This window comes from Prevotella multiformis (genome assembly GCF_018127985.1).
Taxonomy (GTDB): Bacteria; Bacteroidota; Bacteroidia; order Bacteroidales; family Bacteroidaceae; genus Prevotella; species Prevotella multiformis.
On record NZ_CP072357.1, the window covers coordinates 115,344 to 173,014 of the forward strand.

At 49.3% G+C, this 57,671-nt stretch carries 38 protein-coding genes, 1 tRNA gene and 1 pseudogene (2 of these 40 cut by a window edge); 19 read left to right on the top strand and 21 right to left on the bottom strand.

Translation table 11 applies throughout. The annotated features are described in order from the left end of the window. From J4864_RS00460 to J4864_RS00470, 3 genes are all read left to right on the top strand, one after another. On the top strand, positions 1-279 hold the 3' end of the coding sequence (locus J4864_RS00460; protein WP_211814208.1) for a DUF3316 domain-containing protein. It extends 540 nt beyond the left edge of the window; 279 of the gene's 819 nt are visible here — the last part of the coding sequence; the start codon falls outside the window, past its left edge; the stop codon is at positions 277-279. Further along, positions 276-1,310, top strand: a complete 1,035-nt coding sequence (locus tag J4864_RS00465; RefSeq protein WP_211814209.1) for a S41 family peptidase — start codon at positions 276-278, stop codon at positions 1,308-1,310. Before J4864_RS00460 ends, J4864_RS00465 begins: the two co-directional genes overlap by 4 nt. Positions 1,311-1,563: 253 nt before the next feature. Next, a tRNA-Leu gene (locus tag J4864_RS00470) sits at positions 1,564-1,645 on the top strand. Positions 1,646-2,442: 797 nt separating this feature from the next. Here the strand turns inward: J4864_RS00470 and sov are convergent. Both sov and ruvA read right to left on the bottom strand, forming a co-directional pair. Further along, positions 2,443-9,996 (bottom strand): T9SS outer membrane translocon Sov/SprA, encoded by a 7,554-nt coding sequence (gene sov / locus J4864_RS00475; RefSeq protein ID WP_211814210.1) that lies wholly within the window; start codon positions 9,994-9,996, stop codon positions 2,443-2,445. Between the two features lie 105 nt (positions 9,997-10,101). Beyond that, positions 10,102-10,719: a Holliday junction branch migration protein RuvA gene (gene ruvA, locus J4864_RS00480; RefSeq protein ID WP_036876025.1), complete on the bottom strand. Its 618-nt coding sequence runs from the start codon at positions 10,717-10,719 to the stop codon at positions 10,102-10,104. Between the two features lie 1,127 nt (positions 10,720-11,846). Here ruvA and J4864_RS00485 point away from each other — a divergent pair. The 8 genes and pseudogenes from J4864_RS00485 to J4864_RS00520 all read left to right on the top strand — a co-directional run bounded on the left by J4864_RS00485 (position 11,847) and on the right by J4864_RS00520 (position 18,841). Next, complete coding sequence (locus tag J4864_RS00485; protein WP_211814211.1) at positions 11,847-12,464, top strand: hypothetical protein; 618 nt, start codon at positions 11,847-11,849, stop codon at positions 12,462-12,464. Further along, positions 12,451-13,330: pseudogene (gene dinD, locus J4864_RS00490) on the top strand (DNA damage-inducible protein D). Before J4864_RS00485 ends, dinD begins: the two are co-directional and overlap by 14 nt. After that, positions 13,317-13,958 (top strand): DNA alkylation repair protein, encoded by a 642-nt coding sequence (locus J4864_RS00495; protein WP_211814212.1) that lies wholly within the window; start codon positions 13,317-13,319, stop codon positions 13,956-13,958. Before dinD ends, J4864_RS00495 begins: the two are co-directional and overlap by 14 nt. 250 nt (positions 13,959-14,208) lie before the next feature. Then, positions 14,209-15,108 (top strand): diaminopimelate dehydrogenase, encoded by a 900-nt coding sequence (locus J4864_RS00500; protein ID WP_007368180.1) that lies wholly within the window; start codon positions 14,209-14,211, stop codon positions 15,106-15,108. Between the two features lie 90 nt (positions 15,109-15,198). Then, complete coding sequence (locus J4864_RS00505) at positions 15,199-15,600, top strand: PH domain-containing protein (RefSeq protein WP_036876029.1); 402 nt, start codon at positions 15,199-15,201, stop codon at positions 15,598-15,600. Beyond that, positions 15,597-16,910 (top strand): D-alanyl-D-alanine carboxypeptidase/D-alanyl-D-alanine endopeptidase, encoded by a 1,314-nt coding sequence (gene dacB, locus J4864_RS00510; protein ID WP_211814213.1) that lies wholly within the window; start codon positions 15,597-15,599, stop codon positions 16,908-16,910. Before J4864_RS00505 ends, dacB begins: the two co-directional genes overlap by 4 nt. A 22-nt stretch (positions 16,911-16,932) precedes the next feature. Next, on the top strand, positions 16,933-18,147 hold the full coding sequence (locus J4864_RS00515) for a mechanosensitive ion channel family protein (RefSeq protein ID WP_211814214.1): 1,215 nt from the start codon (positions 16,933-16,935) through the stop codon (positions 18,145-18,147). Between the two features lie 172 nt (positions 18,148-18,319). Continuing rightward, on the top strand, positions 18,320-18,841 hold the full coding sequence (locus tag J4864_RS00520) for a hypothetical protein (protein ID WP_211814215.1): 522 nt from the start codon (positions 18,320-18,322) through the stop codon (positions 18,839-18,841). 35 nt (positions 18,842-18,876) lie between these two features. Here the strand turns inward: J4864_RS00520 and J4864_RS00525 are convergent, their stop codons facing one another. The 9 genes from J4864_RS00525 to J4864_RS00565 form a co-directional block, all read right to left on the bottom strand. Further along, positions 18,877-19,542 carry a DUF4276 family protein gene (locus tag J4864_RS00525; RefSeq protein ID WP_211814216.1) on the bottom strand — a complete coding sequence of 222 codons (666 nt, stop codon included), beginning with the start codon at positions 19,540-19,542 and terminating at the stop codon, positions 18,877-18,879. Continuing rightward, positions 19,539-20,600, bottom strand: coding sequence for an AAA family ATPase (locus J4864_RS00530; RefSeq protein ID WP_211814217.1), 1,062 nt, complete (start codon positions 20,598-20,600; stop codon positions 19,539-19,541). The genes J4864_RS00525 and J4864_RS00530 overlap by 4 nt, the downstream gene beginning before the upstream one ends. Before the next feature lie 230 nt (positions 20,601-20,830). Continuing rightward, positions 20,831-21,214: a hypothetical protein gene (locus tag J4864_RS00535; protein ID WP_211814218.1), complete on the bottom strand. Its 384-nt coding sequence runs from the start codon at positions 21,212-21,214 to the stop codon at positions 20,831-20,833. Positions 21,215-21,347: 133 nt separating this feature from the next. Beyond that, entirely contained in the window at positions 21,348-22,895 is a 1,548-nt protein-coding gene (locus J4864_RS00540; protein ID WP_211814219.1) for a type I restriction enzyme HsdR N-terminal domain-containing protein, read from the bottom strand. 112 nt (positions 22,896-23,007) lie between these two features. Then, on the bottom strand, positions 23,008-24,741 hold the full coding sequence (locus J4864_RS00545; RefSeq protein ID WP_211814220.1) for an acyl-CoA dehydrogenase family protein: 1,734 nt from the start codon (positions 24,739-24,741) through the stop codon (positions 23,008-23,010). A gap of 87 nt (positions 24,742-24,828) precedes the next feature. Further along, the gene (locus tag J4864_RS00550) at positions 24,829-25,224 is read right to left on the bottom strand and encodes an endonuclease domain-containing protein (RefSeq protein WP_211814221.1); all 396 of its coding nucleotides are present in this window, start codon (positions 25,222-25,224) and stop codon (positions 24,829-24,831) included. A 125-nt stretch (positions 25,225-25,349) separates the two neighbouring features. Next, entirely contained in the window at positions 25,350-26,372 is a 1,023-nt protein-coding gene (locus tag J4864_RS00555; protein ID WP_211814222.1) for an electron transfer flavoprotein subunit alpha/FixB family protein, read from the bottom strand. Positions 26,373-26,535: 163 nt separating this feature from the next. After that, the gene (locus J4864_RS00560; RefSeq protein WP_211814223.1) at positions 26,536-27,405 is read right to left on the bottom strand and encodes an electron transfer flavoprotein subunit beta/FixA family protein; all 870 of its coding nucleotides are present in this window, start codon (positions 27,403-27,405) and stop codon (positions 26,536-26,538) included. Positions 27,406-27,610: 205 nt separating this feature from the next. Further along, positions 27,611-27,784, bottom strand: coding sequence for a hypothetical protein (locus J4864_RS00565; protein ID WP_211814224.1), 174 nt, complete (start codon positions 27,782-27,784; stop codon positions 27,611-27,613). 45 nt (positions 27,785-27,829) lie between these two features. Between J4864_RS00565 and dnaG the strand changes: the two genes are divergently transcribed. The 3 genes from dnaG to cls are packed head-to-tail and all read left to right on the top strand — an operon-like array spanning position 27,830 to position 32,883. Then, positions 27,830-29,764, top strand: coding sequence for a DNA primase (gene dnaG, locus J4864_RS00570; protein WP_211814225.1), 1,935 nt, complete (start codon positions 27,830-27,832; stop codon positions 29,762-29,764). Next, a complete protein-coding gene (locus J4864_RS00575) occupies positions 29,761-31,443 on the top strand; it encodes a hypothetical protein (protein WP_211814226.1) in 1,683 nt (560 codons plus the stop codon). The genes dnaG and J4864_RS00575 overlap by 4 nt, the downstream gene beginning before the upstream one ends. Before the next feature lie 18 nt (positions 31,444-31,461). Continuing rightward, positions 31,462-32,883 (top strand): cardiolipin synthase, encoded by a 1,422-nt coding sequence (cls, locus tag J4864_RS00580; protein WP_211814227.1) that lies wholly within the window; start codon positions 31,462-31,464, stop codon positions 32,881-32,883. A 185-nt stretch (positions 32,884-33,068) separates the two neighbouring features. On the opposite strand, the gene rsmD is transcribed toward cls, so the two are convergent. The 3 genes from rsmD to J4864_RS00595 form a co-directional block, all read right to left on the bottom strand. After that, on the bottom strand, positions 33,069-33,599 hold the full coding sequence (rsmD, locus tag J4864_RS00585; protein ID WP_211814228.1) for a 16S rRNA (guanine(966)-N(2))-methyltransferase RsmD: 531 nt from the start codon (positions 33,597-33,599) through the stop codon (positions 33,069-33,071). 146 nt (positions 33,600-33,745) lie between these two features. Then, complete coding sequence (locus J4864_RS00590) at positions 33,746-34,642, bottom strand: DUF3822 family protein (RefSeq protein WP_211814229.1); 897 nt, start codon at positions 34,640-34,642, stop codon at positions 33,746-33,748. A gap of 199 nt (positions 34,643-34,841) precedes the next feature. Then, positions 34,842-35,180, bottom strand: coding sequence for a MerR family transcriptional regulator (locus tag J4864_RS00595; RefSeq protein ID WP_211814230.1), 339 nt, complete (start codon positions 35,178-35,180; stop codon positions 34,842-34,844). A gap of 264 nt (positions 35,181-35,444) precedes the next feature. Between J4864_RS00595 and alaS the strand changes: the two genes are divergently transcribed. The 4 genes from alaS to J4864_RS00615 all read left to right on the top strand — a co-directional run bounded on the left by alaS (position 35,445) and on the right by J4864_RS00615 (position 41,718). After that, a complete protein-coding gene (alaS, locus tag J4864_RS00600) occupies positions 35,445-38,111 on the top strand; it encodes an alanine--tRNA ligase (RefSeq protein ID WP_211814231.1) in 2,667 nt (888 codons plus the stop codon). Positions 38,112-38,798: 687 nt separating this feature from the next. After that, complete coding sequence (locus J4864_RS00605; protein ID WP_211814587.1) at positions 38,799-39,161, top strand: BlaI/MecI/CopY family transcriptional regulator; 363 nt, start codon at positions 38,799-38,801, stop codon at positions 39,159-39,161. 68 nt (positions 39,162-39,229) lie between these two features. Then, positions 39,230-40,672, top strand: coding sequence for a M56 family metallopeptidase (locus J4864_RS00610; RefSeq protein ID WP_211814232.1), 1,443 nt, complete (start codon positions 39,230-39,232; stop codon positions 40,670-40,672). Between the two features lie 104 nt (positions 40,673-40,776). Then, on the top strand, positions 40,777-41,718 hold the full coding sequence (locus J4864_RS00615) for a tetratricopeptide repeat protein (RefSeq protein WP_211814233.1): 942 nt from the start codon (positions 40,777-40,779) through the stop codon (positions 41,716-41,718). A 735-nt stretch (positions 41,719-42,453) separates the two neighbouring features. Here the strand turns inward: J4864_RS00615 and J4864_RS00620 are convergent. The 7 genes from J4864_RS00620 to J4864_RS00650 form a co-directional block, all read right to left on the bottom strand. Next, positions 42,454-42,885: a hypothetical protein gene (locus J4864_RS00620; protein ID WP_211814234.1), complete on the bottom strand. Its 432-nt coding sequence runs from the start codon at positions 42,883-42,885 to the stop codon at positions 42,454-42,456. Positions 42,886-43,624: 739 nt separating this feature from the next. Continuing rightward, the gene (locus J4864_RS11745) at positions 43,625-46,216 is read right to left on the bottom strand and encodes a lantibiotic ABC transporter (protein ID WP_246479400.1); all 2,592 of its coding nucleotides are present in this window, start codon (positions 46,214-46,216) and stop codon (positions 43,625-43,627) included. A 2-nt stretch (positions 46,217-46,218) separates the two neighbouring features. After that, positions 46,219-47,037: a GLPGLI family protein gene (locus J4864_RS00630; protein WP_211814235.1), complete on the bottom strand. Its 819-nt coding sequence runs from the start codon at positions 47,035-47,037 to the stop codon at positions 46,219-46,221. A gap of 220 nt (positions 47,038-47,257) precedes the next feature. Then, positions 47,258-48,073 (bottom strand): leucine-rich repeat domain-containing protein, encoded by an 816-nt coding sequence (locus J4864_RS00635; protein ID WP_211814236.1) that lies wholly within the window; start codon positions 48,071-48,073, stop codon positions 47,258-47,260. Between the two features lie 1,125 nt (positions 48,074-49,198). Next, positions 49,199-51,487 (bottom strand): outer membrane beta-barrel family protein, encoded by a 2,289-nt coding sequence (locus tag J4864_RS00640; protein ID WP_246479401.1) that lies wholly within the window; start codon positions 51,485-51,487, stop codon positions 49,199-49,201. 352 nt (positions 51,488-51,839) lie between these two features. After that, on the bottom strand, positions 51,840-54,251 hold the full coding sequence (locus tag J4864_RS00645) for an outer membrane beta-barrel family protein (RefSeq protein WP_211814238.1): 2,412 nt from the start codon (positions 54,249-54,251) through the stop codon (positions 51,840-51,842). A gap of 621 nt (positions 54,252-54,872) precedes the next feature. Beyond that, on the bottom strand, positions 54,873-55,343 hold the full coding sequence (locus tag J4864_RS00650; RefSeq protein ID WP_246479402.1) for a BsuBI/PstI family type II restriction endonuclease: 471 nt from the start codon (positions 55,341-55,343) through the stop codon (positions 54,873-54,875). A gap of 570 nt (positions 55,344-55,913) precedes the next feature. Between J4864_RS00650 and J4864_RS00655 the strand changes: the two genes are divergently transcribed. Then, positions 55,914-57,671: the 5' portion of a SusC/RagA family TonB-linked outer membrane protein gene (locus tag J4864_RS00655; RefSeq protein ID WP_025067195.1), read on the top strand. 1,569 nt of this gene lie beyond the right edge of the window; 1,758 of the gene's 3,327 nt are visible here — the first part of the coding sequence; it begins with the start codon at positions 55,914-55,916; its stop codon lies off the right edge, out of view.

The window sequence follows — 57,671 nt, forward strand, 5'->3', positions numbered from 1 at the left end:
CTCGGGCTGATGTTCTCACCCAATTACGGACAGAGCTATTACGAGATCTTCACCCGTGGAAACTACGACCACAACCTCGTTGTCACGACACCTGTCTCTGCTCCCTCCCTCCGTCAGCTGCTTACATTCGACTTCACGCTTCGCCATACGACCCTCCGCATCGGCTATCTGGGCGATTACCAGCAGGCAAAAGTCAACGGTCTGCGCCAGCACGCATGGAGCAGCCTCGTTGTGCTGGGCGTTGTACGTAAATTCTCCATCAACAAGATTATTCCATGAGAAAGCTGTTCCATACGGTTCTGAAAATATCTATCTCCGCACTTACACTGCTCGGTACGGTTGCCGGCTGTGTTACGAATGATGAACTTCCCGATGATCCGCAGGGGAACTTCGAGGCGTTGTGGCGTATCATGGACGAGCATTACTGCTTCTTCTCGCAGAAAGGCATTGACTGGCAGGAGGTACACAGCCGTTATGCCCGGCAGTTCGATGCGTCCATGACGGCGAAGCAGCAGTTCGAGGTGATGACCAATATGCTCTCCGAACTGAAGGACGGACACGTCAATCTGTACACCTCTTTCAACATCGGCCGCTATTGGGCCTGGCATGAGGATTACCCCAAGAACTATTCCGACTCACTTGAACGCAGGTATCTCAAGACCGACTATCTCATCGCAAGCGGGATGGACTATACCATCCTTGACGACAACATCGGATACCTGCGCTGTGAAAGTTTCCAAAACGGCATCGGTGCAGGCAACCTGGATGATGTTCTCCTTCACTTGCAGCCCTGCCGGGGACTGATCGTGGATGTCCGCAACAATGGCGGAGGCAACGTGAACAATGCGGAGGAACTGGCAGCCCGCTTTACGAACGAGGAACTGCTTGTGGGCTATATGCAGCACAAGACGGGGAAGGGGCATGACGACTTCTCTTCGTTGCGTCCGGAATATCTGAAGCCGGGACGTGGGGTGCGCTGGCAGAAACCGGTTGTCGTACTGACCAACCGCAGCGTCTTCTCGGCTGCCAACGAGTTTGTGAAGTATATGAAGTGCTGTCCCGGTGTTACCGTTGTGGGCGACCGTACCGGCGGCGGTGCCGGTCTGCCCTTCTCTTCTGAACTTCCCAATGGCTGGGGTGTCCGCTTCTCAGCCTGTCCGATGTACGACCGTGACAGGAAGATGACCGAGTTCGGTATTGATCCCGATCATAAGGTGGATCTCACCTCCGAGGATTTCGCACGAGGCAGAGATACGATCATCGAGTTTGCAAGGGAGCTGCTGAAGACCTCTCCCAACCCCTCCAAATGAGGAAGTGTCTCACGGAAGACGGGCAGGACAGTTCTGTTACCGCTCATCCGGCCTATTCCCCTTAAGGTCTGGCTCTGCCTGTCGTCATCCCTTACTCATTGGCTGCCACGTACCCCCCCCTCCTCGGGAGCGCGTGGAGAATTATAGACCCTTGTGGGAGATTCAGCTACTGCTGCTGACCCGAAACAGCTGGAAAAGATGTTCGCAAACATTTGGCTGTTTCTTAAACATTCCGTAACTTTGCAGCCGTTATGCGCCTGTGGCGGAATTGGTAGACGCGCTAGACTTAGGATCTAGTAACTTACGTTGTGCAGGTTCGAGTCCTGTCAGGCGCACGGAAAATACCGGATGATTGCCAGACAATCATCCGGTATTTTGCTTATGATAGTTTGGGAAGCACATAACCTCCTTATATTATAGGTGTTATAAACCTATGCGGCATCAGATTTACCAGCAGGTTTTGTCGGTTTTTCCGTTAAATGCGTAGATTAGAAATAGAATAAAGGCTTATACACTTGCAGTGTATGACTGTCCTGAATCAGATGCCCTTGCAAAGGAGGATAAACTACAAGATGAAATGCAGGAAAGACAGATAGATATGATGTCTGTCCATCAGCCTGTCTTTCCGTCTTCTACGGACAATTTATTCTCATATCATCGGTGTTTGTAAACATTTTTATGCAGTTCAAAGCTGACACATGCTCTTCTGGCTTCTAAAAGATGCCTGATTGATCTGCAAGGGGTGCTCTCTTAGCGTGTAACTAACGCCCTTTTGAAGTCCAATCAAGCATCTTTTACGAGAGACTTAACAACCGTCTGATTGACTGCCGGTTACAAACCTGCTTTTTGCACGTGTTATTTTTATCTGCAGATGATCTGTTTGAGATTATGTAATGACTTTTCAAAATCTTGTCTGTGTTTTCAACGTGTTAAAATGAAAAGGCTGTTGTATCGGAGGATGAGAATAGACAGTCAACAGTCTTGGCAATGTTTTCGTTTAATGAATCACTTCGGTTCTTCCGTTAAAGCTATGTGAAAAGCAGCCACGCATTTAACGGAAGAACCTTTTTTCATGGACATGGGGCGGTCGTACTGTCATGCTTCCACAGCTTGGCAGGATCGCTGCTGCTTTCTATCTCGTCAGACTGAGCCGGAGACTTACGCCGAAGTCGTGGGTGGTCGTCGGGTAACTGCCTGACGAGAGCAGGGGAGTGTTGATCTGCAGGTCGTAATAGAGGCTGGCCGTTACCAGACGGCTCAAGGTGTAGTCGCCCATGAAAGCGAACTTGAAGGCGGTGTTGCCGCTTGAGGCCGAAGAGGCGAGTGAGGCGATGTCGCGGGTGAGCGATGCCTGCCGCCGGTAACTCATGTCGAGACGGAGGTTGAGGTCGTGGTTCAGTCCGTTGTCCTGACGGGATGAGCTGTTGTCCTGCTGTGAAATTCCCATGTTATTTTTCTTCTTTCTTGCTACATGGCGTGTCCCGTTGTTGAAGAGGTTGAAGTCGTTGATCCGGTAGCCGATGCCTACGACCCAGTCTTTTGAGGAGGCCTCATTCAGCTGCACACTTGTCATGGACAGCGAGAGCACACGTGTCTGCCGGTATTCCAGGCGTGCCGTGAGGTTGTTCTGCAAGGTGAGGTCGATTCCGAGGAGCGGTGAGAATGCCTCGTTGATACTCACCTGTGAGATGTTGTACATCGAGCTTGGGATGGGGTTGCCTGTCGTGGCATCAGCGATGAATCCGAGTCCGTTCATGTATTCCTGCCATGTGCTGTAGCTCTGGTAAGAGCCGATGGCGAAGATGCTTCGGTAGGCATGATTGATGTTGACGCTTTTGAAGAACTGCTCGAAGAAAGGCAGCCGTGACAGTCCGCTGTAACGGATTGTCCAGTTGGGCAGCAGACTGCGCAGGGCAGGGAAGATGTTGAGCCCGTTGCCGCCCATGCTTGTATAGGCATTGAGGAAAGCAGGCACCATCACGTCGGCACTGTATTTGTTGACGGCTCCCACTGTCGGGTCGAAGTGTCCGCCGCCGAAGGAGGCAGGGTAGGTGGCGTTGCGGTATTGCGCCTCCACACGGTCGCGGTAGCCGTCGAGCGACTGCACGAAACGGTTGAATGTGGCACTGTGATAGCCGTTGTTGGCATCGCCCAGACTCTCGAAGGCCGTACCGAGTGACAGGGTGGTCATGGTGAAGGAACCGCTCTGCGTGGTCGGGTTGCCGGCATACATGTACTGGATGCTCCGTGAGGTGGTCTTCATCCGGCTGGCGGTAAGGTCGATCTTGAAGTCCTTGAACGGTTCCAGCGTCATGCGTATCTGCAGATCCTCGGTCTGATTGGTCGTAGCCGGTGTGGCCACGCTGTCGTTCATGAGCAGCCAGTTGTTGTCCCGTGCCTTGCCGATATAGTCGTCATCGATGAGGCCGAAGGCGAAGTCCAGTCCCGGCGACATTGCTCCCATTCCGCGTGTCTGTCCGAAGGCATCGCCTACAGTCGGCATGAATCCCGGCAGTGCCATGGCGTACTGGTTTCGGTAGGAAACGCTTGCCGAGCGCACCGTCATCAGCGCACGTGCCACACACTGTGCGGTTTTGTACCAGCCTTTGTTGTCGAGGGGCTCCTTGGGGGTGACGGTCAGTTTCATGCGGATGGCAGAGTCGGTGCGGTTGAATACCTTTACCTGCGTATCGCCCACCTTGCGCCACTTTATCTTCAACGTCTTTCCCCGCTCGTCCTTGGCAGAGACGATGAGCCTTTTCGTCTTCTTGCCGTGTGATACGAGGATGGCGGAATCGGCATTGATGACGATTTCCTTCTCAAAGCTTCTCTGGTTGCGGGGCAGAGCCTTTTTCTTCTCTTCGTCTTTGTCTTTCGGCTTCTTCTCTTTCTTTTCCTTTTCGGCTTTCTTTTGTTCATCGGTCAGCTTGGGGCGTACAGGACGTGTGCGGTTGAACCGTTCGTTGGCCTTCTTGAGGAAAGGCACATGATTGTAGAGCCGTTCGAGGTTGAACGAACCGTTGATGTTCAGCGAGCGGTTGGCCGTGATGGTGTTGCCGAGTGACGTCCCGTCTTCCAGTTTTGTCCCGCGTACCCAGGTATAGGCCGCTGTATAGTTGGCATCCGCATTCACCCAGTCGAAGACCGGCAGCAGGTTGATCGGCAGCTGGTAAGAGAGCGTGAAGTTCTGCTGGTAGTCGAGCGGTGTGCCGAAGTGCTTGATGCTCGTCCACACCGAGTCCTTCCATGCCTCGTATCGGTCGGGGTAGAGGTCTTTGTTGACCGGTGTGTAAGGCTCTTCTATCTCGGCGTGTGTCGCACTCTGGAAGTTCATGTGCAGGTTGCGTGTCAGGTCCCAGCGCAGGGCGAAATCACGGTTCCACAGGAACTGCTCGCTGAAGGTGAGCGGCAGCATGCTGTTCTCTGTCGATTCCATGTCCCGTTCCTGCAGTTCGTAGTAGTTGCGCACCATCTCGGTATTGAACGTGATGTTCTGCGGCAGCCAGTTCAGTCCGAACCGCTTGAGGATGTCGAACCATTTGGACCGGCTCTTGATCAGCCGTCTGAACGGCTCCCAGGTCCTGTACACCGGTGTCCAGTTGTAGTTCAGTGCGCCCCGCCAGTTGTCCTCATTCTCATAGACGGTCGTCTCACCCGATGTATGAGAGTGGGAATGGCTATAGGATAGGGCGAAGTTGGCCGGGTCGTACGGCATAGGGTGGTTTCTGGTCTGGATGCCTACACGCACGTTCGAGAGCGAGAAGTTCGTCGTCAGCCGTTTGGTGACGGCGATTGATTCGATGGAATCCCGTTCCTGACGGCTGGCGGCACCGTCGAGTGCGTCCTTCAGTTCCATGTCCGTATCGAGGGGGTTGTACTTAGGCCGGTTTTCACTCTTCGTGACACTGTAATATAAAGGTGCGGACACCTTGGCCTTGTCGGGGAAGAACTTGCCCAGTTCAAGGCTCGTGGTGACCGACACATCCGTCTTCGTCTCCTGCTGCCGCTCGTTGACACCCTGTTCCAGGCCGCCGAATCCGTCGGTGCTGTGGCTGGCATTGACATCCACCGTACCGAAGTCAGATAGCTGGAGATTGAGCTGTCCTCTTGCCGCCCAGCCGCCTTCGTTGTTGAATTCCAGCAGGCGAAGTTCGTTCACCCATACTTCACCGCTTTTCTGACTGCTGGAAAGGTTGCGTACACCGATGATCATCGTCTTCACTTCACCGAGTGTCGGATTGCCCATCACCGTCACCTTGTTGGCAGGACGGTCGGTGTCGTAGACGGAGAAAGCCCGGTTGTAGCTTGCCGTTCCTGCACCCCGTGCCTGGTTGCGCTGTTTCTTCACGGAGGTGAGCAGCTTCAGCGGGATGTCAAGCATATTCTCCTCGGGCCATACGATGCGGCGGTCATGGCCGGTGTACATATCATAATGTCCCGGAGCCGACAGCTTCAGCGGGATTTCATACTCGTAGTAGTTGTTCTTGTAATCCGATCCCAGACGGATGAACACAGCCAGCTGGTTGTCAGTCAGGTTGGTCGTGTTCTGTTCGAAGGCGTTGGCGTGTACGAACATCTGCAGCCGCTTGTACTGGCGCAGGTCGAGGGTAGTGTTCTTGTAGACAGCCTTCGACTCGCCTGTACCCAGGTTGTTGACGACCATGGAGAGTGCCTGCTCGTTCTCTTCGACAAGCTGTGGCTGGTTCGGATCCTGTCCACGGCGGATGCCCGGCGGCAGGATGTAGTTCACGGGCACCTTGTCGTTGTTCTCCTCAAGGCTCACGGCACTTACCGACATTGTACCTGTATTGCTGGCAGAGTTGGTGAGGTTCTGCTGATACTGCCGCCACTTGCCGCTGACGAGGTCGAGCGTACCGAACCGGAGGACGATGGGTTTCTCGAAACCTGTGAGGAACATACGCATGAAGCGGATGCTGGTGAAGTCGCTGATGTTGCCTACACGTTTCTGGAACTCCTCCAGCGGGATGCGGAACTGATACCACGTGACGGGTTCCGACCCGCCTTTGCGCAGGGAGGCAGAGGCTACTCGCTTGTCGACAATGTAGTTCCGGCCGACGACGAGGTCCTGCGGACGGATGCTGACGTGGTACTGATAGTACTTCTCGTATTCGTTCAGTGTGTAATCCTGGTTGATGTCCTCCACGTCGGGCGTCGTCTTGTACGAGGTGTCGTAACGCTCGTTGTTGTTGTCATTGTCCGGTGAGTTGCCCTGTGGGTTGTTGATGCGCTTGTAGCGTTCGAGAATGGAAGCCTGCTTCGCATCCCAGTCTGAACCACGGAAATAGTGGTAGTCATCGTTGGCCGGATCCGCCCAGATAGAATCGAAGACGGCCTGATTGGTGTTGGCACGGGCTGCGGTGAGGAAGTTCTGGTAGGATACGAACTGTCGTTCTTCTTCGTCCGTCAGACCGTTGAATCCCACGTCCTGCTTGGCACGGCTGCCCTTTGACGTGGCAAAGGCGTAGGTGACGGTGCTCTGCGTCGGAATCTTACCCCATTGTGTGGTCGTCCACGACGGGCTGCCGTCTACCGGCATACCGCTTTCATAGAACTTCTTTCCATCCTTCAGCACATCTTCTGACACTTCACCGAGGTCGATGTAGAAGTCGCCGCCATACTGGTTGGCATTCGGCAGCCGGTTGGAATAGATGAACGGGTCGAGCAGCCAGAACTCGATGTATTCGATGTTGGCGGTCTGGAAGTCGTTGGTGTCGAGCTTGCGCATCATGCCTCCCCATGTACCGGCAGGATGGGTGAGGTGGCCGTTGATGTCTATGTTCGGATTGAAGTTGTATGGTCCGCGTTCGGAAGGATAATAGGCGAGGTTCAGGATATTCAGCGTAGAGATGGAACCGCTGTAGTTCCGGTCACGGTTCGGGAACAGCTCGCTTACCGGAATCTCGCGTACATAATGGTTGGAGAGCTGGTCGAGGTCGCTCTTGATATGTCCCGGTGTCAGCGAACTGCTGCGCCGTGTGAAGAGCGGGTCGATGTTGTACCATGCCAGCAGACTGCGGTTGAATCCGCTGTTGAGGGTCGTCTTGTCGGAATGTTCGGGGAAGTCGGACGGTACGCTGGAGATGATCCACGATGTCGGCTGGCTTACGTCGATGGTCGTCTTCGCCCCCTCGAAGTCGTCCAGATAGGAGGCGTTGTCCTGTGTTCCTTTGCTCTGTCCGGCCAGAAGCTGTGCAAACTCGGCGGAGAATGTGATGTAGGAAGGCTGACTGACGTGCAGCAACGGAATCTTGTCGAGCATATTCGTCAGCCACTGGCTTTCCTTCTTCCAGTTGATGTTCAGTCCCCAGATGGTGTTGTTGAGCGGTTCTGCCCCCATGTTCACCTTGGTTGTCAACGGCTGTTCGGACAGGTGCATGAACGTGCCGCCGATCTGGAAGTCTTTGGTGAAGTCGTATTCCCAGTTCACGCCGATCATTGTCTTGCGTTCCTGCTGGTAGGCACTCTGGCTTTCCAGAGAGACATTGATGGCTGTTCCGGCGTCAATGATACTCTGATTGAGGATGGTTACCTCTCCGGCACTGTAATCGACACTGTAGTCAGAGCCTTCATTCAGGGTCACACCGCCTGCCGTCACGACCACCGATCCCTGTGGTACGTTATAGGCTCCGAGGGAAATGACATTCGCCGCCGTGCCCCGGTACTGCCCTGTGAGCATGAACTTGTCTTTTTCGGCAATCTGCTTGGCGATGGTCTTTGTGGAGTCGTAAAGCTGTTCGAAGACATACTTGTCTGCAATGCCTGCTGTGATGCCTCTGTCAGTCAGGGCTTTCCGTAGTCCCCTGCCGAACGGTTCCGCCATCGGCAGGAAGACACGTCCGTTGCTGACGGTGTACCCCTCAACGTAATCGAAGTAGCCGTTGGGATGGGGATTGTTATTGTTGTCCAGCCGGTCGGCATTCAGGAGTTTGATGAGCGTCTGGCTTTTTACCTGCGGCTCCGGTATATAGGAAAGGTAGACGCCAGTCGTGTCGCTCTGGTACTTCACGTCAAGGCGGAACTTGTCACGCTCGATGTTTGAGGCAAGGTAATAGACGTTCTTCATCATCAGATTCCAGTTTCCCTGCCTGGGGTTGTTGCTGGTGTTCTTCAATGACTTGACGAAGAGCGCCTCGTTGATGTCCGTGTGGTCGCTGGCAAACTCTCCCACCTGGTAGGTCACGCCTCCGTAGGTGTATTCATAGGCGATCGCCAGCACCTGGTCGGTCTGCAGACCGCTTCTCAGCGAGATATATCCCAGGGCTGTGTTGACTGAATATTCCGAACTGTTCAGCAGCCGGGCATTGGCGAGTTTCTCGTAGTCGTTGCCTCCCACCAGTCCTGCACCGTCCAGGATGCCTGTCACCTGGTCGATGTCGCGGGCGGCGGGATAGGTCTGTGTAAGGGTGCTGTACTCTGTGTTGGCATTGTTCGACGGGACGGGGCCGGAGCCTGTCCCCCACAGGTCGGTACGGCTGATTTTCCTGTTCTCGCCGAGGTCGGTCAGTGCCACGATGTTGCGGGTGTTGCTGGTCGTTCCTGTCTTGTTTGTCACCCATACTTCCACACGGTTGATGGTTATGCCTGTCTTGAGGTTCGGCAGCGATTTCATCGCCGCGTCATAGTTGTCGCGGAAGTACTGGGAGAGGAAGAAGTGGCGGTTCTCCTCGTAGTCGGCTGCATCGATCTCGAACGGTGTCAGCTGTTTGCCGCCCCTTGAGCTGACGCTCTTGTTGGAACTCTTCTTCTGCGAGAGTACCGTCTGCAGCTTCAGCTTGCCGAACTGCAGGTCTGTGCGGATGCCGAAGAGCGCCGATGCCCCCTGCACGAGCGAGTTGTTGGATGGGAAGGAGACGTTGCCGCCTTCAACGAGCTTGATGATCTCGTCTTCCTTGCCTTCGTATCTCAGTTTGAAATTCTGCGTATCGAAGTCGAACGTCGCATCAGTGTTGTAGTTCAGGTTCATGTTCACCTTGTCGCCCACCTTTCCGTTCACATTGACATTGATTTTCTCGTCGAAGTCCATCGCTGTCGTCTTGCGGTTGCGGATGGGCAGCGAAGGATTGTCTATGTTCTTGATGTTGGCGCCGAACTTCAGCTCTGCCGATCCCTGTGTCTTGATGCGTACGCCGCCCGGTCCGAAGATCTTTTCGGCCGGCCCGAGGGAGAAGTGCATGTCCGTGAAGTCGAACTTGTCCTTGCCTTTCTCCTTCAGTATCTCCTGGTTCTTCGAGCGGTAATAATCGGCGAAGCTGCGCTTCTCCGTCCATCTGCGGTATTCTTCCGGCGTCATCATGATCGGTGCCATCACGTAGGTGTCGCCGATTTTGTTGCCGATGATGTAGCGGTCGAGCGAATCGTTGTACTCCACGGTCTGCCGCATATTCTCCGGACGGATGAGATCGGTGGAGTTCTCTTTGAGGTCGTCGTAGGTTATCGGGGTAGTGCGCTGCACCTTCCAGCGGGGATGAAGCAGCGAGTCGGGAATCTTCTCCTCGTCAATCTCCACCTCGGCCGTCTTCGCCTTCTTGACGGTGTCCGGGGGTGCAACGGATCTGGCCGGCTTTGCGAATGGTGCAAAGTTGAGGGCTGGATGTCCCCACCCCAGCAGGCAGATGCTGCCGAGAAACAGGACGACGAGGAGAGATATGTATTGCTTTCTTTTCAAGAAGATGGGGGATTGGGAGCCTTCCTTATCCCTTTTCGGAGGAGGGGGATGTGTGGGCGGTGATAGACGGTGATGAGCAGTGATAAACGATGATGGCCGGAGGGCTTACTTTATCATCTTCAGCGCCAGCTTGACGACCTGTTCCACGGGAAGGTCGGGCTGGTCGGTGAGGATGCTCACGACGACCTTGGCCGATGGGGCAGGGGAGAAGCCCAGCATGGTCAGCGCACTGACGGCCTCGTCCTTGATGGCGGTGTCGACAGCCGGCGTACCGGGCTGGCTGCTGACGTGGAGTTCGTCGGCAATGCCGCTCTGCATGATCTTGTCCTTCAGGTCGACGATGATGCGCTGTGCCGTGCGCAGTCCGATGCCCTTGACCGTCTTCAGCATCTTTTCGTCAGCGTTGGCAATGACGTTGCACAATTCTGCAGGTGTCAGAGACGAGAGGATCATGCGTGCGGTGTTGGCTCCTACACCCGAGACGGTGATCAGCAGGCGGTAGAGCGATCGTTCCTGCCTGCTGGCAAAACCGTAGAGGGTGTAGCTGTCGTCGCGGCCGCCGGTCATAATCGCCTCGTGTACATAGAGTTTCACAGTTGTCTTGCCTTGTAGGGCACTGTAAGTATTGAGCGAAATGTTCAGCGCATAACCTACCCCGTGTGCCTCGACGACGGCCAAGGCAGGTGTCAGGTCAGCGAGTTCGCCCCTGATGTATTCTATCATAATCCTATAAAAATATGCTCCTTGCCGTGGCAAGGCATTCTGTATATACAAGAAAAATAACGCTGCAGTTTGGCTTTTATTGTATATGACAAATAAAAAGAGCAACCTCTCCCCGGCCTCACCCCCAGCCCTCCCCAGTGGAGCGGGGGAGTGACTATCGATGTGGGCTGAACAGAAAGTGTAAAATGCTACTTGCTGGTTGAATAATATTTACAATTTATGGTACAAAACGATACTTTCGTCAAGTGTTATAACACCCCGAAAATAGGTAGTTAAGCAGTACTTGAATTGCAATCAAGCATCTTTTGGATTCCAATCAAGGCTTGATTGACTTGCAAAAGATGCCCTTTTGAAGCTTTACTAACGCCCTTTTGAAGTTCAATTAAGCACCTTTTTGTACGGTTGTGTATGTGTTTGATTATAAGAGGCTTACAAAGTGTATTGAAGTGTGTTCCGGCTATGTTTTCACTTGCCGCTTTCAATCTTGTCAACGGCTTTGTTTCCCGTGATAGTCTCGATGAATAAACAAGGTAAAGAATTAATACAAAACGAAAGCTGCTTTTCCTTTTCTTCTCGGTCTTCCAACGCAGTAGTTCGCAGAAATGCTTATGGCTGGTACATACATTGGCTGATTCATTTTTGATAAATGCTGCAAAGCACCAAACCCACATTTAATAGGCAAGACTATAAGCAGGATGTTTGGATGACGGCGCAAATCCGCTTAAAGAATGTCTGAAAATCAACGGACGATAGTTAGCTGAAAGTTTGGATATTATGTTTGCTTTATCATAAAATTTTGTACCTTTGTGGCATTACTAACCCTTTAATTCTAAGCGATATGATGAAGTACGTTATTCAAGCAAAGAAAAATCCGCTGAAGAAAGAAGAGGTGAAGTCTTATCCGCAGGCTGCACCGACTACTCAGGTTACGCAGGTCTCAAAGTTTAAAAATTTGATTTTACAACTCTTTGATAATAAATACCTGGTAAGTGGTAATAATTGTCTTATAAGATAATTTTAAGATGGTGTACAGTAAGGTGGAATTGACTATAAGGCTTTTAAGATAGTAGAAATAAGTGTAAATGAGTCAGTAAATAGAGGTTAACATTAAATTATAAGGTTGAAAAATGAACTGGATAAAAATAAACGATATACGCTGGAAGACAATAGAAAATATACTCTTTGTAATAGCTATTATATCATTAATAGGAATAGGAATAGAGATTTTCTTAATGGAAAAATTAGGATTAGGACAAGTAGAAGCAACTTTAATAGTAGGAATAGTTGCTGCTTTTGTTAGCACAATGGAAATTTCCGCAACTATAAAACAATCAAGTAAAAATACTTTTATCAACACCATAACAATTGCTCGAAAGGAATATATGGCAGAACTTCGTAAAGCTGTTGAAGAGTTTTGTGTAACTGCTGAAAGAAACGACAATGATAGGTTGAAAGAATTGTCGTATAAATTAAAATTGTTGATGAATCCTGCTGATAAGGATAATGAGCATTGGGATAGGAAAGCTATTGAAATGATTGATAAAATAGTCCAAGCAGAGAATAAAACAGAAGATATTGATAGTTTCATAACACTAATGCAATCATGGCTTGCTCTTGAATGGCATGGAATGAGAGAAGAAGCTAAAAAAGGAATAATGAGCAAAGAAGATAAAAAAACTTTGCTGGATACTGAATATAGTAAATATACAGAATGGATGGAGGAAAAAGACAATGGACAAGAATAGCATATTACAATATAAATCATCGTTCGATAGTATTGTCAGATACATTGAGAGTGACGATAGCGAAGAACAGGTAGAAGTCTGGTTTGCACGCGAACTGCAAACAATATTAGGCTATGCACGTTGGGAGAACTTTCTTGTTGCCATACGACGGGCAGTAGATTCGTGTAAAGCACAAGGAATCAATGTTGATGATCATTTTCGTGAGGTCACGAAAATGATAGAAATAGGCAAAGGCGGAAAACGAGAAGTATCCGACTTTATGCTTACTCGCTATGCCTGCTACCTTATCGCTCAAAACGGTGATCCAAAGAAAGAAGAAATTGCATTCGCCCAAAGCTACTTTGCTGTACAAACACGAAAAGCAGAATTGATAGAAGAGCGACTGAACCTGTTGTCTCGTTTAGAAACCCGTGATAAATTGAGAATGGCGGAAAAACAATTGTCGCAGAACATATATCAGCGAGGAGTTGATGACAAAGGCTTCGGGCGTATACGCTCCAAAGGCGACATGACACTTTTCGGAGGACACACCACAGAAGATATGAAGAACCGATTGGGGGTGAAATCCAACAGACCGCTGGCTGACTTTCTGCCCACCCTTACCATAGCTGCCAAGAACCTTGCTACGGAAATGACCAACTACAACGTAGAAAACAAAGACCTGCATGGAGAACTACCTATTTACGCGCGAACACATCCAGAACAACCAAAGCGTGCGTGATATGTTGGGACAGCGTGGCATCAAGCCTGAAGAGCTTCCACCCGCAGAAGATATTAAGAAACTGGAACGCAAGGTTGCACGAGACGAGAAAAAGATAGAACAAGCCTCACAAAAACTACCGAAGAATAAGAATGGAGATTCATAATATATTAAACAAGATACTGCAAATAGAGCATGGCTTTCAGCACATCATTGATGGAGCCGATGAAATCCTTTCTACATACTCAAAAGAACAATGCTTAGAATTAGCACTTGAATTGTTAAAGCACGAAGCCTATCAAGCCCGAATGTTGGCAACAACGATATTGGGTAGATTGGCAACAGAGGATAATAATGTACTTTGTTTTTTGAAAGAGCAAGTAAGCACCGATGAGAATTGGCGTGTGCAGGAAATGCTTGCAAAGGCTTTCGATGAAGTTTGCAAACACAGAGGATATGAAATGTCCTTACCGCTCATAGAAGAGTGGATAAATGACGATAATCCGAATGTTGTCCGTGCCGTAACAGAGGGATTGAGAATTTGGACAAGTCGCCCATTCTTCAAAGATAATCCTGCAATTGCCATTGCATTAATCAGTAAGCACAAAGCACATGAGAGCGAGTATCTCCGGAAATCCGTGGGAAACGCATTGAAGGATATAAGCAAGAAACATTGTGAATTGATACGAGCTGAAGTACGGCAATGGGATTTATCCAATCCACGAGTTATGTTTACTTATAAACTTGTGTTAAGAAACAAATCCCTGCTGTCATTAATAGACGATAAAGAATAGATGATAAAACAGGCGCACCAGTAACCCCCTGTATTGTTTTTATTTCCTCTGTCAATCAACCCGCCCCCCGGCATCATATTCCAAGTCCCCTCCTTTGGGGAGGGGATGGGGCTTGACCGGTTTGCTGTCTTGCTGGGGGCAGGGCTTATATAATTGTGTTAAAAATATGCCGCAAGGCAATACTTTCTACAAAGAAAACATTACTTTTGCAGATGTATAAAGAGTACTAATCATAAAAGGTAAAAGGAATATGAAAAAGATCAGAGCAGCCGTTGTAGGCTATGGCAATATCGGTCAGTACAGCGTCCAGGCATTGGAAGCTGCAAAAGATTTCGAGATTGCAGGTATCGTACGCCGTCAGGGTGACAAGGACAAGCCCCGGGAACTCGCCCCGTATGAGGTGGTTGACGACATTACCAAGCTCAAGGATGTGGACGTAGCTATCCTTGCCACACCTACTCGTAAGTGTCCGGAATATTCCGAGAAAATCACGGCACTGGGTATCAACACCGTTGACTCGTTCGACATTCACGGTTCTATCCTCGATTACCGTACGAAGCAGATGGAGAACAACAAGCGTACGAATACCGTCAGTGTGATTTCAGCAGGCTGGGATCCGGGTTCTGATTCTATCGTACGTGTGCTGCTGGAAAGCCTTGCACCGGAAGGTCTTTCCTATACCAACTTCGGTCCGGGCCGTTCCATGGGACACTCTGTCGTCGCCCGCAGCAAGAAAGGGGTGAAGGACGCATTGTCCATGACCATTCCTCTCGGCGAGGGAATCCACCGCCGTATGGTCTATGTGGAACTGGAAGAGGGGGCGACCCTCGAGGAGGTAACCAAGGAAATCAAGGCCGACGACTACTTCGCCCACGACGAGCTGCACGTGTTTGCCGTACCGAGCGTTGCTGCCCTGAACGATGTCGGGCATGGCGTTCACATGACACGCAAGGGCGTGAGCGGGAAGACGCACAATCAGCGTTTCTCATTCGACATGAGCATCAACAACCCGGCTCTTACGGCGCAGGTGCTCGTGAATGTGGCGCGTGCCAGCTTCCGCCTTGCACCGGGCTGCTATACAATGCCCGAAATCCCAGTCATCGATATGCTGCCGGGCAGCCGTGAGGACGTTATCGCAACGCTGGTTTAGAATGATGGCTTATGGGCTGAGAAGCCTTGTTGATCTTATTGGTCTTATTCGCCTGACAAGGGCGATAAGGCCAATAATCTTTTGCGCAATATGAGAACTTTCCGACATAAAGTGACGATAAACGACGCAGGAGCCATCGTGGTGTTTGGCTTGGGATCCTTTTTCTGTCTGTGGAACAGGACGAACAGTCTGATGATTCTCCTCGGTGTCCTCCTTGTTGTCGTGACCATCCGGGCTGTGGACCGTGCCATCCATACGGAATATGTGCTGACTGATGACGGTGTGCTGCAGGTGAAGACAGGACGGGTCGGCCGGACAAGACGGATAGAACTGAAGAAGATAAAGAAGATAGGGAAACGTCCGTTTGCCTTCCGTTTAGGTGTCTACGCACTGATAGAGCTGGAGGACGGAAGCGTTGTCAGCGTTCAGCCTGATAATATGGACGGTTTTCTGTCAGCCCTTGGAAAACGGATAGAAACGAAAGAGAAATGAGATTGAGACTCTTCCCGGCACTGCTTCTCGGTGTCGTGTTAAGCCTGCCGGTACAGGCGCAGGTCAGTTTAGACAGCACGATGGTTGCGGACACCATCGTCTCGAAGGCTTTTGCAGTACAGCCGGAGAACGATGATTCCATCAGCGAGGAAGAAGATACGGACAGTATTATCCCGGCCTTCTCTGCGGACAGCCTGCTCAGCTGGAAGGAGAATGCCGTAATGCGGCTGGACGGCATACTCCGCAGCCCGTTGCTGGAGACAGTGCAGACGAGTGTGATGGTTTGGGATCTGACCGATGACGTACCTGTCTATCAGTTTCGTGAACGCCTCCATCTGCGCCCGGCATCCACGATGAAATGCGTCACTGCCATTGCAGCCTTGGACAGGCTCGGAGCCGACTACGATTTCCGGACACGTGTTTACTGCACTGGCGAAATGGACGATTCCACACTCGTTCTGCATGGCGACCTCTATTGCGTGGGCGGTATGGATCCGATGCTCTCGTCCTCGGACCTGGCGGAGATGGCACGTGTCATACGCAATCATGGCATCACGTGTGTAGAGGGCAATCTCTATACCGACTTCTCCTTCAAGGACCGCGACCGGCTGGGGAAAGGCTGGTGCTGGGACGACAAGAATCCTGTGCTCTCGCCGCTGCTTGTCGATCGCAAGGATGACTTCGCCGACCGTTTCCGCCGCCGATTGTCGGAGGCGGGTGTAACGGTGAATGGTATTACCGCCGACCGGCAGCTTCCTGACAGTGCCCGGCTGCTGACGATGCAGACGCACTCCGTCCGCCAGGTGCTTCGCCGCATGATGAAGGTGAGCGACAATCTCCATGCCGAGTCGCTGTTCTACCAGCTGGCTGCCAGCGGCGGTACACGGTGGGCATCGGCACGCCAGGCACGGCAGTATGCGTATTCTCTCTTCAGCCGTATCGGGCTGAATCCCCGTGACTATTATGTTGCTGACGGGTCCGGTCTCTCTCTGTATAATTACGTGAGTACCGAACTTGAGACAAGGCTGCTGCGGTATGCCTATCAGCATCCGGAAATCTATGAAGTCCTGCATGAGGCTCTGCCGGTGGCAGGCGTGGACGGAACCTTGCGGAAACGGATGCGCGGCACGGCTGCGGCCGGTAATGTGCGGGCCAAGACGGGCACGGTGAAGGGTGTCAGTTCGCTGGCGGGTTACCTCACGGCTTCCAACGGTCACCTGCTCTGTTTCTCGGTCATCTGCAACGGCGGACTTTCCAACGGTCCTATGCGCAACCTGCAGAACAAGATCTGTGTGGCACTGTGCCAATAGCTTATGAAATTAGGATTTGTGAATGATGAATTTCAAATTAACACCTCCCCGTCATTTCGTCAACGATGCACTTGAAGAAATCAGGATCTTCGTAGAGAACATTATCCTTTCGTTGGGTGTACACGGCCATGCCGTACCCGTCGTGCGCCATGTGTTGCTGGCCGTGGTTGCCCTCCTGCTGGCATTTTTTGCCGAACGGCTCTGTAAGTATATCCTCGTGCCGCTCATTCTCCGGCTGGTGAAGCGCACCGAAGCGCACTGGGATGATGTCGTCTTCGATCGTCAGGTACTGCGCACAGCCTGCCACATTGCCCCTGCACTGGTGATATGGCAGCTGATGCCGCTTGTCTTCTATCAGTTCCCCATGGTGCAGGAAATACTGCGTCGGCTCACGGCGGTCTATCTCACCATCGCTGCGACACGTCTGATTACCGGCATCATCGACCGTCTGCGTTATCTGAACACCCGCCCCGGCAGTTCCACGAGCCAGTATCTCAAGTCGTTCTGCGGCGTACTGAAGATTCTTGCCATCTTCATCGCCGTGGTTGTCGTCATCGGTATTCTCATCAATCGCAGTCCGATGGCATTGCTTGCCGGCCTGGGAGCGACTTCGGCCGTCCTCATGCTGGTGTTCAAGGACACCATCGACGGCCTCGTCGCCGGCATCCGGCTGACCAGCAACGAGATGATACACATCGGAGACCATATCACCGTACCCGGCGGATTCGTGGACGGAACGGTCATGGACATCACACTCACTACCGTAAAGGTGCGGCAGGCCGACAATACCATCACCACCGTACCCCCTCTGACACTCGTCAGCGGTATCTTCCAGAACTGGAAAGGGGTGCAGGATGTGGACGGACAGCGGGTGAAGAAGATGGTCTACTTCGACGTGCGCAGCATCCGTGTAGTGGATGACAGCCTCCGGAAGCAGCTTCTGGAGCAGGGATTCGTGAAGGAGGAGGAGCTGAAGGGTGAGGTCGTCAACATGGCGCTTTTCCGCCATTATATGGAGCATTACCTTGCCAAACGGGAAGATGTCAATGAGAAGATGACGCTCCTCGTGCGCCAGCTGGAGGCCACACAGGCGGGTGTGCCGATCGAGCTCTATTTCTTCCTACGCACAAAAGACTGGATTCCCTACGAGCATTCGATGGCCGATATTCTCGAGCACGTCTATGCGTATGCCAATGCTTTCGGCCTGAAAATCTACGAGCAGACCCCTGTACAGTGAGCACTTCCTCCTTATTCCCCATCCCCTTTCGGGTGGGGAATAAGGAGGCCGCTTGCCTCGTTCCTGCATCAGATAGCTTTTTTTATTACCGAAAAAGCTTCCAACTGGGAAAAAAACAGTATATTTGCACTATACTTCTATCGGATTGACTAACTTTTAAACAGGAATGAACATGAAACAACTGAAAACAATCAAACGTCTGACCGCCTTCGGCCTGTTGGTACTGATGACCGCCTGCTCCACAGAGAATACCGTTATCGGAAATGTCGGAGTAAGTGATGTGAAGTCGTCAGGCTGCAAGGCCTCTGCCTCGCAGCTGGATTCCCGTCCTGAATACTATAATAATTTTGTAGGACAGAAGTCTGTTCTGCATCTTACGCTCGGTGCGGATAACATCGTCAATGCACGCTTTGCTGACTTTATGGACAACTGTGCCATCGAACTGTTCCATGTTGATGCAAGCAGCAGCGAGGGAAAAATCGTCCTCGTTCTGTACCCCGATAAGGATATGGCGACAAACTGCATCTGCCGGTATGATGTCGACTTCAAGATGCAGAACATCGTTCCCGGCAGCTATCAGCTGGAGGTGTACCATACTACTGCTGACAAACAAATCAGCAAGGGCAATATGGTTTATAGCGGAACTGTAAAGCTGGAGAAAGGAAAAGAGGTTGTGCTGACAATGAACCGGTAGGAGGATAGTGTGGAAAGTATGGTCGTGTTACCCTTTTATCCAAGGGCTTCTTCCATACTTTCTATCCATGCTTTGAATCTGGGACATTTCTCCAGCAGTTCAGCCATCCCCACAGTATTAATGATATCTATCCCATGTAACACTTTATTATAACTGGGGATAAGTTTTTTCAATCGCACAGAAGGAGCTGTGTCTGGGTGGTTGTTAATGTCTTCGGGATTAGGATGTTGTTGGATGACATTCATTAATCCGTTATAATCCATTTCGCTTCTTTCAAACAGGGAATCTATTCCATTGATGGAAGCAAACACCAAAGCCTCAAATTCATGAAGCTGGATATAGGGGATGAAGTTATCGAACAGCTGATTTTGAGAATCTTCTAAGTCTTTCTTTATTCTTGTTTCAAGTAGATTTGCTTGCTCCTGATGTGTTTGCGTAGCTTTCAAGTCATTGAAGCCGGGAAAGTCTGAAGGCAGACGATAGAAATCTATCATCATTGATACTACTACATCCTTTTCGTATATTGTATTGAGAATGTCCTTTTTGATGTAAGAGTATTTGGAAATTCCCCCATGAGAGTGTTTTGTCTTGAAGCATTGTATGGTATTATACAGTCCTTTGGAACAGAAAAAAGGACAAAGTATATTGTTGACGAAACTTTCTTCAGTTTCGCCTTCTACTATTATTACCAGTCTTTTCATAGTAATGTTGGTTGTCCGTTAATTACACTTTTTGTCCATAATTCTCCTAAAGAATAATCGTCTAACCAGCTTTGCAATGTGTCGTTGTTCAGTCTGTTGAAAGAGGATTGCCTGTCCTTGCGGTCTACAGTGATAATATCTTCAGCATCAAAGTTGTTGATAAGGTTTACTGACTGTGTGGATATTATAACCTGACAGTCTCTGGAGGCAACAGATTTTATCATACCAGCCAGCTTGACAATAGCTGTCGGGTGTAGACCCAGTTCTGGTTCGTCAATGATAATAACTTTGGGCAAGACAGGTTGTTGCAGGAGTGTAGCAAGAGCGATGAATCGTATGCTGCCATCAGATAAATCATTGGCATCGAAATACTTCTCGTTATTTTCCATATCACTCCACTGTAAGTTGATCTGGCTTTCGTCGAGCAGAGATGGTGCAAGAGAGAAATTACCAAAGTAAGGCATAACAGAATGGATCGTCAGTTCTATCCTTTTCAGTGTCTTGGGATGTTTCTCTTGCAGCATATATAGAAACGCCGGGAGGTTACTTCCGTCAGTCTTGAGAAAGCGGTTATCATTGATGTTTGCACTGCTTCTCAACGGTGCACCTTTACTTGTGTCATGGAAGTGAAAAATCTTGTAACTTTGAAGGTATTCTCTCAGCCACTTGTCTCTAAAAGTCGTTGAGTCTTTGATGTGGCTTTCATCTATGTTAGATACATAGAAGGGGCGTGACTGGTAGTAGCTGCTTTCTTCGGCAATGAACAGACTTCCGTTGTCCCGTGCCTGAAGAGTGACTCCATAAGCATTGTCGCCAAACTCCAGATAGCCTTTCAGTTCTTTGGTTTGCTTTCGGCCATAATGAAATAGTCTTTCTGCACTGTTCTGCATCGTATAGTTGTGCAATCGTTGCTCATAGATGATGTTTATCAGTCTGAAAAAAGAAATGAAGTTAGTTTTGCCAACACCATTTGAACCAATCAATATATTGATCGGTCTCAACTCCAAATCAGCGTGATGGATAGACTTGTATCCATCTATGATAACTTTGTTTAGCATTATAAAAATCTCATTATAGAAGTATTGGACAATCCCGCTGCAAATATACGATAAATTTATCATCTTCACAACTATTTTCCTGATAGAGGACTAAATACTATTTCATGGTGATTGATTAGATGTATTGTTAGGTGGATTCTGTTTTTGAGGTAACCTGCAATTAAATTCAAGCCGCAATGCTCCCTGCATTGTGGCTTGGATTTAGTTTTTCTTTATAAAAGCAGATTTTGTTACTGCAACTGCATGATACCGTCTTTATTGACGCTCACGACGCCTTTTACTTTCCTGAAGTCGGCAATGGCTTTGTCGATGTCCTGGTTTTCATCAACCTTGACGGCGACCCCGCTGAACTCCTTGTATTTGTAGAGAAGGGTACAACCCTGCTTCTTGATGGCTTTCAGCAGGGGCTTGTTGCCGGTTTTCCTGTCGAAGAAGATGATCAATGTGTGGCTGACAGGACTGCTTGGTTCTGTGCGGGTTGCACTTGACCCGCCGTTTTCTTCCCCGTCACCGTTCATGATCTGTTCCTTTATCGGGCATTGTGCGGATGCTGCTGTTAACTGGATAAATAACAGACCCATCAGCAACATACTTGCTTTAAAATATCTCTTCATATTGTCTTCTCATTTTAATCTCAATGGCAAAGGTAGTTATAAATAGGCAGATAACAACTAAGATTTATAATTATTTCAGTTTGCCTCTCCTTATAGGGGTACTATGTGTAATTTCTATATGGAATCAAAATGTTTATAATGCTGCCACAACTCCTTTTCCTATGCATTGTACAAGTTTTGCTCCGATGATTTTGTCAGCGTATATGGCTTGCCAATGATAGTCAAATAACGGTGTCTCTATATTACAACTTCCGGTAGATTCAACCTTATAAATCATTAAACGTTCTTTGTCACAGATACCCATTATTTTGGAACGGAGCATGCGTGCATACGACAATGCTTGTCTAAATGCCTTTTGTTGTTCTAAGATAGAAGACATATCTAATTTAGCCTCAATGATGAATGGAGCATATTCAAAATGTTTCTCACCTTTGGGGAAGAAAACAAAGTCCGGGATAGCTTTTTCCTTTCTGCCTGCTTTTAACTGGAGTTGTCTTGTCCAATCAGTTTCGACATAGCCAAATCTTTTCAGAATTGGGATAAGGAGCTTTTCTTCAACATCCTTTTCTAACTTTATTTCTCCAAAATCTATATATTCTCCTACAAACAGTTGTGGAAACTTGTCTATTTTTGCGCCTTTTGATGCTGCTAATCTAAGGAGTTCTGAGTAATCTTTTGCAGAGAAAGCGACTCCGTTAATACCTTGTAGGTTCTTGCGTACTATTGGTAAATTTGAAAAGTATTCGTCATTCTTTAAGTCATTAAATGTAATCTCAGGAAGTCTTATTCCTTCTTGGATAGTTGTACGGCAATGGTAATAATCGAAAGGATTAAATATACCTGTAGAGCCAGCACGCCATACGGAATGAATATAGCTTCTGGGAGACGTACAATACATAATAACAATATCTCCTTTTCGAGTTTTCTCATTACAAGCCCAAATAGAACTTTTTGCCGCAGGTGAATTTCCTAAAGAATCTAAAAAGGCAAAATCGTTTTTGCCGGAACCACCTGTTAACCATATATTGGTTGGTTGTGGTAATTCTGTTTCTATAGTTGTTTCTTGTAGAACTCTCATACCATAGTCATATATACAAGCACACAACTCTGCATCGCTTAGCTCGTTTTCTTGTTGAAAAGCATTTAGTACAACGCATATATCATAATAGTACATAAGGTACTCTTTATAATTTGTTGTGTGAGGAATGGGTGGTAACTCTATACCAAGAACGTCACAGCTTTTCTGGAATAAGTCAAAGCGGTCTGACAATAAAACAGGTGTGAAGAAGGAATCATAAGAATAAAGGAATAAGGATAAGGCATCAATGGTTGATGCTTTGGCTCTAAATTTATTATGGGATATGATGTCTTCCCTCCACTCGATATTATCATTATCATCAATATGAAAATATCTTATATCATAAGTGGTTATAAGATGTTCAAAGAACTCTCGACTAAAGATATCATCTTCTTTGACAAACCCTCTTTCAATTAGGTTGATATTATATAATACGACTCTATCCAAAAGATATTGTAAGTTCTCATTTATATCCCATTGCTTTAATAACTCAATTATCTTTTCAATGTTGTCCCATATATTTTCTGTTTCAGGATTGAATATATCAATAGCTTTTTTACCATCCTCAGATTGCTTATAATAATTCCATAAATTTTTATTCATACTCAGTTAGGTCTTGATTTTGTTTGTAGGTTTATTGTTTATTATAAATAAAAGCGAAGAGGGGAAATTAGTTCCTCCACCCTTCGCTTTCATTTCTTATATCGTTCAATACTTATGCTTCTTCTGTCTCTTCTTCCACAGCCTTGAACTGCTCAAGGTCTTCCGGGTTGAAGGCTTTGATGTAAGCGGCGCTGCCGATCACCTCTTCTTCTGCCATACGGACGAAGACGTTGGCAGACTTCTTGAAGAGCTCCGGTGCCTTGGCAGCATCCTCGATGAGGAGGAGGGAACCGATGATGTCGGCAGTCATGTTGTACAGCCGGCGTGCGAGGAAGTCGTGGACATCCTGGTTCTCGCCTGCATTCACCTTCTCGACCGCCTCTTGATAGAGCCGGACGAGGCGGGCGACACGGTCGCGCAGCGCCTTCATGCAATCACAGGCGAGTTCATCCTCAAGCATCTCCTTCATGATAGAGAGGTAAGTGCCGTTGGTGATGTAGCGCACGGCAGCAACCACCTGCAGCTGCGTCGTTCCCTCATAGATGGAGAAGATACGTGCGTCACGGTACAGCCGCTGGCTCTTGTACTCCATGATGAAGCCGGAACCGCCGTGGATAGAGATGGCATCGTAGGCGGTCTGGTTGGCATACTCGGAGTTGATACCCTTTGCCAAGGGTGTGAACGCATCGGCCAGACGGGTATATTTCTTCATCTCCTGGCGTTCCTCCGGTGTGAGCTTCTGGTCACGCGCAATGTCTTCCAGTGCTTTGTAGAGGTCGACGTAGCGTGCCGTCTGATACAGAAGGGAACGGCCGGCATCGAGTTTCGCCTTCATACGGGAGAGCATATCGTAGACAGCCGGGAACGTGATGATCTTCTTTCCGAACTGTGCGCGCTCCTTGGCGTATGCCAGTCCTTCGTTGTAAGCCTCCTGCTCGACACCGACCGACTGTGCGGCGATGCCGAGACGTGCGCCGTTCATCAGTGCCATCACGTACTTGATGAGGCCCATGCGTGTGTTGCCGCAGAGTTCTGCCTTCGCATTCTTATAGACCAGTTCGCAGGTAGGAGAGCCGTGGATGCCGAGTTTGTTCTCGATGTGGCGCACGTCAACGCCTCCGTTGCGCTTGTCATAGATGAACATGGACAGTCCGCGTCCGTCACGTGTACCCTCTTCCGAACGTGCAAGGACGAGGTGGATGTCGGAATCGCCGTTGGTGATGAAACGCTTCACGCCGTTCAGTCGCCAGCAGTTTTCCTTTTCGTCGAAGGTAGCCTTGAGCATGACACGCTGGAGGTCGGATCCAGCATCAGGCTCAGTGAGGTCCATTGACATGGTCTCACCTGCGCAGATACGTGGGATGTACTTCTGACGCTGTTCCTCATTGCCGAACTCATAGAGTGTGTCGATGCACGACTGCAGTGACCAGATGTTCTGGAAACCGGCGTCTGCGGCAGCAATCACCTCGGACAGCATGGAGAAGACGACGTTCGGCAGGTTCAGACCGCCATAGCGGCGGGGCATGGAGACACCCCACAGTCCGGCCTGACGTGTAGCCTCGATGTTCTCCAGCGTCTTGCTGGCATAGTGCATACGGTTGTCGATGAGGTGCGGACCTTCCTGGTCGACAGCCTCGGCGTTCTGTGCGATGATGTTCGCCGCCACGTCGCCTGTGATGTCCAGGATGCGCTTGTAGTTCTCAATCGCATCTTCATAGTTCACCGGCGCGTCAGCATGTTCAGCGGCATCAGCATAATTACGCTCTTTCAGTTCTACGATGCGTTTCATCAACGGGTGCTCCAGATGGAACGCTATTTCCGGGTGGTCAGTATAATAATTTGCCATATTAAAAGTGTAGTGGCCCCTCCCCCTTGCCCCTCCCCCAAAGGGAGGGGAGTAGAATGTTCTGTTCCTGGTGGTTAGGGGTCTTCTTTATTCGTTGTTTATAAAATCGTTTATTTGTTCAGTGACGTTATCAAGTTCTGTGCAAATCTCATCATTCGTGAATCTAAGTACGTTGAAACCCATGTCGTTGAGGCATTCTGTCCTCGTCGCATCATCTGTCATTTGCTGAGATTCATTATGATAAGCTCCATCAACCTCTATAACCAAGTTGTGAGAAAGACATACGAAGTCGACAATAAAGTCGCCGATCGGGTGTTGTCTTCTGAAGTGGCAATCACCCCTCATACCTCTTAGCTCGTTCCAAAGGATACTCTCTGCAAGCGTCATCTCCTTTCGATTCTCCTTTGCATAGTCCTTCAAGATATGATACCTGTCAGGTGATGAGGTTTCATAACCCGACTTCTTCCTCCTATCCTCGCTCATGGTTGATTGCGTGTCAGCTTATAACGTCTTCTGAATATAAGTAGAATAGTCCTATTCCGTCCTTTCAATATCCCTCTGTACATTTCACTCCCCTCCCTCTTGGGGAGGGGCCGGGGGAGGGGCCGTTACTTACTGTTCTGCTTATAATATTTTATCAGCTTCGGCACTACCTCCTCAACGGTACCATTGATGACATAGTCGGCAATGGCATTGATGGGAGCGTCGGGGTCGTTGTTGATGGAGATGATGATGCCGCTGTCCTGCATACCGGCAATGTGCTGGATCTGGCCGGAGATGCCGCAGGCGATGTACACCTTCGGGTGAACGGTGACACCGGTCTGTCCGATCTGGCGGTCATGGTCAGCCCAGCCTGCATCCACGGCGGCACGGCTGGCACCTACTTCTCCATGGAGTTCCTTTGCCAGCTTGAAGAGCAGGTCGAAACCTTCCTTTGAGCCGACACCGTAGCCGCCGGCAACAACGATCGGCGCACCCTTGAGGTTGTTCTGTGCAGGCTCGACATGACGGTCGATGACCTTTACCACATAGTCCACCTCCGGTACATACTTCGCTACATCAGGATAGACAACCTCGCCCTTTGCCTTGCCCTCATAGAGAGCCTTCTGCATGACACCCGAGCGGACGGTCGCCATCTGCGGACGGTGGTCAGGGTTGACGATGGTCGCCACGATGTTGCCGCCGAAGGCAGGACGGATCTGATAGAGCAGGTGCTCGTAATGCCTGCCGGCTTTCTTGTCGTCGTAGTCGCCGATTTCAAGCTGTGTACAGTCGGCTGTCAGTCCGCTGGTCAGTGAGGACGATACACGCGGACCGAGGTCACGGCCGATTACAGTAGCTCCCATCAGGCAGATCTGCGGTTTCTCCTCTTTAAACAGGTTCACCAGAATGTCCGTGTGCGGTGCCGACGTGTAGGGGAAGAGCCCCTCGCCGTCGAAGACAAACAGCTTGTCTACACCGTAAGGAAGAATCTGGTCTTCCACTTTCCCCTTGATGCCGCTGCCGGCAACAATGGCGTGGAGTTCCACGCCTAACTCGTTTGCGAGCTTGCGACCCTTGGTCAGCAGCTCCTGTGAAACCTCCTGTACGGTGGTCTCCTCTATTTCGCAATATACAAATACGTTGTTCATAGGCCTCACCCCCGCCCCCTCTCCGAATGGAGAGGGGAGTGAAATGTATCGTTTACGGGGGATTTAAATGTTTATATAATACCTCACCTTTTATGTATGTTAATAGCAAACAGTACATTCCACTCCCCTCTCTATTCGGAGAGGGGGCGGGGGTGAGGCTTTTTTATCCAATAATCTTCTCTCCTAACAGTTCCTTTACGAGCCCCTCTACATCCTCGTCCGAGCCGGTGAGCGTCTTGCTCTCCTTGGCCTGGAAGACGATGTTCTGTACCGACTTCACCTTTGTAGGCGAACCGGACAGGCCGCACTGAACCTCGTCGCCGTCAACATCGGCTACCGACCACTGGTTCAGGGTCAGGTAAGGACGCTCCTTGTAGAGCTGTGTCCAAGGTTCATCGCCCTTTCGTTCCATCGGACAGGTAGCATACTTGTACTTCATCACGAGACGGGCATTGCAGGGACGGGCTGGAGCAGCGGTGCCGTTTACCGTGACAAGCACCGGCAGCGGTGCCACGACGGTCTCTACACCGCCGTCGATGTGGCGGCGGATGGTCGCCTTGCCGTCCTCAATCTTAAGGATTTCCTCGGCGTAAGTAACCTGGTTGAGTCCCAGTTTCTGTGCGACCTGCGGCCCCACCTGTGCCGTGTCGCCGTCGATCGCCTGACGTCCGCCGATGACGATGTCTACATCGCCGATTTTCTTCACGGCCGTAGCCAGTGCATAGGATGTAGCCAGCGTGTCAGCACCTGCAAACTTGCGGTCGGTCAGCAGCCAGCCGGTATCGGCGCCGCGATAGAGTCCCTGGCGGATAATCTCGCCGGCACGTGGAGGCCCCATGGTCAGTATTCCCACGGTAGACCCCGGGTTCTGTTCCTTCAGCCTGAGCGCCTGCTCCAGTGCGTTCAGGTCTTCCGGGTTGAAGATGGCAGGCAGTGCGGCACGGTTCACCGTTCCCTCGGCTGTCATGGCATCCTTCCCCACGTTTCTTGTGTCAGGTACCTGCTTGGCAAGTACAACGATTTTCAAACTCATAAATATAATAATGTGTTGTTTAGAAATTCTGTCACGTGTCTGATGGCAAAAGTACTGTTTTTTTGCAAAACAAACAAATAAAAGCCGTAAAAACCGTCCTGCCGTCACGCCCTTGGAACCGATCGGGCGAGAACTTCCGTCAGCCGTATCGACATCACACGAAGTCGACCTCCTGTCCTACGGCTGCCGGCCCGCCGCTTCCCGACTATCCGGGAATCCCATTCCCAAGCCTTGGGAATCCAGTTGCCAGACGTTGGGAACCGCATTCCCGACCGGTCGGGAACATGTCAGCCTGACCGGTGCTGTTTTTTTTCTGTTCTTGTTTTGTCTTATCATCGGTTTCTGTTATCTTTCCTTTAAAGGAAAACATTTTCTTCATCCGACTGGCTTATAGTTCGGGAATTTTATCTAAATTTGTGGCATAATGATTGACAGACCTACCGTAGACAGGATTATGAATGCGGCGAACATCGTTGAGGTAATCAGCGATTTCGTTTCTTTACGCAAGGCGGGGACAAGCTACAAAGGCTTGTGCCCTTTCCATGACGACCGTACACCGTCGTTCTCCGTCAGCCCGGTGAGAGGCGTTTACAAGTGTTTCTCGTGCGGTGCGGCGGGCAATGTGGTGAAGTTCATCATGGAGCATGAGCAGATGACCTACCCCGAGGCCTTGAAGTGGCTTGCCAACAAATATCACATCGAGGTACACGAGCGGGAACTCACAACGGAGGAGAAGCAGCAGGAGAATGAGCGGGAATCGATGTTCCTGGTCAATGAATGGGCTGTGAAGTACTTTGAGGACATCCTGCACAATGACGTGGACGGCATGGCCGTCGGTATGCAGTATTTCCGCAGCCGCGGCTTCAGAGACGACATTATCCGGAAATTCCGGCTGGGTTTCTGCCTGTCGGGCCGTCATGCCTTTGCCGATGCCGCCTTGAAGGCCGGCTTCCAGAGGGATTTTCTGGTCAAGACAGGCCTGTGCTTTGAGCGGGAGAACGGAGAACTCGTCGACCGTTTCAATGGGCGTGTGATGTTCCCGTGGATAGGTGTGAGCGGTAAGGTGACGGCTTTCGGCGGCCGTCTGCTGGATGCTCGCACGAAAGGAGTGACCCAGAAGTATGTCAACTCTCCCGACAGTGTCATCTATCACAAGGAACGCGAGCTGTATGGTATCTTCCAGGCGAAGAAAGCCATTGCCAAGTACGACCTCGTCTATATGGTCGAAGGATATACGGATGTCGTTTCCATGCACCAGTGCGGCATCGAGAATGTCGTCGCCAACAGCGGGACGGCACTCTCCGTGCACCAGATCCGCCTCCTGCACCGCTTCACATCCAACATTGTTCTGCTCTATGACGGTGATGCCGCAGGGCAGCATGCCGCCCTGCGGGGCACGGACATGCTGCTGTCGGAAGGCATGAACGTGAAGGTGCTGCTGCTGCCTGACGGAAAAGATCCCGATGAGTTCGCACGCAGTCACAGTGCGGAGGATTGCAGAAGGTATATAGAAGACAACCAGACGGATTTCATCGTCTTCAAGATCAACGTCCTGCTCAATGGCGTTACCGATCCCGTCAAGCGTTCGGAAGCCGTCAGTTCGATCGTCCGGAGCGTCTCTGTCATCAAGGACCCGATACTCCGTGACACCTACATCCGTGAGTGCGCCAACCGCACCGGCGTGTCGGAGCGTACGTTGATGGAGCAGATGAACCGTAACATCTATTCCAACCGGGAACAGCAGACACGTGAACAGCAACAGCAACGGGCTGCGGTCATACGGCAACAGCAGGTGGAAGAACAGGCTACAGTACCTGTCCGGCAGGTGTCGAAGGTGGAACAGATGCTCATGCAGGTCATCGTCAGAGACGGTGAGAAGATCATCTTCCGTGACGTGAAGGACGAGGAGAGCGGGCAGCTGTACAGTCTGACCGTGGCGCAGTACATCGCCTTCGACCTCGGCAGTGACAATCTCGGCTTCTCCGATCCGCTTTATACGAGAATGCTCCGGGAGGCGGTGGAACACAGCGGGGAGGAGAATTTCAGGGCGGAGGAATACTTCATGCAGCATGCCGACATCCAGATCGCATCTGCGGCCGTGAAACTCGGTGTCGACCGCTTCCAGCTCTCGGAGAGCCTGCAGGTGAAGGAGACGGAAAAGACCCTGTGCGACCGTGTGGTACACCTCATAGCCGACTTCCGCCTTGATTATGTCTCGTCCCACCTGAAAGAACTCAATGCACGGCTGCTGCAGACAAAGGATCCCGAGGAGATGACGAAGACCATGGAGGAAATCATGAAGATGCAGACCCTCCGGAACAAACTGGCAAAGAAATTAGGTAGCGATATTCTGGTATGATAGACAAGATAAGAAAAATTCTCAGACAGCCTCTCCGGCTTTCAAGCCTCACGCTGGAATCCAACAGGCGGATCGTGTCGAAGGCCCTGAAGGCCCTCAACTGCACAGGGGAATGGCAGGAGGATAAGGACACGGCGATGGTGCGCTTTGACTTCCAGAGCGGGCACTTCGGCATCCATCTCTCCAGGCAGCATCCCCAGGTGGAACTTTCGTTCCTGTTTTTCGCCGAAGCCGGTATGAACGACCTGAATACGGTCCGCCATGTGTGCAACCAGTTCAACCTCAATTCTGACGGGCCGCGTTTCTGCTACACCATCAACGAAAAGACGAATATCATCGATCTGCATATCTTGACGACACTGCTGCTGGACGAAGACCGTGCCAAGGATGTTCTTTCTTCTGCAATGATCGACTCGTTCGGCTGGCAGAGTGCGTTCGTACGGAGCCTGAACGAGATGAAGACGGATGCGAAGAATGCGGATACCAATGACATAGAACGTGCCGTGAACGATCTGTCGCGCGACTTCTTCCTCCTGCGCGAACAGGAACTGTCCCACCAGCAGACGGCGCCGGGATGGCGGCATAACGACAAGGAGCCGGCGGCGCTGGCCCGGTGGATGGAAAGGGCGTTCGGCATGGTAGACGTCGTTTTCTCGGAACTGACGGTGGTGACGGACCGGCTGACGGTGCTCCATGACAGGGAGGCGATCGCCGGTTATGATCTGGCAGACGCATTGATTGCCGGCGGCGCTTTCGTCCGTCCGAAGGCGATGCTCGACCTGGTGTTTTTCCTTCCGTCCCATCCCACGGTACGCCGGCGCATGACCTTCAGCCTCCAGCAGACCGACAGCTGCGAAGCGGTGCTCTACTATCAGGTCGTCGCCACATTGTTGCCTTTGCAGGCGGCGCCGGGCAGGCCGATGCACTCAAAGGAGCTGCAGGCACAGGCGCGTTCAGCCCTGCTGGCATACGACCTCCGCAGCACGAAGCAGCTGCAGGACGAGTTCGTCTACATGTGGAAGGAAGCCAAGAGCAAGATGGCCAATGGCGCGGCGCGGCAGCTCACGGAAGAGCAGCGGGCGATAGCCGACGTGGTGGACATGGAGGCCGGCCGGTTTGTCTATCGCGGCCGTGCGCTCTACCGGCAGAAGCGTTACTATGAGGCCATAGCCAGTCTGGAGAATGCCTTCCGGCTGCTGTATGCTGCCTTCTACCGGCTGGGCAAGACTGAACGGGACGTGTTCTTCGAGGTCTGTTTCATGCTTGGCTTCTGCTATGATGAGCTGCGGCAGTATGAGCAGGCCTATTATTACTTGACGTTCACCCTGGGGCTGAACCGATCCGTCTATGCCGAGGAATATGTGAACTGCATGGTCAGCATGGGCGATTTCCGCTCGCTGGGGTGCATTGACGGTCTCCTGAACGAGCTGCGCGGCTCCCTCCCGGAGGACGAGGAGGAGGAAATAGACCCGTCGCTGCGCTCGTTCCTGCGGTTTCTTTACCGGCGGAAGGCTTATGTGCTGGTGGAGATGCGGCGGCTGGATGAGGCGGAGAAACTGCTCCGCCGGATGGTCAGCGACCCGGACAGCAGCGACTTCGCATTGGGTGAACTGGCTTATATCCGGCACCTGCGGGAAGGGCGGCAGACTGACCGGGAGGGCGGAAGGAAAGACAAGTAAAGCGAGAGGAGGGTAAGGATGTTTTATGTTCATTGGATTTTCCTGGTTCTCTACACGGCGGTCATCGTCATTGCGATGATCCGTGTGCTGATGGACAACCGGCAGCCGGCCAAGACGATGGCGTGGATGCTGGTGCTGACCTTCATCCCTCTGCTGGGCATCATCCTTTACTTCTTCTTCGGGCAGATCACCCGCAAGGAGCGCAAGATATGGCAGCACAGCATGGACCAGCTTACCAAACGGTCGATGCTGGAGTTCGTCGAACAGAAACGGCTCCACCTGCCGGATGCGTACCGTACGCTCATCAACCTTTTCATGAACCAGAACTGGGCCTTGCCGTTTAAGAACAACGAGGCGGAGATCTATACATCCGGCTATGAGTTCTTCCCGTCCCTGCTGATGGAGATAGGAAAGGCGGAACACCATATCCACCTGGACACCTTCATCATTGCCGACGACCCGCTGGGGCAGATCGTGGCCGATGCGCTGATCGACAAGGTGCGGCAGGGCGTCGAGGTGCGTGTCATCTACGATGATGTAGGCTCATGGAAGACGAAGAACCGCTTCTTCGACCGTATGCGGGCCGAGGGCATAGAGGTTTATCCCTTCATGCCCGTCCGCTTCCCGGTCCTCACCAGCAAGGTGAACTACCGCAACCACCGCAAGATCTGCGTGATAGACGGTGAGGTGGGCTTTGTCGGAGGCATGAACATCGCCATGCGCTATGTAAAGGGGTTCGGGAAACTGGCATGGCGCGACACCCATGTGCGGATAACAGGTGCTGCTGTCTACGGGCTGCAGCGCGCCTTTCTGGTAGACTGGTTCTTCGTGAGCCAGTCGCTGATCACCGACCACGGTTACTATCCGGCAAGCAGGGTAGGGGACAACGACTGTCTTGTGCAGATTGTGACAAGCAGTCCGACGAGTCTCTGGCCGGAGATAGAACAGGGTTATGTCAGCGTCCTTGCCAGTGCAAAGCGTTATGTCTATATGGAGACACCGTATTTCCTGCCGACCGACCCCATTCTTTTCGCCATGCGTACAGCGGCACTGTCGGGCGTTGACGTAAGGCTGATGGTGCCCTACGAGACGGATACGAAGATTGTGGAGTGGGCATCACGTTCGTATGTGACGGCGACGGTGAAGGCGGGGGTGAAGGTGTATCTCTATAAGGCCGGCTTCAACCATTCGAAGCTTCTTGTCTCTGACGATGCGGTGGCTACCATCGGATCCACGAATGTGGATTTCCGTAGCTTTGAGAACGATTTTGAATCCAATGCTTTCTTCTATGACAGGGAGATTGCCTTGAAGGTGAAGACGATCTTTCTCAACGACCAGGCGGAGAGCGTCGCCCTGGAGGATGTGCGCAACCTTACCCACCGGTCTTTCCTCCAGCGGCTGTGGGAGTCGATGGTCAGGCTGCTGAGCCCGTTATTGTAAAGGATGTCCTGAAAGTCCCCATTGAACTTTTGCCTGCATGGACATTGTCAGCCCTTTGTCCCGTTTGGTTTTATACGGCATATTCTGGTTTTACTTTCAGGCGCATAACGCCGGAAGGAGAGGCTGCCTGTCTGAAGGGGAAAGGACTGAAAGGGTGATTTCCCGGACCGGTCTGGACTGATTGTTTACTTGAACAACGTGAAGTTCACGCTGCCATAACTCCTGTGTTCGAGAAAATGCGGATGGGTGGAGAAGTCGTCGTGTTTGCCATGCTCAAAGACAAGCAGCCCGTCTTCTTTCAAGAGTCCGTATTGGAAGATGAGGTCGGGAATGGTGGAAAGCTCGGGCAGCGCATAGGGCGGATCGGCGAAGACGAGGTCGAACTGCTGGTGACAGCTCTTCAGGAAACGGAAGACATCTCCTTTTATCAGCACATGGTTTTCCGTGCCGATTTTCTCCATGCACTGACTGATGAAGCGGGCATGGTCGCGGTCTTTTTCGACGCTCACCACCTGCGGACAGCCCCGTGAGAGAAGCTCCAGGGAGATGCTCCCTGTACCTGCAAAGAGGTCGAGTGCCGTGGCTCCTTCCCAGTCGGTGTAGCCGTTGATTACATTGAAGATGTTTTCTTTGGCGAAGTCGGTTGTCGGGCGGGCCTTGAAAGTGCGTGGGATGTCAAAGCGTCTGCCTTTGTATTTTCCTGTGATGATTCGCATTGTTTTTTGTTGTGGGGGTTAAGAAAAGTCTGTCCGCTTCCGGCAGGTATATTCCCGACTGTCCGGGACTCGTGTTCCCGAGGCCTGGGACTTCTGTTCCCGACGGTTGGGAACACGAGTCCCGGACAGTCGGGAATATTTTCCTGTCAGCCCAGGTAAATCGCCTTAAGATCGTAAGGAATCTCCTTCCGCCCGGCCAGCGGAATGTTGCCGAAGTCGGTTTCCGGGTCGACGACCCTGTAGAGTTTCAGATACTGTCCGATATGCTCGACGAGCCAGTCCCGATGTGGCGGGTCGCCGATGAGATACAGTTCGTCCTTGTCTGCATCCATCCCCGTCAGCTTCCATATATAAAGAAGGTAATACAGGGCATCGTGTGCGTGCGTGGCTTCGTATGAATTACTGAAGCGGAACCGGTTCTGCTGGAAACTGAACACCTCCATCTGTTTCTCATGGAAATAGGCGTAGAGCTTCCGGCGCGGTCCTGCGAAGGAGCGTCGGTAGAGATGTGTCCAGACCGACTGCATGAGCGGTTGGAAGCGGATGTCCTGGAAGTGGTCGTCGATGACGAGTCTGAGGTCTTTGTTGACGGAGAAGACGGCAACGGCATTCAGGTCGGACAGTGCGCTGGAAAGGATCTCCTCATTGCCCTGCCGGTGGTAAGTGTGGTGATAGAGTGCCTCGGCATCCTGCGTCTTGAACTCATCTGCCGGCATGAGCATCACCGGTGTGTCCAGCTCTGCCAGTACCCGCTTGTACCCGCTCTGAAGCAGTTCAGAGACCGTGAAGGCTTCGCGCAGGTTGGCTGCCATGGAGATGCCTGGCTTCATCTCGTAAGGTTCGTAAACGAGCATGCCGTTTTCCTGCGGGGCACCTACGGCGAATGCCATCGTACTTCTGCCGAACCGGATGGTCAGCCGCAGCTTCTTGTCGGATATGTTATGGTCGGTCTCTGTCATTGCAGATGTCATATTGCTTTTTACCATCTGCAAACTTACGCATTTTTTTCCGATTACGTTTGCTTTCCGGTTGATAAATATCATCTGACAGTTTTTTATCGGGCATTAGAGGGGATGAGGATGGATGCCAGGGGGAGTAAATATCCTTTCACTCACTTTTCCATGCTATGACTGTTCTGAAGGCTTTACGGATAGTCGCACAGAATAACGACAAAGGCCCACGGAAGCGCGAAAACTTCTGTGAGCCTTTGTCCATATATGCCCTGTCCCGGCAGGGACGATTCTATACCAGTCTGTCCAGGTGTTTCTTGAGATCCTTCAGCTGGTCGCGGACAGAGATGAGGCTTTCCATTATCTTCTGGCTCTTGTCTGCGCCGCTGCGGTTCTCCTGTAGCATCTTGCGGGCAGCGGCAATCTTGAAGCCGCGTACCTTGACGAGGTTGTAGATGACCTTGATCTGCTCGATGTCTTTTTCTGTGTACTGGCGCACACGGTTGCCGGTAGTCTTCGGGCGGAGGTGTGGGAACTCGGTTTCCCAGTACCGCAGCAGACTCTCCGTGACATTGAGCTGCTGTGCCACTTCCTTGATGGAATAATACAGTTTATGCGGATTCTCTGCCATGTCTTGTTTCTTTAATCATTCAAAAATAATAATTCACAATTCATAATTGTGATTGTCTTAGTCTGCGGACGACCCTGTTCGTTTTGTACATTCTGTCCTTTAAATCAATCATTTACACTGGCTCGGTGTCGGACAGAACGGATGTATGCTCCTCAAGGAGAAGTTTTTGCGTATTCAGCAGCCTAATTGTTTGCAAAAATACGCAAAAGTCAGTATCTTTGCAACAATTTTAGATAGAAAAATTGAATTAAAAACAAAATAAAGATGATGACAGCAAACGAAATCCGCGACTCTTACTTGAAGTTCTTTGAGTCGAAAGGACATGTTATCGTACCGTCTGCCCCAATGGTTATCAAGGACGACCCTACGCTGATGTTTACCAATGCTGGTATGAACCAGTGGAAAGATATTATCCTCGGAACAAAGGAGCCGGAGCCTCGCCGCCGCACCGATTCGCAGAAGTGCCTGCGTGTGAGCGGCAAGCATAACGACCTGGAGGAGGTGGGACGTGATGCGGCGTTGAGCCACCACACCATGTTCGAGATGCTGGGTAACTGGAGCTTCGGCGATTACTTCAAGGAGGGCGCAATCGATTACGCTTACGAATATCTCGTTGACGTGCTCCATCTCGACCCGAAAGACCTTTACGTAACGGTTTTCGAAGGCGACGAGGCAGAGGGCATCAGTCGTGACGACGAGGCGTCAGGTTACTGGGAGAAGCACTTTCCGAAGAACCATATTGTCAATGGCAACAAGCACGACAACTTCTGGGAGATGGGCGATACGGGACCTTGCGGGCCTTGCTCGGAGATTCATATCGACTTCCGTTCGGAGGAAGAGAAAGCGAAAGTGCCCGGTGAGGAACTTGTCAACAAGGATCATCCGCAGGTCATCGAAATCTGGAACATTGTCTTCATGCAGTTCAACCGCAAGGCTGACGGCAGTCTCGAACCGCTGAAGATGCACGTGATTGATACCGGTATGGGCTTCGAGCGTCTGGTGCGCCTGATGCAGGGAAAGAACTCCAACTATGATACGGATATCTTCACACCGGTCATTGCCGAGATTGAGCGGCTCTCCGGCAGGAAGTACAACCACACCTTCCCGGAAGGTCCTAACGGCGAGGGCGTGAACGAGGAGCAGAAGGTAGACATCGCCATGCGTGTCGTTGCCGACCACCTGCGTGCCGTTGCCTTCTCGATCGCTGACGGACAGCTGCCCAGCAATGCCAAGGCTGGTTACGTTATCCGCCGCATCCTGCGCCGTGCCGTGCGTTACGCCTACACGTTCCTCGGACAGAAAGAAGCCTTCATGTACAAGCTCTTGAATGTACTGGTACGTGAGATGGGTGCGGCTTACCCTGAACTCGCCGCACAGCGTGAACTGATCGGGCGTGTGATGAAGGAAGAAGAGGATTCGTTCCTCCGCACGCTGGACAAGGGCATCACACTGCTGAACGGCGCAATGGACGAACTGAAGGCGCACGGCAGGAAGGAACTCGACGGCAAGGAGGCTTTCCGCCTCTTCGACACCTACGGATTCCCGCTCGATCTTACCGAGCTGATCTGCGGCGAGAACGGTTATACCGTTGACGAGAAGCAGTTCAACGAGGAGATGGCAAAGCAGAAGGCGCGTGCCCGCAATGCGGCTGTCGTTGAGAACGGTGACTGGGAGGTGCTGCGTGAGGGCGAACAGGAATTTGTCGGCTATGACTATACAGAATACGAGTGCCACATCCTCCGTTACCGTAAGGTGACGCAGAAGAAAAACAGCTTTTATGAGCTTGTACTGGATCATACGCCTTTCTACGGCGAGATGGGTGGTCAGGTAGGCGATCAGGGTGTGCTTGTCAGCGAGGACGAGACGGTGAATGTCATCGATACCAAGCGTGAGAACAACCAGAGCATCCACATCGTCAAGCAGCTGCCGAAGAACGTAGAGGCCGACTTCATGGCCTGCGTCGACACCGAGAAGCGTGATGCCTCGGCTGCCAACCATACGGCGACCCATCTGCTGGACTATGCGCTGAAGCAGGTTCTGGGCGAGCATGCCGAACAGAAGGGATCGTATGTCAGCCCTGATACCCTTCGCTTCGATGTTTCCCACTTCCAGAAGATTACCGACGGGGAACTCCGGCAGGTGGAGAAGATTGTCAATGAGATGATCCGCAAGGACTATCCGCTGGACGAGCACCGTGATACACCGCTGGAGGAAGCGAAGAAGATGGGAGCTGTTGCCCTCTTCGGTGAGAAGTACGGCGACAAGGTACGCGTCGTCCGCTTCGGTCCGAGCTGCGAGTTCTGCGGTGGCATTCATGCCGCATCAACCGGCCGCATCGGCTTCTTCAAGATTGTCGGCGAGAGCAGCGTGGCTGCCGGCGTGCGCCGTATCGAGGCGATGACGGGCGAAACCTGCGAGAACGCCATCTATGTCCTCGAAGACACACTGCGCGACCTGAAGGCAATGTTCAACAATGCAAAAGACCTCAAGGCAGTCCTCACCAGATTCGTCGAGGAGAACGATGCCATGAAGCGGGAAGTCGAGAAGTTCCGTGCCCAGGCTGTTGACCGTGCAGCAAAGACATTGGCAGAACGTGTCGAGATGGTTGACGGTGTACACGTCATTAAGGCGGTATTGCCTGTCGACCCTGCTTCAGCCAAGGACATCGTCTTCAAGGTGCGTCAGTCATTGCCCGAGAAACTCGTCTGCATCCTCGGCTCTGTCTATGAGGACCGTCCGCAGCTTTCCATCATGCTCAGCGATGACATGGTGAAGGAGCACGGTCTGAACGCCGGCAAGATAATCCGTGAAGCTGCCAAGCTCATCAAGGGCGGCGGCGGCGGTCAGCCACACTATGCACAGGCCGGCGGCAAGGATGCCGATGGGGTCAGTGCAGCGGTTGACAAGGTGATGGAGTTGATTAATTTGTAGTCATATTATACAGGTGAAAAGGGGGCATGTGCCCCCTTTTTCAGTTTCATTCGATATTCCGGGTGATATTGCAATCATTATGTAATTGGAACATAAAGTTACCAGCGGTGAAACAACGATTGCATACGCAAGGGTATTCGAAGAATAAAATGCGCATTTTTTGAAACACGATATGCTCGTCATTTCTTTTCTGGGAGAGTATTTGCTGTCGACAGACAGGTGCTCCGAGAATAATTTTCCTGTCACTCCCGTCACTCTTCCATGACGGTCAAGATGTTCATATACAGCCTGTTGGCAAAGGATGTTAAAATGACAGCAAGTTGAATTAAAACCTGTGTTATGAACTATTCAGCAGTTCTCATCTTCATTTCGGGTTGATTTTATCACGTGTTACAGAGGGCAAATATGTCCCCTTACTGCTTGTCTTTTTATCTTCCTCTTCAACAACCTTCTAAACTCTTTGAGGTTTGTTTTTTCTCCCTTGCAGCATTCTGATGATTGATCATACTGACTTCACTAATCATCGTCTGCCACCCTCCTGTCACCTGCTAAAGCTACTAATAATTCGTATTATGCTGATATATAATATCAAAGTATTTGCTTATTAGCATTATTTAACGCTTTAAACTTGACTTGCTTACGAAATAATCGTAAGTTTGTGGCAGAATAATGAAACATGATTTGAATATGGAAAAACTGACGAAACAAGAAGAAGAGGTAATGCTGCAAGTCTGGCGTCTGGGCAGATGTACGACAAAGGAAATACTTCAGCAATTGCCTGAGCCGCGTCCTCCTTATACAACGACAGCTTCTGTGGTGAACAATCTGAAGCGGAAGGGTTATCTGAATGCAGAGCAACGGGGACTTACCTACCATTTTACACCTCGGATTGCGCAGTCAGCGTACAAGTCGGACTTCATGCGTAACTTCGTAAGCAACTACTTCAAGAATTCATTCCGTGAGATGGTTTCGTTCTTTGCGAAAGAAGAAGAAATTTCTCCTGAAGACTTGAAAGAGATTATCGGCGAGATAGAAAAAGGAAACGGCTAAGGCTATCAGAATAGTATGTAACCTGAATATATAACAAAACAAGGATATTCACCTGAAATATAAAAGCTATGGGCATTTGTTTTTTGAAGATAAACATAGCACTCGTTATTCTTTTTGGTTTTTACAAGCTAATGTTTTCGAGTGACACCTTTTTTTCTTGGAAAAGGGCAGCACTGATGGGAATGTATGTCGTTGCGGTTTTGGTACCGGGACTGAATTGTTCTTATTGGTTGAACAAGAGCGTTAGGGTGGTTTCCATGGCTAACGAATATGCCGATATTATTCTTCCCATTGTGACCATTACGCCGGGTGATAACGGTTCATTTGACTGGGAGGCTGTCGCCATGACGGCTTATAGCATGGTAGTCGCAGTGTTGTTGTTGCGCCTTCTTTGGCAGTTGTCTGCAATTGTCCTGCTAAAGCGGAAGTGCAAGAAGGCGGAAGTGTGTGGCGTAAACGTCTGTCTGTTAGAAGGGGATGAGGGACCCTTCTCATTCTTCCACTGGATATTTCTGAATCCAATGAGACACAGCCAGCTGGAACTGGACGAGATAATCGCACATGAGCGGGCACATTGCAGACAGCTCCATTCCCTTGACATTCTCTTTGCAGAGCTGTTTGCCATTGTCTTCTGGGTCAATCCATTTGCCTGGCTGCTGAAGCGTGAAGTGAGATTAAACCTGGAGTTTCTTGCTGATAATAACGTCCTGGCAGGAGGGCGAGACAGCAAGGAGTACCAATACCACCTGTTGGGATTGGCTTATAGAAAGAATGTAGCTACAATATCAAATAATTTTAATGTCTTACCCCTTAAGAAACGTATTAAGATGATGAACAAGAAACGAACCAATGGAGTAGCAAAAGCAAAGTATGTACTCTATGTCCCGTTGGCTGTAATGCTGCTTGCTGTGAGTAACATAGAGATTGTGGCACGCGAAATCGCCAGTGCTACAACTAACGGGCCTGTAACCGCAGTGAGTGTCAACAAGCAAGTATCCAAGCCATTGATGGTTCAGAAAGAAAAGCCAATGGCGGTTGAGAAGAGTAATGCGGATTTGCCTGTCGGGAAAGAAGAGAAATCAGAGACGGAGGATGTCGTACCATTGAAAGCGGAGGCGGAAGCCCCCGCAGTGGAGAATGAGGAGGCAGCCACGGAAGCATCTGAAGAGGAGCAGGCGGATCAGAAGCAGAAGGAAGGAGACCGGAAGGTCTATACTGTGTCCGAAGAAATGCCTTCGTTCAATGGGAGCGTCAATGCGTGGCTGGTACAGAACATGAAATATCCTGTTGATGCAGCACGCAATAAGGAACAGGGGACCGTGATTGTGAAATTCATCGTAACAGCCCAGGGCGAGGTGAAGGATCCTGTCATCGTGCGTTCAATATCTCCTTCACTTGACAAGGAGGCACTGCGTGTGGTTTCTGTAATGCCGAAATGGAATCCAGGGAAGAACAAAGGAAAGTCTGTAGATGTGTACTACTGTATTCCTATCCGGTTTAAACTGAACTGAAACGAGTGGAACCGATTTCTATGAGGCCGGGCTGTCAGGCTGATGGGTCTCATGGAAATCGTCTTACAATTTGATGTGCCTTAACTTTAAACAGATCCTGCACTATGCGGAAATTCATAATATGCCTTGTGATTTTATCCGGTATCCCTCTGTATGGTATGTCCCAGAATTATAAACGGGCTATCGAGAGGGGAGACAGCTGTATGGGGGTGTATGATTACTATAATGCCCTGTCATTTTACAGGCAGGCGCAGGTGCAGCGTGATGATCACGTTGTCAGAATGAAACTCGCCGACTGTTACTATCACCGTACATCGTATCAGCAGTGTGCAAATCTCCTGCGGGCAGTCCCTGTGGACACGTTGACCCACGAAGCACTCAGGGAATTGTATTATTCGCTTGGTGCAACCCGGAGAATCGCCATGCAGGTCTTCTATGGAATGACACTGGTGGAACGGTTCCCGAGGGACGGCCATGTCGTAGCCGACCTTATCGGCGTGCTGTTGAGTCAGGATTACAACAGGCCCGAAATGGCAGTCATGTATGGCGAGCAGTACTGCAAGACGGACTCTTTCAATACGGAAGTCAACCGTGCCTTGGGGGAAGCGTATTTCATAGAGCGGAAGTTCACGCAGTGTGTTGATACGTATAGAAGGGGGTTCGCTGCCGGTGACACGACTTATAATGCGCTCTATTATACAGGAGGGTCGTTTGAGTACATGGAGCAGCTTGACTCTGCTGCATGTTATTTCGCCAAGGCCGTGGAGATGAATCCTAAGATGGCTGTCGGCAACTACCGATTGGGTGTCGTGGAGAATAAGCTCGGGCGGTATGATGATGCCCTTGTGCATCTGAAGGCTGCCGCTGCTCTTTATGAACCCAGCAAGCCGCTCATGTTCGTTATTTATAAAACAATGGGAGAGGCGAAATATAGTCTGAAAAACTTCAAGGAGGCTTGTCTCTACTGGGGATATGCGCTGGCTTATGATGAGGATAAAGAACTGACGGAGAGGCGCGCTGCTTTGAAGAAGCAGCTGAGGCCATGACTTGCAGAAGGAAGCTCCTGCGGTGCGGATGCTTCCGGGAACGGCATCTACCTGTATAAAAAAAAGAAACGGCCGGGCGAAAACGCCCTTCCGTTATCTCCGAATAACCTCCGTCTCACGACGGAAAATATTTCTACAATCTTTACCTAAAATATAACTAAAAACCTAAATCTATTACTAACCTAAACAAATCTTTTCTGTTTTCAAAAATAATCCTGAGCAATCTTTACTACCTGTAAAGGGGATACCTTGTCGAGACAGGTATGTAATATCTCTTGAATTACGATGCAAAAGTACATCGTTTTTTCGAATTGTCAAATAAATCGGGCGAAAAATATCGATGTGTCGGCGAATTATTGATTTATATCAAACGATGAGGGGTCTCTTTGCTTTTTTCTGGATCAAGTGCCTTGTTCTTTTTCCTGCAGACGATGTCTTTCGTCATGGAAATTCTCCGTACTTTCCCGTCCCTGTTCTCTCCGTCATCCGGATTTCTCTCCCCCTTTCCGGCTTGTCTTAGAGAGGTGAGGCTTCTTGTTTCAGTCCCTGTGTCAAGGCGGGTGGAAATCATCCCATGCCGGCATATTGATGTCATGCCGCTGGCGACTTCTTCAGTGTGTCTTTCTTTTTATGCAGCACCTTCAGCCTTTCTTCCCTTGCAGTTCTTTCAGGAAGTAAGCAGCTTCAGCCTGCTGAGAGGCAAGGATCTGTCAGGTGGAATCCTTGGTGCCTGCCTCAACTCACCAGATCGCCATGTTCCTCTTTCCGTATTTCCATCTGCATAGGATCCTGTACGTTTGCTCTCATGAAGAGCTGCATATATCGTTCCCTCAGCGGCCCCACCCTTATGTTCTTCCGTGCACGTACGGAAGAAAGGATCGACGACGGGTTGCGGGGCTCACGCACGTGCAGCACCCGGCAGATGTGGTGTACGATGGTCTGGAAGTCCATCGGAAAACCTCTTCTGTCCATCAGCTTTCCGCTTGTCCAGACGATGTGTGCGAGTTCTACGAGGTCGCATTGCAGCCCCGTCCAGTATAGTCCTTCTTCTTCGTTTCGATTGATCAGGTCGTAAAAGTTATCGACAAGCCTTGCTGTCAGACGTTGTTCATCTTCTTGGGTCCAATTGTGAGTAGCTTTCATTACGATGTTCACTTTCTTCATCATTGTTCTTGGTGTTTTTGGTTTAATTTGGTGCGCTTTGTCAAATGTGTTTTATGCAAGCTTTCCGGACAGTGCTGGCGGAGGGCGGAGGGCAGGAGAAGCTGCCGGGCGGCATTGGCATCAGAGTTTCACAAGAAAGGTCCGGGAAAAGACTGTCTTGTGAATACGGGACAAAGATAGCAACGCATTGTGCAGTAAACGTTCAATTACGTTCTACCCACTCTTAAATTAATATAAGCCGTACTGTCTGTTGACCGTTTCGACGTATTCTGCCGGTCCGAAAGGGGGTAGAGTCCGGCAAGATCCATCTTTGTGCAATGCAGTCTTTCTTTATTCATTTGACTTTCCCTATTTTCATACTATTAAGGCCGGTCTTATAAATCCCACGTCAGTCTGTCTTTGATAGGGGTTTTGTCAACTTTTTTTTGCTTTTATGTGGCATCTTCTGTATTCTTCTGTTCTCTCTTGCAGACACATTAGCCTGCTATGCCCTTTCAGGAAGAAAGCGGAATCGGATCGCCATATTTTTGGTTCTTCCGTTCAATGCGTGGATGCTTTCCGTATAGCTTCAACGGAAGAACCGGAGGTATTCATTCAACAAAAACATGGGCAAGACCGTCAACAGTCTATGGATTTAACGGAAGAACAAGATTTCCGCCATAGAGATGGCATAACATTGCTAAGCATGCTGCTCCACATTGCATAGCGTCAAGTTGTTTTATAAAGACAAAACCTGCCATTCTTATTTTGTTACTGAAACAGTAAAAAGCAGCTCTCTTCCTCTCATGTGATAGCTGTAAGTATAAGTGTTCATTGTGTTGAAAATGGTGTAGCTATAATACTGTTGGTTGAAAATATTTCTCATGTCAATACTGAAACGAAGTGCCCTGTGCCTGTAACTGACTCCTGCATCGAAGATTGCCATAGTCTTGGTAAGATCCTGATACATTTCCTTTGTCGAAATATCTGCCATTGCCTTGAATTGCAGATTTGTTACAGGCTGCAATATCAGGTTGATGTCGTGTGTTTGCGACAAGAAGGACTTTGATACCTTTTGTATCTTCGTAATGTTCTTGGAAAAGCTATAAGTATAATATAACTCCATGAAGGAAACCGGCTTGAATGAAACCGACGGAACAACGTTCAGACTGTTCCACGAATAGCTGTAAATCATGCTGTTTTGCATCATCAGACTCTTGCTGTGCATATAAATTCCGTACAGCGAAAACTTGGTGTTGATGGCTTTTACCTGTTTTGTTATATTGAAACAGGCATTTATATTGTCAATGCCGTTAGGACTTGGCATCGGAAATTCCTTAATCAACGTCTGCGACACATCCTGCACTGGCAACAAATTATTATGCTGATGCGTGTAGCCTAAACCGACATTAAGGAAAAACATTTCTATCGGGAATTTCAAATCGTAGATAGCATTGAGTGTAATGCTTCTGTTTTCACTCAATATCCCTGAACCGTACTTTTGATAGTTCAGACTGGTTTGTATCGGTGCTGTGATAAAATCAGCCAGATCGCCTATTCTGTTTGCAAAAACTCCTTGAAGTCTTACAGTAGCCCTTGGCGTAACATTGTAGAGAAAATAGATAGAAGGATTCATCATAAAATTCCATTTCTGTTTCCTTAATGGAGTCGTTCCCTCATTTTCAAAATCGACTCTTGTTGTGGCCAATGATATTCCTGCCTTGAAATTATATTTTCGTTGTGGGTGGGTATATTCATATTGTGGAGAGAATGAAATTTCCAACTCGTTCCCTTTCAAGAGATTGAAGCCTGAATAGCCGTCGGTAAGCAAAGCCGAATTAATCCTTTCGTTGCGATATTGAAATGAAAGAGGGAAATAAACTCGTGAGTTTCTTCTTTCATAAGCGGCAGAAATAGTTTCCTTGTTCGTAAACTGTCTGCTGTCTGCACTTTGCTGAAAAGAGTCTGCTCCTCCGTCTGAAACACGAATAGTGCCATTAGGCGTAGATGTATAATTGAGGAGAGAGGAAAAACCCCATCGAAACTTATTCGTTTTCCAACGTATGGAAAGGTCGTTGGTAAAACCTAAATCGTGATACTTCTCATGCTGGAAGACGGAATTGCTGTTGTTTTCAACTGTCGGCAATTCCGATTTTACGAACGAAGCCAATGATGAGAACCGGTTGGTGATGTATCGTTTGTCGCTATTCTCTTTGTATTCGATGTTCAAGGCCGGCTTGTGAAGCGTAGAGGCCGGCTGATATTGGTAATCCTGTATGAATTCATTCTGACTGTTTCCAAAGAACATCTTGTGATTGTAAGCATAATCGCATTGGGAACGAGCATAGCCGACATTTGTTCTCAACGACTTGTTTTCCGACAGTTTGTTGAGTATATTGAAACTAAGGGAACAATCATTGGAATGAATATACCTTTCCCTCTTGATCGGTGCACTGGAAGAAGACAAGTTGCCCAATAGTCTTACACCGTAAGACTCGAACTGATCGTTTAGGAAATGATTGATGTTTTCATCGGCAGCAAACTCTCTTATGTTCCCTATCTTCAGTGTCCCCAGAAGTTGCGTATGCGATTTGAAGAGCATACCGGCTCCACTAACTTGGTAAAGTGTACTGTTACTGCGCAAGCCTCCAATGGCTTCGTATGTCCCGACAGGTTTAAACTTGGCGTGTTTTGAAAGTTTTATGTTGATTGCCACGTCGTCAGACAGCACGTCTTTGTCCATTTTGGCATCTTTATGATTATTCAATACCTGTACGGATGTAACGTAGTCTGCTGGGATATTGTTTGTGGCTACATTATACTGCCCGCCAAGAAGATCCATTCCCTCGATGTAAAAATTGGAAATGTCTTTTCCCATGTATTTTATACCTCCCGAACCTGTAACCTCAATGCCAGGCAATCGCTTCATAGCATCTCTAAGCGTGTAATCGCCCTTTCCTGCGAAAGAACTTAACTGATAGGAAACAGTATCACCGCGCTGACTTATTTCAGGTGCCTTCACAACAACTTCCTTAAGCTGTGTTTTTTTCCTGAGCAAGGTAATGTTCTTTTGTGTTTCTTTGCTGTCTATTACCAGATTGGTCTTCTCAAACGACAGATGCCCGACCGAGAGTAGAACAAGCGTTTTGGAACTGTTGTAGCTTAAGGCATAGCCCCCCTTCTCATTGGTAAAGGTATAGGCGATGGGCTTGTTGTTCTCTAATATCTGCACATTGGCATTGCTTACCGGCACACCCTCAGTGTCCGCCACAACCCCATTCAAAGTGTGTTTTTCTTGGGCCTGGGCTTGCATCCAAACGAAAAGACTGAGAATATAAAGGAGTAATCTTCTCATTGTCATTTAATCTCTAAAGGTACATAGCCATTTGTCCGAAGACGAACTTGTACTCCATTGATAAAAATAGAATTGCTTCCACCGTCGCCTTTTTCCACTCTCATATCCGTAATGCTCTCCTTTGGTATATTAGCTATCGGATTTTCTTCAAAATGATTCTTTGCCTTAATAAATTTTTCACGACTTGTAGCAATGCTGTTAGGTATTCTGGGCGCAGTGATTGGTGTAGTACCCCGCCTGAACGTGATAGCCTTAAAGTGGTGAATGTTCTCTGTATCACAAGCATACATTATCAGTCCAGGCAGTCCGCCAAGCTTCCACGGTCCAAAGGAGGATGGGATTTCTGATGAAAACCAGGCATTCCAGATACGCCCGCCATACTCTCCTGTGGCCTTATTACACAGATAACCGCATATCGTATCGGTCTCATCGGTAAGTTGCCATGCTATACCGTTCGTTGCTTCTTGATAGGAATACAGATTCGGCGGAATCACACTGTACACGGTGATCGTTCTTTCTGACGCATTTACAAACGTAGTCTGGTCAAAGTAGAAGGCTGTTTTCACTACACCCTCTTCAGCTTTCTTTAATTGTTCTTCTGTTGCTTTTCCAGTCTGCATTAAAGAATCTAACTGAAAAGCAGCATAGTCGGCGAACCTGGCGTGAATATCATCAAACTGCAATATCGTTGTATAGGTTTCATTTTCTGCATTCGTTGTCTTGACAGTGTATTCGTAAATACATTCATAACTGTTGTCTGCTTTCTGAGCAAAAACCTGTAAGGGGATGATCGACAAGAAGAATAAAAAAATCTGTTTCATAACTTAACATGCATTGATAATGTCTAATATCGTTATGTCTGAGGAAAGTCTTTCCCCATTTAGGATATATGTGGGAGTTTCTTCTATATTATTATTCTTGAACCATTTGTAATGTGATAAGATAATGGAATCTATCGTGTTATCTCCGTTCTTATTATTTCTACAGTAATGTTTTATGAACTTTTCTCTTCCAAAATAAAACCAATCAGAAATAAGTTTATCAATAGGAAGAATAGGGGTCTGAAGTGATTTGAATTTCTTGGATTACAACATCCTTGCATAAATCAAAGGCATTATTCTCTATTTTCACCTTTGGGGGTAATGTGACCAATCTTAAGGAAGTGCAACCGATAAAAGCCTGTACCCCTATCCTTTGCATAGATGCCGGCAAGGAAATCTCACCTAAACTTAAACAACGTGCAAAAGCATATTTCTCTATAGTCTGCAGAGAATCGGGAAGTTTTATTTTTCTCAGTCCTTTACAACCGGCAAAAGTGCGTTCTTTTATTTCTGTGACAGAATCGGGCAATGCCAATTCCTGTATGCTTTCACACAGTGTAAACGCCTTGCCGCCAATGAAAGTAACAGTGTTGGGTATCTTTGAAATTGTAATTCTGCAACAATCCCAGAATGCCCCATATTCTATTCTTTTAAGATTTCGGGGCAGTGAGTCTAAGCGTAGGTTTTCGCACATGTTAAAAGAATTTTGGCCGATGACTTGCAGGGAATTTGGCAGGTATATGCGATGTAGATTTTTACAAGTGTCGAAAGCTCTCCCATTGATTACTTCCAGCCCTTCAGGAAGTATGACTGTTTTAATGTAATCGTTAAAGACAAAACAGCATTTCCCTATGACCTTAACCTGTTTTAATTTCTCATCTTTAGTCAAATCCACAATACTGTCTTTCCTATCCCATTTTACAAGTTCAAGGACTCCTGCAGAATCCGACAGCTCATATCCTGATTGGGAAGTCTGACCTTTGACGAATCCAGATGAGAGTGAAAATAACAAAAGGGCTAAAAGTGTTTTTTTCATAAAATGAATCAATTAAAAAAAACAGAAAAACTGGTCAATAATCCCGGTACTGACCAGTTTTCGTCACCTTGCAATTAAGCTGTTCGTTTTTATTTGTATTCTAATTACATTCTGCAAAAATACAAATAAATTTTATTTTAAACAAGAAGAATCAGTTTTTTAAATGTATTTTCTTGATATTTCCACTATATTTGTAGTATTTCACTTTATATACATTCTTAGAATAAAAAATATTATTTCGTTAAAAGATTTCGAGATTACTGCGAGCGAGGAATATTATCAGACGTAGCAGGAGATTCCGGAGTTTCATAGACCAGATAAATCTGTTCGGCAGCAAGGTTTATGGTTCTTCCGTTAAATGCGTGGATGCTTTTCGCATAGCTTTAACGGAAGAACCGATGAAAATATAGCCAAGACCGTCGACTGTCCATTCTATTTTCATCCTCCGATACAAATTCCTTTTCATTTGAATACGTTGAGAATACAGATGGGATTTTGAAAAGTCATTACATAATTTCAAACAAACCATCTGCAAATAAAAAGAATGCGTGCAAAAAGCAGGTCTGTAACCGGCAGACAGTCAACTGGTTATCGGGCCGTTCGCAAAAGGTGCTTGATTGGGCCTCAAAAGGGCGTTGGTAACACGCCGAAAGAGCACCTGTTGCACGTCAATCAGGCATCTTTTAGAAGCCAGAAGAGCATGTGTCAGCTTGGGTTGCATGAAAACAGTTTACAAACACCGATGATATGGGGATAAATTGTCTGTAAAAGACGGAAAGACAGGCTGATGGACAGGCATCGCATCAATGCGCCTTTTCAGCATCTTATCTTGCAGTTTATCCTCCTTTGAAGACCATCTGATTTCGGATGGTCATGCCATGCAGGCGCATAAGCCTTTATTCTATTCCCCATCTACGCATTTAACAGAAGAACCAGATTTATCAGATTACGGCAAGAATGGGAGCCGGAGCAAGATGCAAGATGGAGGCTCATGACGGTGAGGTCTGCCACTTGCAGAATATCTTGTCATTGATGTCTGCGAAACAATGGAGGTCAGACACGATGCCCCGCAGTCCATAGAATCCGGTTGCTGTACGAGTTTCATTCTCCGGTACTTTTCTTTCTTTACAATCGGTCTGTCTCTTCTTGAATGGATGATCTGGCCTGGGATTTCGCTTTTGACCTTCCGAACGTGTATCGGAGCGAAAGGCCGATGAAACGGCTGTCTGCATTGGTGTCCATTACGATTCTTGCCCGCTGCATGTTCTGTACCCAGTTGTTGACCCTTGCGGTTTTGAATATGTCTTCTGCCTGCACGCTTATTCTGAGTCTGTTCTGGAAAAGATCCTGTGTAAGATACAAGGAGAAATTGAAGGATGCCCTGTGGTAATAGAAGTCATTGTGCTGTGCATTCCGATAGGCCGCGGAGAGCATTGATGATGCTCCCTTCCACAGGGAAGTCTCAAGGTTCGATTTCAGATACAGGCCTATGTCTTTGAACGTGGAGTAGACCACTCCTTCATAATTCATACGACTGGACGACAGCATCAGCGTGGTGTTCCCCCTTATGTTTCCTGTCCCGTAGTTACACATCGTGTAAAGGACGAGACGGCGTACATGGGGTATGTTGTCATAGGTGAACCTGACCCTTTGCGTTCCATTCCGTTCTTCCAGTACCGCCACCTGGGCTTTCTTGTTGTGATACTGTTCATAGCTGACGGTCCCGGCAAAGATTCCTTTCTGTACGGAAAACGAGACAATGTCGACCAAGGCCGATTTCAACAAGGGGTTCCCGATGGAATACGACAACGGGTCTATGTAGACGCTTTTTACAATCAGCTGATTGTAAGTAGGTCTGTAAATCCGGCGGGAATAAGAGAGGCTCGCCTTCACGCTGCCATTGGCGGCGATGGACAGGTACGGGAAAAGATGATTGTAAACCGTATCTGAAACGACACGGTCGTTGTCGGAGGATTGGGAATGCTCTCTCTCATATCTCAGACCTGCCGCAAAAGAGACTTTGCCGACGGTCTTTCTGAGATTGACATACGTGGCGAAGGACCTGGACTCCAATTTGGAATCCGGGGTGTTCTCATAACCGGAGAGATAAGTCCCCCGGTCTTTTATGCAGGAAATCTTCACTCCCAAGGCATAAGAGAGGAAAGAAAGCCTGTGGGAGAAATCACCTTTCAGTCCGAATACATCGTAGTGATCGGTGAAGTCCTGTGATACATTTCTGTTCGCCGCCTTTTCAGAAACATGCTGACTGTTTTTGAGCGATGCCCCGTAGTAGTCCGCATAAATGCCCAGGAAACAGTTTTTCCCTTTGTTCGTGAAATATAATGACGGATTATGGTCTGTCCTTTTCATAGATGAATGAACGGAGACAGGCAGGGGCGTCAATGCCTGATGATCGGCTGACACAACAGCATAATCCTGCTCTTTCTCAATATTCTGTTCCGTGACGGACAGCCGGTAGCCTAAGCCAAGGGCTGTCTGCGGGCGGAAGTGATATTCTGCAGTCTGGCTGATATCCAGCAGATTGTGCCTGACCATGAGTTCGCTGAACCGGCTTGTCCGAAGTTCCTGCACATCCGACCAGACGTGCTTTTCTTCAGAATCGTACTGAAGATTGCCGTTGGAAGAGAAACGGACATCCGTAAAAAGATCAAGCGACTTTATCCGGCTGTTTAATGTAACGGAACTGCTGTTGGAGAGCTTTCTTGCCATTGAGAATTTGTTTACGGCAGCAATATGAACGTAATCCTGGATGGCATCTCGGGTTGAAATGTTTATGACGGCATCATAATCTGCCGAATAGGCAGCAGATGGATTCCGGTCTATTGAAACAGACTTGATCTGACGTGACTGGAGAGCCTGTAATTCACTGACGTTCCGGACCGCCCTCCCGTTCAGGTTGATCAGCAGACGCGGCTTGCCCATTACGCTGATTTTCCCGTTACCCGACACGACAAGCCCGGGAATGCGCCTTGCCACGTCGACAAAAGTACCGGCGTTTTCAAGACGGGTCTTTGCAATGTCGACCACATAAGAATCGCCTGAAAACCTCACCAACGGCCTGCGGGCTGATACGACGACCTCGCTTAATTCGGCAGGCTGGCTGTCTAAGACGATTGCCCCGATGCTGACGACGTTCCCCTCCCTCTTTCCCAGGTCGAGAGGGAGGTAGGCCGGCACATAGCCTAAAGAACTCACTTTTATCAATGCCGCTTCCTCCGGAAGTTCCATCTCAAAAGACCCTTCGAAGAAAGCACCGCCTGCCAGCATGGAGGAGTCTGCACGCAACGCCCTTACGTCAAACACTTCTATCGGATGCTCCAGAGAGTCGACCACCCTCCCCGAAATCCGCAATGCCTGGGCATTTACGTACAGAATGCCAAGGCAGAAAGCCATAATAAAAAAGAATATTCTCCGCATAAGGCGTTGACTTTTCTCAGACGGAAGGAATCAGGATAAATTCCGTTTGCTTATACCTTCTCTGTCCATTTGATTTCCCATATTTCCATACTATTAAAATTTAAAAGGATCAGAACAGGATGTTTGTTCTGTACGATTACAGCGCAATATTATATAAATCATTTCATTTTTCCAAATCTTTCAGATGTTTTTTCTCCAAAAGTATTGTTTTGTTGTCTTTTTCCTCCATTTTACAACAAATAATGGCGGCTCCGACATTTCCTGAAGACTGGAGGATGACGCAGGAATCCTTGTCGGATCCGCTCCCGTCAGGATCGGCGGATTTTTCTCATTCTACGCCTGTCTTTTGATCATCACTCTTTAGCGTTCTGTCTCGCTTTATCTCTTTATGCGTTCCTTTTTGCAAAGTGTAAGTAATATCTATGCCGAAGGCTCTCGCTCGCATAAAGTTCGTTTGTGAACCGGAAAATGACGGGAGCAGGTTTTGCTCTCTGATTTCAGTGAACTTGTCAAATGGAGAGTTGATGACTGCTCGGACATTTAACGCATTCTTCAAGAAGGACTTACTGATGCTGCATGAATAGATGTTAAAGCTATGTGATCTGTTCCAGATGGGATGCATGTTCAGATAATTGCCGTACTGCAGGCTTAGCGTCCATTGGTTCTTCAATGAAATGTCGCACATGAATGTGATATTATACGATTTCCCATCATCACAGGCACTCGCATAGTCTTTCATTCTATACCATCCAAAGTCGCCCGTCAACGTCAAAGACAGAGGCAGAACAGGCTTGTAATTACCATAGAAATTCATTCTATAATCATTCAGGGAGCTTATATTCATATATTGACTCAGATACCGGTGGTATTCTTCTGAATAGCTTGGGTACAATACAATCGGGCGGTTTTGATGTTTGTATGTGAATCCGCAAGACAAGAACACCGTATTGGAATACGTCATGTATGAAGCGTCAACTGTATTGATGTAGGAGCTTTCCAGTTCCGGATTCCCCATTTCCGCTTTATATTGAGAAGAGAATGTCTTAAAGGGATTAAGCATGAGAATGTCAGGGCGCACCATTCCGCCGTTATACGAAAGGGACAGAGAGGAGTTCCCCCTTTGATACGAGACGCCTATGTACGGTATCATGTTCCCGAAAGTCTTTGAAAAGGCTGCTTCTTCCATCTTGGGAAACAGCATTTTCATATGGGTGTATTCCCACCGGAGCGATGTGTCAAAAGTAAAGTCCTTGACACTGAGTGAATAGGACGCATAGGCTGCAGAAACATCCTGCCGGTAATGGATCTGATCCAAAGAAGAACTTTCGTCTTTTTCCGTCACCCATTCATTGTTTTGGTTCAGAAGAAGCATTTCCGTGTCAATGGCTCCTTTCCTGAAAATCTGCTTCCCTCCTATCTGCAGGAATTGAGTATCATTGTCTACCAGAGTGATGCTTGCCGTAAGGCTATGCTCATTTAAGCCTCCGTGCGTTTTGTTCCGGCTCTTCTGCTCACTGTCCGTGTTGTCAGTATATGTCTGATTGAAGTTCCTGATATCCGGATTGTAAGTATAGCGATAACCAGCCATCCAGTGTTCCTTGCTTTTGTCTCCTCGGAACATTTTCCTGTAAAGAAGGTTGGTCTCAAAAGTCCCCGCTGTATTGTTGTGCTCAGAAAGAAAAGCGGTATGAAGCGGCTCAGTCAATTTCCGGTCTGTAAACGTCTGACTCCAATCGGTACTCATGTCGGTTTGTTTTATCATTGCATGACCGTCAACATACAGACTGTTCAGACTGTCTATATTAAATACCATCATCGTCCTTAATGTATGGGTTCTCCATTTGCCATCGGATATTCCGCTTGCAGTATTCTGTTGATAGGCATCCGGAGTAGAGTATATACCGGATGACTCTACCGGTTGATTTCTCTGTCCGTCATAACTGTAGTTATATCCCACTAAAAAATCGATCTTCTTCTGCGTGCCTACCAGACTTATTCCGGCACCGGCTTTAGGAAGAGTATTGGAATTGCCGTTAAGAGTGAGCGACCAGTTGTTGAAATGATGCCTGGAAGTGATGATGTTGATGACGGCATCTCCGGTCTCACCGTCATATCGTCCATCCAGGCGGGTGATGACCTCTACCTTCCCAACGGTAGATACCGGGAAGGATCTCAGTACTGTCTGTGGATCGTATTGTGCCATGCGGTAAGGCTTTCCGTTCAGATAAATGGAGTAAGCTGAACTTCCCTTGACTGTTATGTTCCCGTTAGGAGTAACATTGACCAGCGGTACGTGATTAATCGCATCCAGCAGATTCAATGCCTGGACACCTGCATCCTTGGAAATGTCATATACAATCCCTTTATCAGTAAGTTTTATCATTCTTTTCCGGGCGAAAACGGTTACTCCTTCTAATTCTTTTGTATTTGCCGATAATGATATGTCTAAAGACTGATGCTGGATGATTTTTATATGTCTTTGCAGTTTATCGTATCCCAACAAACCGAACAGGATGTCATATTCTCCATCCGGCAATTCAACCTGACATGTACCAGCTGTATCCGAGAAGCACACAAGAGAGTCATGAGTACTTCGTATGTCAATTTGCACGTAAGAGAGAGGTTCACCACTATGAGAATCCTTGATGTGGATAATCAACTGGCTGTTTTTCCCATCAGCTTGCATCACATTGCCAAAAAGCAGGAATAGCAGTATGAAAAATATCGATTTTATCTTCATGATTTCTTTATTTTGGAATGGATCTCAACATATTTATCGCTTTCTCTTTATAAGCGCAATATTACGGAAAATACTTTAATTTGCAAAATCTTTTTAATGTTTTTCATTTAAAAACTTCTTTTTGTCGTCTTTTTCCTCTATTTTACAACAAATGATGGCGGCTCCGCCATTCCCTGAAGACTGGAGGATGACGCAGGAATCCTTGTCGGATCCGTTCCGTCAGAATCGGCGAGAGGCGTTTTTCTTAGTCCCCGGCTTGTCCTTTGCCCTGACCTTTCACCTCCGCATGAGATGAAAGCTGTGGCAGAGAGATTCTTCTTCCTGTGCTGACTGGAAGAACCGGCGGTGACGGGGATTGAGGACGAAAGCGGAAGGGAATGCAATACGCTTATATTCAGACATATAAATCGGATGCTGGAAAGAGAAGCCTTGCAGGAAGACAAACAGGCGTTACTTGGCTTCCAAACAGGCGTTAGTTGAGGTGTTAGTAAGCCTTGGTTGGCAGGCAAGTAGGCCTTGGTTGGAAGGCAGGGTAACACCTCCTTCCCCGGACACGCTCCAGAGGGGGGGAGGTGGCAAAAGTTCTATGGGGTAGCTGAACGGCAGGGACAGATGCCCTTTCTATGTTTCCTGTTGTCTTGGTCCCATGAACTTGTCGCCGTTCAGATGAATCATGTGGTCTGGCATATCTGCAATCCAGACCTCCGATTCCCATGCCAGCAGTTCGGAAAACCGCTTGAATTTCGCAAAATCGGGAAATGCGGTAACGAAGATTTTCCCCGACTTGACCCCTTCGGTCATTTGGGTTATATCCCTTACCCTTTCCGGGCTCATAGGCCCGACAGAATCCACGGCCTCAATAAAGTACAGCCAGTCTTTATCTTCTCGATAAAGAACCACGTCCGGCATTTTATCGTGAAGTGTTATGTCGAATCCGAGTTCCCGCAGTTTCATCTCGTTCTTAACCATGTCCCTGTGCGTAGTGTCGCCGACATAAAGGCATTCGGAACCCGGAGCAAAGCGAGGTGCGAATTCTTCCAGAATTGCTTTTTGAAGTCTGTTATGGGATTCGGGATCAAACGTTTTTCCCATTTACTAATGTTCTGATTCTTATTTCTTTGCAAATATACGCAAAATCGCACTTACAGACAAACGGTAATGCCGTTTTTTTATCTCCCTGTTTTGAGGTCCGGCTGTTTTACGCAGTCGTTTTCGGGATGGATTTCAGGAAGGGATGTCCGTTACAGGGCAGGGGAGTCATGGGCTGCCGGGTGATTAAAATTTGTTAAATGCCATGGACGTGATAAGTATTCGTCCGCATCAGGTTGTTTGGTATATAGATGGCGGCAGAATCGGTTCATCCGGCTATGTACCATGCTGCCCGCCGTCGTCCCGTCCTGTTGCGGACTTCCGTGGAACGGCGAGCCTGCCGGCAGAGACAGGGAAATCTACAGACGTGGACCTGACGGATGTGAACAAACCGAGCACCTGAACCGTATGAACGTCTATATAATATAAGGTGGAAAAGCGAACGTGAACAGACCGAGTACCTGAACCGTATGACCGTCTATATAATAAGGTGGGAAAGGAAAACGGAATTTCGTGTACAGACAGAACGGAACAAGTCAATAAAAACAAATAATGTCCAAAAACCTAAACCGGATGAAAATCTTTAAGGAAACAAAGCAGAAGCATCTGTATTTCTCGGCTGCCTTTGCTTTTTCGCTGGCACTGGCTCCCGCCGGTGCCTATGCAGGGTCGAACGCCAGAGCTGCCGCGGTACAGGCCGTGCAGCAGAACGGCAACCACAAAGTGACGGGCCGTGTCGTCGATTCGACCGGTGAACCGCTGATCGGCGCCACCGTCCTCGTCGAGGGCACCACGAACGGTACCGTCACCGACATCGACGGCAACTTCACCATCAACACCCCCTCGAATGCGAAGCTCGTCTTCTCTTACATCGGCTATGTCGGCCAGTCGGTTGCCGTCAACGGCAAGAACACCATCGACGTGACGCTGAAGGAAGAGAGCAGCCTTTTGAAGGAGGTCGTCGTGACGGCCATGGGTATCCAGCGCAAGGAAGAGTCGCTGACATACGCCACGCAGAAAGTGAAGGCGGAAGACCTCATGAAGGTTCAGGACCCGAACGTTGCCAATTCCCTTGAGGGCAAGGTGTCCGGTCTGACGATTACGCCGAGTGCCGGTGGTGCCGGCGGTTCGACGAAGATTGTTCTCCGCGGTGCCAAATCCATTCTGGGCAGCAGCTCGCCGCTGATTGTCGTCGACGGTGTACCGATGACCAACGATGCCCGCGGCAAGCGCGACATGGCTGGCGAAGGCTTTACGTATGCCGGTATGTCCGAGGGTTCCGATCCGCTGTCGCTGATCAACCCTGACGACATCGAGTCGATCAACGTCCTCAAGGGTGCCAATGCGGCGGCCCTTTACGGTTCTGTTGCCGCCAACGGTGTCGTGATGATCACCACCAAGCGGGGCCGCGAGGGCAAGCTCGACATCAACGTCACATCGAACATCACCTTCGACTCGCCTTTGCTGACACCGAAGATACAGAACACATACGGTGCCACGATGAACGGCAACACCATCCAGGCTGACGGATGGGGACCGAAGATCGGCTCGCTGGCCGACAACCAGCTGACGATGAGTTCCCCGCTGAACTCCACCAACTTCCAGTCGGGGGCGATGCATGACATTCACCTGCGCAACCATGCCCAGGACGACGTGAAAGACTTCTTCCGCACGGGTGTGACGACCAACAACTCCCTGTCGCTTTCCGGCGGTACAGAGAAGATGACGACTTACTTCTCCATGGCGAACAGCCATTCTACAGGTCTGCTGCGCAACAACAACTATAACCGCAACACCTTCAGCCTGCGCCAGAGCTACCGTTTCTTCAACCGTCTGAAGGTGGACCTGTCGCTGAACTATGCGCAGACCATCACGCGCAACCGTCCGGGCGGCGGTACGGTGGGCAATCCGCTTTACCACCTCTACCTCACGCCCCGCAACGTCGACATGGACTACTACCGCAACAACTACGTCACACAGGACGGCAAGTGGCTCAGCGGTCCGCAGAACTACTACGAGCTGTCCGGGGGAAACTACAGCTATACGACAGACCAGGCGAAGCTCCAGGGGCCGCGTCAGAACTGGGCGTTCATGAACGCTGCCAACAACAACCCCTACTGGCTCATCAACATGAACCAGAGCAAGCAGAAGGAGGACCGCATCTGGGGTACCATCTCGGGGAACGTAGACATCTACGACGGGCTTTCCTTCCAGGCACGTATCAATTATGATCACACCCGCTACAAGTCGACGAGCAAGCGTTACGCCACGACCTTCCTCCCGGCATCCATGGAGGACTACGGCCGCTTCTGGGATTCAGACTCGAAGACG

Bases quoted from the DNA above. Each gene is read 5' to 3' on its own strand.
- J4864_RS00465 (WP_211814209.1), top strand. From the start codon at position 276: ATGAGAAAGCTGTTCCATACGGTTCTGAAAATATCTATCTCCGCACTT.
- ruvA (WP_036876025.1), bottom strand. From the start codon at position 10,719: ATGATAGAATACATCAGGGGCGAACTCGCTGACCTGACACCTGCCTTG.
- J4864_RS00485 (WP_211814211.1), top strand. From the start codon at position 11,847: ATGAACTGGATAAAAATAAACGATATACGCTGGAAGACAATAGAAAAT.
- J4864_RS00495 (WP_211814212.1), top strand. From the start codon at position 13,317: ATGGAGATTCATAATATATTAAACAAGATACTGCAAATAGAGCATGGC.
- J4864_RS00500 (WP_007368180.1), top strand. From the start codon at position 14,209: ATGAAAAAGATCAGAGCAGCCGTTGTAGGCTATGGCAATATCGGTCAG.
- J4864_RS00505 (WP_036876029.1), top strand. From the start codon at position 15,199: ATGAGAACTTTCCGACATAAAGTGACGATAAACGACGCAGGAGCCATC.
- dacB (WP_211814213.1), top strand. From the start codon at position 15,597: ATGAGATTGAGACTCTTCCCGGCACTGCTTCTCGGTGTCGTGTTAAGC.
- J4864_RS00515 (WP_211814214.1), top strand. From the start codon at position 16,933: ATGATGAATTTCAAATTAACACCTCCCCGTCATTTCGTCAACGATGCA.
- J4864_RS00520 (WP_211814215.1), top strand. From the start codon at position 18,320: ATGAAACAACTGAAAACAATCAAACGTCTGACCGCCTTCGGCCTGTTG.
- J4864_RS00525 (WP_211814216.1), bottom strand. From the start codon at position 19,542: ATGAAAAGACTGGTAATAATAGTAGAAGGCGAAACTGAAGAAAGTTTC.
- J4864_RS00530 (WP_211814217.1), bottom strand. From the start codon at position 20,600: ATGCTAAACAAAGTTATCATAGATGGATACAAGTCTATCCATCACGCT.
- J4864_RS00535 (WP_211814218.1), bottom strand. From the start codon at position 21,214: ATGAAGAGATATTTTAAAGCAAGTATGTTGCTGATGGGTCTGTTATTT.
- J4864_RS00540 (WP_211814219.1), bottom strand. From the start codon at position 22,895: ATGAATAAAAATTTATGGAATTATTATAAGCAATCTGAGGATGGTAAA.
- J4864_RS00545 (WP_211814220.1), bottom strand. From the start codon at position 24,741: ATGGCAAATTATTATACTGACCACCCGGAAATAGCGTTCCATCTGGAG.
- J4864_RS00550 (WP_211814221.1), bottom strand. From the start codon at position 25,224: ATGAGCGAGGATAGGAGGAAGAAGTCGGGTTATGAAACCTCATCACCT.
- J4864_RS00555 (WP_211814222.1), bottom strand. From the start codon at position 26,372: ATGAACAACGTATTTGTATATTGCGAAATAGAGGAGACCACCGTACAG.
- J4864_RS00560 (WP_211814223.1), bottom strand. From the start codon at position 27,405: ATGAGTTTGAAAATCGTTGTACTTGCCAAGCAGGTACCTGACACAAGA.
- J4864_RS00565 (WP_211814224.1), bottom strand. From the start codon at position 27,784: ATGAAGAAAATGTTTTCCTTTAAAGGAAAGATAACAGAAACCGATGAT.
- dnaG (WP_211814225.1), top strand. From the start codon at position 27,830: ATGATTGACAGACCTACCGTAGACAGGATTATGAATGCGGCGAACATC.
- J4864_RS00575 (WP_211814226.1), top strand. From the start codon at position 29,761: ATGATAGACAAGATAAGAAAAATTCTCAGACAGCCTCTCCGGCTTTCA.
- cls (WP_211814227.1), top strand. From the start codon at position 31,462: ATGTTTTATGTTCATTGGATTTTCCTGGTTCTCTACACGGCGGTCATC.
- rsmD (WP_211814228.1), bottom strand. From the start codon at position 33,599: ATGCGAATCATCACAGGAAAATACAAAGGCAGACGCTTTGACATCCCA.
- J4864_RS00590 (WP_211814229.1), bottom strand. From the start codon at position 34,642: ATGATATTTATCAACCGGAAAGCAAACGTAATCGGAAAAAAATGCGTA.
- J4864_RS00595 (WP_211814230.1), bottom strand. From the start codon at position 35,180: ATGGCAGAGAATCCGCATAAACTGTATTATTCCATCAAGGAAGTGGCA.
- alaS (WP_211814231.1), top strand. From the start codon at position 35,445: ATGATGACAGCAAACGAAATCCGCGACTCTTACTTGAAGTTCTTTGAG.
- J4864_RS00605 (WP_211814587.1), top strand. From the start codon at position 38,799: ATGGAAAAACTGACGAAACAAGAAGAAGAGGTAATGCTGCAAGTCTGG.
- J4864_RS00610 (WP_211814232.1), top strand. From the start codon at position 39,230: ATGGGCATTTGTTTTTTGAAGATAAACATAGCACTCGTTATTCTTTTT.
- J4864_RS00615 (WP_211814233.1), top strand. From the start codon at position 40,777: ATGCGGAAATTCATAATATGCCTTGTGATTTTATCCGGTATCCCTCTG.
- J4864_RS00620 (WP_211814234.1), bottom strand. From the start codon at position 42,885: ATGATGAAGAAAGTGAACATCGTAATGAAAGCTACTCACAATTGGACC.
- J4864_RS11745 (WP_246479400.1), bottom strand. From the start codon at position 46,216: ATGAGAAGATTACTCCTTTATATTCTCAGTCTTTTCGTTTGGATGCAA.
- J4864_RS00630 (WP_211814235.1), bottom strand. From the start codon at position 47,037: ATGAAACAGATTTTTTTATTCTTCTTGTCGATCATCCCCTTACAGGTT.
- J4864_RS00635 (WP_211814236.1), bottom strand. From the start codon at position 48,073: ATGAAAAAAACACTTTTAGCCCTTTTGTTATTTTCACTCTCATCTGGA.
- J4864_RS00640 (WP_246479401.1), bottom strand. From the start codon at position 51,487: ATGGCTTTCTGCCTTGGCATTCTGTACGTAAATGCCCAGGCATTGCGG.
- J4864_RS00645 (WP_211814238.1), bottom strand. From the start codon at position 54,251: ATGAAGATAAAATCGATATTTTTCATACTGCTATTCCTGCTTTTTGGC.
- J4864_RS00650 (WP_246479402.1), bottom strand. From the start codon at position 55,343: ATGGGAAAAACGTTTGATCCCGAATCCCATAACAGACTTCAAAAAGCA.